The following is a 57671-nucleotide window of genomic DNA, read 5'->3' as shown; positions in this document are numbered from 1 at the left end:
TCTCGTCAGGGAATTCGCATTGTCAGTTCAGAGGAACTACCAGAGCCGCTGGTCGACGCAATTGAACTCCATCGCTTTGAACCCTCAATTCGAGCGGCTCGATCGAAACGCCTGATTGGTTCCCGTGCAGTAGGTCGCCCATTGATCTACGATGATTTTCGTGATGATTTTTTGGAACAGGAAGCTTTTCTGAAGCAGCAAATGCACGACGACTGTCAAGAGTTAGCAGAACAGCTCGATCGCTTTTTAGAACCGCAAAATGCGCCGCTCCTTCTGGCGGGAATGCCTCAACTTTTGTCCACTTATCGCACAATCAACACAGCCCCAACCATGCTAAATACACAAATTGCTGGCAACCTGGATACGATGAAGCTGGAAGAATTGCACCAACAAGCCTGGAATCGGGTTCAAGAGCTGGTGAGCAGTGAGCGTGAGCAGGCATTACGTCAATATCGGCAGGCAGCTCAGGTTGGCTCTGCCTCAAATCATCTTGGGGAAATCATTACTAGAGCAGTCGATCGCAGAGTCAAAACCCTATTCATCGCATCGAACTATCAAAAGTGGGGCAGGTTTAATCCCTACACCTGGGAAGTAGATGTGCATTGGCGGGCTGAAGCAGGGGATATTGACTTGACTCAGCTTGCAATCGAGCAAACCCTGCTGTATGGGGGCACCGTGTACGTGCTGCATCCTGGGATGTTTTCTTCCTCTCATTCTGCATCGCCCTCGACGCAGAGTGATTTTGGCACGATCGCCGCAATTTTTAGATCCTAACCATCTCTATTGCCTCCAACGAAACGGTAGACGTTGCATGGATAGGTTTTAAGCCTACCCTCATCACTGATGTCTAAAAACCACTCTCTTAAACCTAAACCTCTTGAACTTACAACCGCTGTTTAAAGGCAGTGGGACAAGTTTAATGGGGCAGGTCGAGAACCGATAGGGCTGCAATTGACAGGAAGTTCTATCGAAATCTAGCTGAAGAGGGAGCAATTTTTCTGTCTGCTGACCCATCTCTACTTCCATCTTTTGAATGATGCCAAAGAAAATTAACAGTGCGATCTTATACAAAGATTTGGGAACGCCGTTGCATCATTGAGTTGCATGATTGAGTCGAATTGTTAATTAATAGCGATCGATTCATTGTTTAAACCTTACTGACCGAACTGAATACTTGGAGAATTGAATATGCGTCAATTGATGCGTTGGCTGCGTCAGATGCAACTGCTCCGCACAATCAGCCGAACACTAGCGATCGGTTTGATGACGGTTGCTTTGCTCTTGACTCCAGCATTTGTTCTGCAGAGCACCGTTCAGGCGCAAGCTGCATCGGATGCGCCAAATGCCCCTGAAAAGCGACTTCGCATTATTCAGGCGCAACCGAATGAGGTGGATACAATTAGCCCGCAAGTCCTAAAGCGGATTCAGCGCAAAGCAGAAGACCTGGGCGATAAGGCGAAACGCAATATCGGAGACACGGGATTAAAGAATCTGCGTGGGCTTCCAGATAAAGTTCCTGAGACGATCGATCTGGTGAAAAAGCAGCGATTTGGGAGAGGAACACAGGCGAAGCCAGAAACGACAAAAGGTCATTAAAACGAGAATAGAACGAGGATAGATTTTTAAGCCTTAGGCTGGGTTTACAACCATTAATTTTGCAATCAAAATTGTTTAGATTTTCAAAGCGAGAAGCACACAGGAGAAGATAATGCCGATTTTTATTCGTGATGACTTGGTTTATGTGCTGCTGCAAAAGATCGATGAAAGCGATCAAGGCCCGGGTCCAGATCCAGTAAAGATTACTGAAACGGATTTGGCCGGAATGGAAGTGACTCCGGTTGAGCTTCTCGGACATTTAGATTTCCTGAACCAAGAGCAGTATATCAACGCTGAGTTTAGCGGCAATGCCTACGGCAATCAGGAAGACGTGCCGGATGCCGTGAACCCGAAGGAATTTGACTTTCGGATTGCGGGTACCTTCGGTTCGTCCGATGGTCCTTTGCCTCACCTGATCGAATTTGAGAAGGCAGAGCTGACCCAGAAGGGACGCAAAATGCTGGAAGAAATGAAGGCAAAACCGCCCAAAGCGATCGAGAAAGGTCCGAGCGTGCCGATCCTCGATAAGGATAAGCCGTTCCTGGAAAAGGTGATGGTTAAAGGCAGTCTGCCAGATTTGTTCGATGCCCGCGACCTGACCGAAGTGGTCTTCCGCGTCATGCGCGATCTGTTGACCAAAGAAGCTGCCGATCGCGTTGAATCTGAACTGCACGAAGAGGTTCTGCCAACCGACAACAAGGCTCTGAAAATGGAAATTAGCGATTTATGGCATGACACCAATCCGCTGGTTGCCTTTGTCAGTCGTTTTCGTCCGCCGCTGCATGACAACGCCGGATTTTTGTTGAAGATCGACGACGATCGCTTCTTGTTCCGTGTGGCAAATGAGGGAGGCTTACCGCCGACCACCGATCGAGAAACGGTCGTTAAAGCGGTCTTCTCAGCTACCAAGGACGAGCTATCGCCAGAACGAATTCAGGAAGTGGCTGAAGCTCTGCCAGGCGTAGTTCGCAAACTCTGGGAAGAAGCATAATCACAGCCGGTTTGATTTCCCCTACCCTAGACTCTCTCCTAACAAATCAGCAATAGATTTCGATCGTCATAATCCGGTAAAAAACGGGTTTCATCGAATCTATTGCTATTTTTTTGTTAATTATTTCGATTAGCACAATTTGTCGTTATTGCTTTGCATTTCCCTACTTCGATCGGTTCAGCATTTGCCCGTCTACTGGTGATCGTGCTTACAATCCAGGCTTGAGTAGGCGGGTCTTTCTCACCTGGGGGAGATGAAAATTTCCCCAATCAAAGAGATTCTTACTCTATTAGGAATATTCATTTTTGCTGTGCTGCGATCGCCCTCACGTGGAACTGCTCCGCATCGTCAGCCTCGCGCAAGCTCTTTGCGTGAATTTGTTTTGTATTAGAAGGAAACGGACATGGTTCATTCGTTCACAGTTATGGAGTCTTGGGGAAGGCTGTCCTGGATTGCACAAGTTCCCGTCGATCCAAACCTGGCTCGCCCCGAACAAACCTCGGTTCTGTTTTCAGGACCGCAGTTTTTCGTTGCTTTGATTTCTGGAATCCTGCTGGCATTTGCGATTCAGCTGGTGCTAACCAACCTTTCGGTCGCAGCAGGCATTTCAATTTTGGGTCGCTCAACCGATCCTGATCATCAATCGAGTCGATCGAGCCATCACGATGATGACCATGATTCTGGCGTTGGCTCCACAATTCGCAAGATCGGGTTTGGCGTCGGTCTCTGGACGCTGATCAGCGTAAGTTTAGCTCTGTTTATTGCCTGTTATCTGGCAGTGCAGCTCAGTCTGCTGACCAGCTCTGGGCTGGGGGCGATCGTCGGTTTGGTGATCTGGGCGGCTTACTTTTCGCTGCTGGTCTGGTTTAGCTCGACGACCGTTGGCTCGATGGTGGGTTCGGTCGTGCAGGCAGCCACTTCCGGTTTCCAGTCAGTTTTCAACACGGCAACGGCAGCGATCGGCGGACAAATGGCAAAGCGGCAGGCAGTTTCGACCGCAGAAGCAGTGGCATCAGCCGTTCGCAATGAGATTGGCAGTGCGATCGACCCTTCGCAGATCCGCCAGTCGATCGAAGACTACGTGCACCGACTCAACCTGCCTAATTACGACCTGACTAAGGTACGACGTGATTTTGAAAGTTTGCTGGATGATCCAGAAGTTCAGGCGTTGGCAGACAACAACCGCCTGAGCCAGATCGATCGCCAAACATTTGTGGATCTGGTCAGCCGTCGCACCGACTTCTCACCGCAGGAAGTGAATCGATTTGCGGATTTACTGGAAGGGACTTGGCGGCAAACGCTGGGCAAACGTCAGCGGCGCGATCAAATGTCTGAACTGACCAGCTATCTGCAAAGCACGCAGCCCGGACAGCTTCAAATCGACGAACTGAACCGCAAGATCGATCGCCTTGCGGATGAACTGCGTCAGGCGCAAACCAACAATACGACCTTGGCAGCCAATGTTACAAATGCGGTGAATGCCGCGAGTAGTGCAGCAAGTAGCGCAGCGGATGCCGCAAACAATGCAGCCAGTACAGCCGGTACTGCAAGCACAGGTAGCAATGCGGGTGCAAGCCAGGGCATGATGCAGCAGACCGCAATGACAGGTCTGAATACGCTGATTGGCCTGGTGATGGGGCGCACCGATCTGTCTGACATTAACGTGAGCCAAATTGTCGATCGCCTTAAATCTGCTTCAGGAACCGTTTCGGAGCAAACTAGCAAAGCGGTGTCGCAGGTGAAAGGCGACAATCAGCCATCTCCGATTCGCACCGATGTGGAACACTATCTGCTGAATACCTATTCCTGGCAGATGACTCCCGAACGGCTCGATCGCGAATTCCGCGAAGTGCTGTATGATCCGGCAGCCGACCCCGACGCTGTGATCGATCAGGTTTCGCGTCTGAATCGTGCCCTGTTTGTGCAGCTACTTTCGTCGCGGGGTGTGTTTACGCCGTCTCGGGTTGAAGAAATCGCTGACCAGCTTGAGCGCATTCGGCAGGAAGTGATTACCACGGCTAGAGCCGAAAAAGAGCGCGAGGTGACGACTGATTTGCAGCAGCGGATCGAAATTTATCTCACGCTGACGCCCAAGGAGCAGTTGTTCTCAAACAGCACTCTGCCCGCGTTCTATGCGATTCTGCACAATGCGGAAGCAGAGTACGAAACCACTTCAGTGCGTCTGGCTCCCTTTAGCCGTGATGCCCTGCGCCAAATGCTGATGCAGCGTCAGGATCTCACGCCCGAGGAAACAGAAACGATTCTAAACGCGCTGGAAGCCACTCGCAATCAGGCGTTAGAAGAATCTCGATCGCTCGATCAGCAGGCAAAAGAGCGACTCACCACGCTGCGCGATCGCTTTGCGAACTATCTCAGCAGCACAGGCAAAGCCGAACTTAGCCCTGAAGGGATTCAGCGCGATTTGCAGCTTCTGCTGAACGACCCGCAGACGGGCATTTCTTCCTTGCGGAATCGGTTAGGTCACTTCGATCGCGATACCGTCGTACAGCTTTTGCGCCAGCGTCAAGATTTGACCGACGACGAAGCCAATCGGATTGTGGGTCAGGTTGAGTCCAATTGGAATTCGGTCGTTCACGCACCGCAAACCGCAGTGGATACGGTGAAAGATCGCACCAATCAAACGATCGAAACCCTGGCTCAATATCTGCGGAACACCAACAAAGAAGCCCTCAATCCCGAAGGGATTCAGCGCGATCTGCAAACTCTGCTGAACGATCCGAAGGAAGGATCGCTCGCCCTACGCCGCAGACTTGCCAGCATCGATCGCGATACGCTGGTGCAGTTGCTCAGTCAGCGTCAGGATCTCAGCTCCGATCAGGTGAACCGGACTATCGATCAGGTGCAAAACTCGATCGCCCAGATTCGCCGCAGCCCCCGCCGTCTCGCGCTGAGAACGCAGCAGCAGGTAATGGGCTTTGAGTCGATGCTGGAAGACTACCTGCGGAATACCAACAAGGAAGAGCTGAATCCTGAAGGCATCAAGCGCGATCTGCAAACCCTGCTGAACGATCCGAGAGCCGGAATGTACCAGTTGGGCGATCGCCTGTCTCGCTTTGATCGATCGACGCTGATTGCGCTGATGTCTCAACGTCAAGACATCTCCCGTGAAGAAGCCGAGCGAATTGTTGATCAGGTCAACTCGACCCTAATGCAGTTCCTCGATCAGATTCGACAGGTGCAGTACCGCATTCAGTCGGTGATCGACAACATCCTCGATCGGATTCGCAGCTACCTCAACTCGCTCGATCGCCCCGAACTCAACTACGAAGGCATCAAGCGCGACGTGCTGCAACTGTTTGACGATCCGCAGGCTGGCTTTGACGCCCTTCGCGATCGTCTAAGCCATTTCGATCGCGGCACGATGATGGCAATCCTGGGGTCACGCGCCGACATTCCCAACGAGTACGCCCACCGCATTGTGGATCAAATCGAATCGGCACGGGTGGGTGTTCTGCAACGGGCAGAGCGGGTACAAATGGAAGCGCAGCGTCGTGTTGAAACCGTTAAATATCAGGCGCAGCGTCAGCTTGACGAAACTCGCAAAGCAGCGGCAACGGCTGCTTGGTGGCTATTCTTTACCGCGGTCGTGTCCGCAGTAACGGCGGCAATTGGCGGTTCGATCGCAGCAAGCTAAACATTCAGGACTAACCTGAAACCGAAGGGCATGGCACGGCTATGCCCTTTTGTATGAGCTTATTCAATTTCAATGAAGTCAGTAGTTCAATTTCGAGAGATTGCAATGATTTCCAACTTAGTAGAAGACGGCTGGCAAATTATCTACCACCGTGCCCATGCCCTTTTAGCCGCCCAACTTGCCGGACACTGGGAGCGATCGAATGCCCCGATTCGACTCTATGAAACGATCGCCGCAATTTCTCACCACGACGATCTGGAGAAAGAATGGGACGGCAACGAACTCACCCCCGCAGGCGCACCGCTGGACTTCACGCTGGCTCACATCCCGGATAAAGAGTCGATCGCCAGTATGCGGGGTCAAATCACCAGTGCCCGCTATCGAGGACGCTTCGTGACGCTGCTAACTTCAAAACACCTGACCTTTCTAAGTCAGACTCAGTGGGGAGCTTCTCCCGAATGGGATGAGTTTTTGAACGAGCAAATCGAACTGCAAACTCGCTATCAAAAAGAATTGGGCATCAGCAAAGACGAAGCAGAACGGGCCTATCAGTTTATGCGCTGGTGCGATCGGCTCTCCCTGATTCTGGTACAGCAAAAAATTCCTGATATGGGACGCGCCCTGGAAATTACAAGTGGCATCGATGACATTCGCTATGATGTGCGTCAGCTCAAAGACGGCAAACTAACGGTCGAACCCTGGTGTTTTGAAGAAGACGAATTCACGGTGAATGTGGAAGCTTGCCATGTGAAACAGCTTCAATTTAAGAACAATCAGGAATTAGTGCAAGTCCTTCAGTCCGCTCCAATCGACATCTTGGAATGGACGTTTACCAAGGTGGACTAGAGCGATCGCAAATCATCAACCTATCGCTATTCACCTATCTCAACTTAACCTACAGCGTTTTTCATTTATGTAAGGTACGGGGGTGGGGGGGCTTTCTCGCCGTACAGAGTTCTGCCCCTGCACTCCATTTTTTATACTTCAATCGCCTGCACAAGGCTGGATCTAATTCAGGAGTATCTCAAGCCTTTAACATGAGAGGAGGTTTGAACAAGGTGCGATCGTTCTCCGAACCGCCTCTCAGCCGATCAATTCTATATGGACCATGACCTATATCCTCAAAAACCCGTCGATCGTTTGGAATTTGCTGCTGGAGCATCTGGCGATGACGGGTGTAACGCTAATTCTGGCAATCCTGGTTGCAGTGCCGATCGTGCTGCTGATCACGCGACTGCCCTGGCTTAGGGTTCCGGTTCTAGGTGGGTTAGGGCTGCTCTACACGATTCCCAGTCTGGCTCTGATCATTTTGCTGGTTCCGTTTTTAGGACTGAATGCGCGATCGGTGATTGCGGCAATGGTGATCTATAGTCAGGTAATTCTGGTGCGAAGTCTCACGATTGGGCTTCAGGCAATTCCGCCACAGGTGATGGAGGCGGCGCGGGCAATGGGAATGAATGCCTGGCAGCGATGGTGGCGCGTGCAGGTTCCGCTGGTGCTGCCCATGTTTCTTGCCGGGGTACGGTTGGCGGCGATCGTGGTGATTGCCATTGCAACAATCGGCGCGAAGTTTGGGGCAGGCGGACTAGGAACGCTTTTATTTGAAGGCATCGCTCAAACCGGACGCTACGACAAAATCTGGGCAGGGTCGATCGCGGTGGCAGCCCTGGCTTGGTCAGTGAATGGTGTGCTGCTGGGGCTGGAACAATTCACCAGTCCTGCTCGGCGAATGCAGCGATCGCAGCCGTCTGGGTTGGGTCTGCTGTTTGCAATGCGACGCAGATCTTCCCTCTAAAGCCCTTCCCCCTAGAGACCCTCAATCCTACTGACCTATGGCGCGACTTTTGGAGTCGCCGAACGTGCAAATACTCGTCATGAAATTGACCTTGCTCAATCCACGAATGCTCGATCGATCGCGATCGCTCCCGAAATGAATCCAGATATTGATTCAGGAACAGAGCAAGAGCAGCGCACTCCAAAAGGAGGTGTGATTGGCTGGCTAAAACGGCTGATTGGACATCGCATCCTTGCAGCGTCTAAATTAGAACTAGTCTGATTCCCAGATTCGAGGGAAATATCAGGGAAAATCTTGTATTTGATAACTGACTTCGCAGACCACAAACGCTCGATCGGGATTCAATTTGGATGAAGTCGCAAGGGGAAGAACCTATGGAACGGAAAGGATTGGTTCTGTGGTTGACTGGACTCAGCGCAGCAGGTAAAACAACCCTGTCAAAGGGGTTAGAGCGTGAGCTAAAGCGTCGTGCCTGCCCGGTCGAAGTTCTGGATGGTGATATCGTCAGAACCAATCTTTCCAAAGGATTGGGCTACAGCCGCGAAGACCGCACCACGAATATGCGGCGGATTGGCTTTGTGGCAAATCTGCTCAGCCGGAACGGGGTGATTGCGATCGTAGCAACCATCAGTCCCTATCGCGATGCCCGTGAAGAAATGCGGCAATCGATCGAAGATTTCATCGAAGTTTATGTCAATGCGCCGATCGAAGTTTGCGAATTGAGGGATGCTAAAGGGCTATACGCAATGGCGCGGGCAGGCGAACTGCTAGCCTTTACCGGAATAGACGATCCCTATGAGGAGCCGACCAATCCTGATATCGTTTGCTATACCGATCGGGAAACGCCGGAAGAGAGCATTGCGAAAGTTTTAGAAGAGTTGGAGCGGCGAGAGTATATTCCGCCGAAGCCCCAGGTTGAATTTTTTATTTAGCAGAATCTGAGCGGGATTTAATTTCCTGCTGCTTTGTCCCCCCTGTCGTCTGCGTTGCTTTAAAATTGCCTGTGTTGAATCGCGGGGAACTTATGGCAGATCCAATTCCGGTAGTGGTGAATGGTGCAGCAGGCAAGATGGGGCGGGAAGTGGTGAAAGCGATCGCCGGAGCGAATGATATGACGCTGGTGGGCGCGATCGATCGCAATCCAGAAATTCAGGGGGAGGATATTGGCGAAATTGTCGGCTGTGGTGCGCTAGAAATTCCGGTGCTGAATGATCTGGAAGCAACGCTGGCAATGGCAGCACAGGAAAAGCAGCTTGCGGTGATGGTGGACTTTACCCACCCCGATTCGGTGTATGACAACGTGCGGGCAGCGGTCGCTTACGGGGTGCGTCCGGTAATTGGCACAACCGGGCTGAGCGAGGAGCAGATTGAAGAACTGAGCGAGTTTGCCGATAAAGCCAGTACAGGCTGTTTGATTATTCCGAATTTTTCGATCGGGGTGGTGCTGCTTCAGCAGGCGGCAATTCAGGCATCGCAGTATTTCGACCACGTTGAAATTATTGAGCTGCACCACAACCAAAAAGCCGATGCGCCCAGTGGAACCGCGATTCAGACGGCTCAGCTTTTAGAAGAATTTGGTAAGCCCTTTAACCCACCCAGCGTTCAGGAAACCGAAAAGCTCCCTGGAGCAAGAGGATCAGAAACCGAGTCCGGCATCAGGATTCACAGCGTTCGCCTGCCAGGACTAATCGCTCACCAGGAAGTGATTTTTGGTGCACCAGGGCAAATTTATACGCTCCGGCATGATACGAGCGATCGGGCTTGCTATATGCCGGGTGTGCTGCTGTCAATCCGCAAGGTAATTCAGCTTAAGCAGTTGGTGTATGGACTGGAGAAGATTTTGTAACGGTTAGGCAAAATAATCTACCGTCGTTAACACACCTGCTCCGCTGTTTCCGGGATTGAACCGGATGCCTGTCACATCGATGACCAAGTCGCGGTTTGCACTGTAGCCCTTGACCGTATCATTGACCGACAGATAGGTATTGCCGCGCCAGTTAAAAAAGACCGCCTCATTTCCATTGAGCTTTTGACCCTGGCTGCGTTGATTCTTGTCTTTATAGGCGTTGCGGCTGGCTTGCTCCAGGGTTTTTCCTCTGACTCGTCCGGCGTTAAATAGCCCTCTGAGACGATCGCTCGATCGCAGATTATTGTCAAAGTCCAGCTCAAAGCGATCGCCTTTCTCAGCATTAAACTTCCGCACCCGATCGGGAGCATTTGCCAGCGAGGTGGTCAGGGCTGCGGCGGGACTGCTACCCGCGAAGATAATACGATCGGCTCCTGAGCCGCCAGAAAGTGTATCCTGACCGTTGCCGCCAATCAGAACGTCATTGCCCGAACCGCCAAGCAGCACATCGTCGTCCAAGCCCCCGTCGAGGCGATCGTTATCTTTGCCCCCGTCAAGGCGATCGTCACAGTCTAAGCCGACCAGCGTATCGTTGCCGCCCCGTCCGCTCAGAATGTCGCTGTTTTCTGTGCCTTCCAGAAGGTCTGCATCTTTGGTGCCGCGCCGCGTGATGCCCGGATCACAAATCTTGACTGTCACCAGATTCGTCCACCGCTCTGCCACGTTTGCCTGCAGCGGATTGCCTGCCCGATCGCTGATACCCGTATCGCCTGCGGTGAGGCTGAGCCGATAGTCGCCCTGCCCGTTGGTTAGCTTTCGCAGGTTGCCTAAGGTCCAGGTGATGCCGTCTGCACTATTCAGTGTGGCTCTAGAGAGATTCACCGGATTGCCGTCTTTGGTGAGCCGCAAATCGTTGATGTCCAGCCCAGCGACCGCTTCATTAAATTGCAGCGTAATAGCGTTGACCTGTTCGCGGCGGGTTTGGGGGGTGACGGGCACAATGGTTGGAACAGGAGCCGTGCGATCGATCGTGTAAACTTCTCCGGTGAAATTGCCGTTTCCGATTCCTGCCGCACCCAGGTTGACTCCCAGCGTGTTGATAATCGAGTCATTGTCGATCAGGTTTAAGCCGATCGTGCCGTCGCTGTTGCCCGCATTCACCGCAACCGTGTAGAAGCTGTCGTTAACTCGCGTGACCGACGCAATGCTGGCTCCAGTCACGCCTGTAGTAGCAAGGCTAAAGTCAGTGGCATCCACTCTCGAAACCGCATCGTTGAAAATGACCGCAAAGTTGACGCTGGTAGCGTTCAGCGGATTGCTTTCCAGACGAGTGATCGAGGCAACGCGGGGAGGCGTTTTGTTCACACTATAGGAACCGCCGAGGAAATTTCCGTTTCCTGCCCCTGCTCCACCCAGCGGTACGTCGATGTTATTGCGGATCAGGTCGGTGTCGATCAAATTAAGCTGCAAATTGCCGCTGCTGCTGCCCGTATTCACGCTGACCGTGTAGCTCTTGCCGCTGCCGTTCACCCCCGTAATCTGAGCATCAGGAATTCCCTGAAGGGCAAAACTACGCTGATCAACACCCTGCACATCCTGGGTAAATGAAACGGCGTAATTGACAGTGGCGGCTGCGGTGGGGCTGGGGTTAATCGGCGTAATTGATGAAACGATCGGCGCACTCTTGATCAAGGTGTAGACCTGTCCGGTGAAGTTGCCGTTATCGTTTCCGGCAGTGCCCAATGCCACTCCTAGCCCGTTACGAATCGAGTCGTCGTCTTTCAGGTTTAGCCCCAGGCTGCCATCGCCGCTGCCCGTGTTGACCGTAACGCGATAGGTTACCGGATTGAGTTCCACCAGGTCTGTAATCTGAGCATTGCTCACGCCTCCGGTCGTCGCCAGGACAAAATCACCCTTATCGACCCCGGTGACGGGTTGAGTAAAGTTGACTGTGAAATCAACGCGATCGGCATTGGTGGGGTTGGGGGTTTCTACGGTAATTCCTGAAGCCAGGGGCGGCGTTTTGTCGATCGAGTAGGTTTGGCTATTAGTGAAATTGCCGTTATTGGCTCCTGTGCCACCTAGCTTCACGTTCAGATTATTCTGAATCGAGTCATTGTCAATCAGGTTTAAGCCCAGCGTGCCGTTTCCGGTTCCTGTATTTAGGGTGACGTTATAAGTGTCTGCGCTGATCGGGGTAATGCCTGTAATGGTTGCTCCGGTAATGCCCACGGCAGCAGGCTGAAAATCATCGATCGTCACCCCGCTCACGCCTGTGGAAAACACCACGCGATAGGCAATCTGGTCTGCCGCAGTTAGGTTTTGAGCATCGAGCCGATTAATCGACAAAACGCCTGGAGGGGTGCGATCGATCTGGTAGGCTGCGCCGGATGTGTTGCCGTTGTTGATTCCCGTGCCACCCAATGGAACAACAATATTTCCTCTATTAGTGGAAATTGTGCTGGTAATCGAGTCGTTATCGCGCAGCCGCAACCCAATGGTTCCGGTGAGGCTGGTTCCTGTTTCGATCGAAACTGTGTAGGTTTTGCCTGACCCGGTGATATTTGGCACGATCGCCGCATCGCTGATCGAGCCAGGAGTCAGCTCAAAATCGGTCGCATCTACCCCCGTGATCGGGCCGTCACTGTCAAAGGTCACGGTGTAGTCCACTACATTGGCAGCCGTAAGCGGAGCAGCAGACCGGGCGATCGTCGCCCTAGGCACATTCACTTTCACCACAGACCCGACAACCGTATCGCCGTTGTAAGCCGGATCGCCCTCTGTAATTACTGTTACACCGTTGTTAACAAACAGTGCCCTAGCAGCTCCAGTCCCAGAAGCTCCTACAGTTGCGCCCGTGCCGCCGCTTCCGCCCGAAACTGCGTTGCCATTAAATGTCACACTAGCTAAGCGCAGTGAACCACCCTGAATCGAAATGGCTCCGCCTCGCGCATCTCCTCCTTTTCCGCCCGTTTCACCGGGAGCATTGCCACCCGTGCCGCCGATTGCGCTGTTGTTTTGAAACCCGACGCGAACCAGCGTAACGTTGCCACCGATGATCAAGAGTCCGCCGCCCTCTCCTAGTCCTCCGGTTTGTCCGGGCAGGGTTGCATCTGCTCCTTTTGCAGTGCCGCCATCAAGCGTCAGGTTTTCAATCAGAACTGTCCCGCTCTCAACGGTAAAAATACGATGGTCTTGACCGTTGAGGGTTTTGTTGTTACCCAGGATGCGAATGTTCGATTTGATATTTGGCAAAGCACCGATGATATCAAAGTCGTTCGTGATATTGATGATATCATCGCCTGCGGTGCTATTTGCATCATCGATCGCATCCATCAGATCGTCGTAGCTGCCCACATTGAAGGTTGCGAGCTTCTGGCTGTAGGCTTCGAGTGCCTGGGGTGAGAAGGCGATCGGCGTCGTAACTTCTCCGGTTGTGGCTTCTAGCGTCCAGTTTCCGCCCAGCGCTGCACTGCCTGTCACATTAGTTGAGGCGGCAATATCTATCCCGGTAAGCTGGCTTAACTCGGTTAGGAACGATCGCCCCACGGTTCCCGCCGCTACATCACAGCCCCATAGCAGCAGATCCGCACCCGGACGAAAAGAAGCTGACCATTGCCGAAGCAGGAGCGCATATTGACCGAGCGTTGACCCACTGAGCTGTGCCGAACCCAATTGCACCGCACCCTCGCTGCCGTGAGACACAATTTGTAGGCTGAGCAGATCGCGCCGCGCCGCTAAAAGCTGCGTAATTTGAGCAATGCCATCCTGGGACGGATCGAGCAAAACAACCTCTGCATCTGACCCAATTCCTTGCAGCAGGGTTTGATAGTCTGCAACGGCGGGGTCAACAACAATGAGCGTCGATCGAATTTCAGTCATGGGTAAATGCGGTCAGAAGTGGAAGCAGCAAAAAGCGAAACTTGTAACGTTTGAGAAATTAACTTTGTAAATCTTTTAGAAGTTGCTTAAATACCGAAACTGGAAGGCGGGTAGAGACAGACCATCCTCAGAAATCTAGGGGAAATATACCCATAGCTGGATAGTTATCTTGCAAGCAGCAGCAATTTTTTTGATAAATACTGATGCATGAAACGGAAATCTTGCTGAATTTAGTTTTAGAAATAGGCAATTAGGCTGTCTGAAGAATTACTTGAACAATTACTTTAAGTAGAATGCCCATGCCAGCGATAAAACTCGCAGGGCTGAAACAATGCTGGTTTTAGATTTGGGCTTTAGATTCAACCGCGCTCAATGCGCCAAAAGGGCTACTTTACAGCGCGCATCCTACCCCAGTTCGGGAACCCGTACTCCAAAAGGGGGGTGTCAATCGGTTGCAATTGTCTGTCTCGTTCCGCTAAATTAGCACTCAGGGGTTGAGAGTGCTAAACCTTAAACTCTCGCTCAAGAAATTACTTGACAAACTGAAGCAGATTGCAAGGCTGTTTATTTTCCAAGCTATGCACTGGTTCTGCCAAGGAACCGGATTTCTGCTGAGCAATGCTACACACCTACTCTGATATTTGGAGAATTCTTGATATGGCAGCAGTATCTCTGAGCGTTAGTACCGTCAAGCCATTGGGCGATCGTGTGTTTGTGAAGGTCAGCGCATCTGAAGAGAAGACCGCTGGTGGAATTTATCTGCCCGATACGGCAAAAGAAAAGCCCCAGGTGGGTGAAATTGCCGCTGTGGGTCCTGGAAAGCGCGGCGAAGATGGCAACCGCCAAGAGCCGGAAGTCAAAGTTGGTGACAAAGTGCTGTACTCCAAGTACGCCGGAACCGACATCAAACTCGGCACCGAAGAGTATGTACTTTTGTCTGAAAAAGACATTCTGGCGATCGTTTCCTAGTTTCTGAACGATTACGCTCCACTGTTTTCTGAATTTGCTGATTTGTATTTACTGGACTTAAGTTGGTTTAACTATGGCTAAGCGCATCATTTACAACGAAAATGCTCGTCGTGCCTTGGAAAAAGGCATGGACATCCTGGCTGAAGCAGTTGCAGTCACCCTCGGTCCCAAAGGTCGGAACGTGGTGCTGGAGAAGAAGTTTGGCGCACCGCAGATCGTCAATGACGGGGTGACGATCGCTAAAGAAATCGAACTGGAAGATCACGTTGAGAACACGGGCGTTTCGCTGATTCGTCAGGCAGCTTCTAGAACCAACGATGCCGCAGGGGATGGTACAACCACCGCAACCGTGCTGGCTCACGCGGTCGTGAAAGAAGGTCTGCGGAACGTTGCAGCAGGCGCAAACGCCATCTCCCTGAAGCGCGGGATTGACAAAGCAACAGGCTTCCTGGTGAGCAAGATTGCTGAGCACGCTCGTCAGGTTGAAGATTCTAAGGCGATCGCTCAAGTCGGTTCAATCTCTGCCGGAAACGACGATGAAGTCGGCTCCATGATTGCCGAAGCAATGGAGAAAGTGGGTCGCGAAGGCGTGATTTCGCTGGAAGAAGGCAAATCCATGACAACCGAACTGGAAGTCACCGAGGGTATGCGCTTCGACAAAGGCTATATCTCCCCCTACTTCGCCACTGACACCGAGCGGATGGAAGCCGTGCTGGATGAGCCGTTCATCCTGATCACCGACAAGAAAATCACGCTGGTGCAAGACCTCGTGCCCGTGCTGGAGCAAGTCGCTCGTTCTGGTCGTCCGCTGCTGATTCTGGCAGAAGACATCGAGAAAGAAGCCCTGGCAACCCTGGTGGTGAACCGTCTACGCGGTGTACTGAACGTGGCTGCGGTCAAGGCTCCTGGCTTTGGCGATCGTCGTAAGGCAATGCTGGAAGATATCGCTGTGCTGACGGGCGGTCAGGTGATCACCGAAGATGCAGGTCTGAAGCTCGACAACGTCAAGATCGATATGCTGGGTCGCGCTCGCCGTCTCACGATCACCAAGGACACCACCACGATCGTGGCTGAAGGCAACGAAAAGGCAGTGCAAGCTCGCTGCGAGCAAATCCGCCGTCAAATGGAAGAAACCGAGTCTTCCTATGACAAAGAGAAGCTGCAAGAGCGTCTGGCGAAGCTGTCTGGCGGTGTTGCCGTCATCAAGGTGGGTGCAGCAACCGAAACTGAAATGAAGGATCGCAAGCTGCGCCTGGAAGACGCGATTAACGCAACCAAGGCAGCTGTTGAAGAAGGCATCGTCCCCGGTGGCGGTACGACTCTGGCTCACCTGTCGCCTTCGCTGGAAGAGTGGGCAAACGGCAACCTCAGCGGTGAAGAGCTGACGGGTGCGCTGATCGTGGCTCGGGCACTGGCGGCTCCCCTGAAGCGGATCGCTGAAAACGCAGGTCAAAATGGTGCGGTGATCGCAGAGCGCGTGAAAGAGAAGGACTTCAACGTCGGCTATGATGCGGCTCGCGGCGAATTTGTCGATATGTTCGAGGCAGGCATCGTTGACCCGGCGAAAGTGACCCGCTCGGCTCTGCAAAACGCGGCTTCGATCGCCGGAATGGTGTTGACGACCGAGTGCATCGTTGTGGACAAGCCCGAACCGAAGGAAGCAGCTCCCGCAGGCGCAGGCATGGGTGGCGGTGACTTCGATTACTAAGATTGTGTGAATTAAGTTTCGACTGAATTCTTAATTCAATGAGGGCTGAACCAATCAGAAAGGTAATGTAACTTCTCTGTTAGGATAAGCCCTTCTTATTCAAGATCGATCGTTCTCCCGGAGGGCGATCGTTTTTTTGCGCTTATGGTTTGCGTTCGTTCTATAGAAATTGTCGCTCAAGCAAGATGGAGCGAGGCGTTAGCTCGTCGAGCTGCTCTCATTGCTCTGTTTGCACTTTAATTACGATAGCGATTGATTTCAATACATAAACTTGCTATTTAAACTACAGAGATTTTACTTATTTAGATAAAGTTGCTATAAATTTAATCCAGTGTCATTTATGCAAGAATTCACTGAGATTCTATCGATTTGATTCGCTCGGCTCCAACTCTCAATGATTCAATGCAATGTTTACAAAGCAAATCATTGACAAATTAAAATTAAGCAGAATTTATTAACTGGATCTTCGTAATAGCCGTTATAGAAACTGTTTAAATTTAACTAAGAGCCAAGCAAAATCTTGCGGAAATTACTGCGTTCTACGCGGAACTACCCAGTTGTAGTCGATAATTTCACAGTTATTGATTTAATGAACTTTCGTTTCGGATGACGAGCTATGACATCTGCCAATTTCAGTAAAATACTGCTGATTGTTGACCCATCGGTGCATCATTACCGCAGTCTGACAGACCATCTCACGGCTGAAGCTGACGTAATCGTTTTAGAGGCAGATCGGGACGGCATTGAGCAAATTACCGAAGCTCTTGCCAACCGGCGATCGATCCAAAGCATTCATCTGCTCTCGCACGGCTCTCCAGGAACACTTTACCTGGGCGCGGCGCAACTGAGCATGGCAACTCTGTCTCAGTACACAGACCAGATTCGTCAATGGATTCGTGCTTTTACTGATCGGGCAGAAGTTTTACTCTACGGCTGCGAAGTCGCTGCCGGATCGATCGGACAGCTTTTCATCCAGAAATTGAGCCATCTTACGGGTGCATCGATCGCGGCTTCCACCAATCGAACTGGCAACGCTAAGCTGGGTGGTGATTGGACACTGGAATCAACGGTGGGAGCCATCTTATCCCCCTCTATTTTTTCTGCTACTGCGATGGCTAACTTTCAATCTGTTTTGGCTCCCGTTGTTTTTGTGAATGAAACGTTTACGCGCAGCGAGGTCGCCCCTGGAGCCACCTCCTGGGTATCAGGGGTCGGTCAGGGCGCAGGAGATGCTGGCAATTCTGCCGTTGCGCCTTATTTGACGGCTCGACCCTTCCCGTTCGCAGCCCCTCCTCAAGTTCCTCCTAGTGGAGGCGGCTTACCAGGAAACCCTGGCGAGTTGCTCGACCCTGATGGAGCAGGGGTACTGCGCCTCACCAACGCGACCTTTGATCAGGCAGGCTTTGTCCTCTACAACCAGCCCATTAGCTCCAGCGCGGGTCTGAACATTACCTTTGATATGTTTCAGTGGGGCGGAACCTCCAGAAACGGGCTGCCTCCCGGAGCAGACGGAATCAGCTTCTTCCTAATTGACGGCAGCACCCCTTACTCAACTAATGCTGGGGCGTTTGGGGGCTCCTTAGGCTACGCCCAAAGAACAGGTATTCCGGGGGTGGCAGGGGGCTATCTAGGCGTCGGGTTTGATGCGTTTGGCAACTATTCCAACGGGGGCGAAGGGCGAAATGGAGGCGCGCCGGGGCTGGGTAGCGATGGACGGCTTCCCAATACGGTTGCGGTGCGGGGTCGAGAAGCGACGGGCTACCAGTACCTCACTGGAACAACGATCGACCCAACCAACTACATGCTGAATAATGTGACGGCGACCAACCGCGAACAATCGACGCGGCGGGTTCAGATCACGCTCTCAGGCGATGGAATCCTCAACGTCTCGATCGACGGCAACAACGACGGCGACTTCCTGGACGCGCAAGAAGCGGTCATTACCAACTACAACACCCGTTCAGCCGGCAACGGTGAAGTGCCCGACTTCTTTAAGTTTGGTTTTGCCGCCGGAACAGGGGACTCCACCGCCAACCACGAAGTCCGTAACCTGGCAGTGACGACCCTGACTTCTGCACCGCTCACCAACAACTCGGCTGCGGGACTGCCGATTAATAGCGCTGTCAACGTGCCCAACCTGGGGGGAAGCGATCCAGATGGAACCGTGACGAACTATCGCATTCTGACGCTGCCCGACCCCAGCCAGGGAACGCTGTTCCTGGGAGATCCGGCGGGCAATGTGCGGCTGACTGCGGGGCAAACGCTGACCCCAGAGCAAATTGGGCAAGTCTTTTTCCAGTCGAGCGGCACTTTTACAGGCAGCGGATTCACCTATACTGCGATCGATAACCTCGGCAGCGAAAGCGATACGCCTGGCACAGTGTCGTTGCAGCTGCAAAATACTCCTGGTCCTATTCCAGTTCCGGGGCAAAACCAGGCTCCTGATACGTTCGATCGACCGTTTAACCTGCCCCAAAACACGCTGACCAATCTGCCTGGACTGGGGGGAACTGATCCAGATCCCGGGGATGGCGTTGCTTCGTTCACCATTGTCACCGTTCCTGATACGGCTCAGGGCACACTGTTCCTTGGTTTGCCAGGCGCAGGAGGTCGCGCAATTACCGCCGGGCAGGTGATTCCGGCAGCAGATATCGGACAGATCTTCTTTCAGTCGGGTCCTAACTTTAGCGGCGGCAGCTTCACCTATGCGTCAACCGATCGCTCTGGTTTAGCTGACTCCACTCCGGCAACCGTAACGCTCAATTTCAACTCACTGCTCGACCCAATCGGCTGCAAACCAGGGGTCAGGCTCAAAGGCAATCGCCGCAACAACCGTCTGGTTGGAACCGAGGATCGCGATCGCCTGGTGGGTAAGCCGGGTAACGACCAACTGTTGGGTGCAGGCTGTTCGGATCGACTCAATGGCAACCGGGGCAACGATCGACTGTTGGGCGGTGCGGCAGGCGATCGGCTCAGAGGTCAGCAAAACAACGATGACCTGCGCGGCAACAACGGCATTGACACCCTGGACGGCGGCTTGGGCAACGATCGGGCGTTTGGCGGTCGCGGTCGCGATACCGCAATGGGACGACGCGGCAACGATCGGCTGGAAGGCAAGTTCGGAGATGATAACCTCATGGGCGGTCGCGGTCGCGATCGAATTCGAGGAGGCACGAACCTGGACATCCTGAACGGTCAGCAAGATGACGACCGGATTGAGGGACAAAAGGGACGCGACTTCATCAACAGCGGTCTGGGCAACGATCGGGCGATTGGCGGTGAAAAAACGGATACCGTCTTCGGGCGGCGAGGCAAAGACCGGATTCGCGGTAATGGCGATGTCGATCTGCTGCTTGGCAACCGGGACAACGACCGGATTTCGGGTGGCTCTCAGAACGATCGAATTCTCGGCGGTCTGGGTCACGATGTCATGGTTGGCGGCGGCGGTCGCGATGTCATGAGCGGAGGCGGCGGTCGGGATACCTACCTATATCGATCGGCAAGACACGGGCTTGATCAAGTCCTTGACTTTAAACGGGAAGACCGGATTGACCTGAAAGTCCTCTTCAAGGGTGACAGCTACAGCAGTCCAAACCGCTTCCAGCAATACGTGCGCCTCGCGGAAACTGCAAGAGGAACGATTGTTCGAGTTGATGCCAACGGCGATGCGGCAAACGGATTTGTCCGGTTAGTTCTGCTGCAAGGCGTTGCTCCCAGTGACCTAAGCGCGAATAACTTTATCGTTAGCTAAGGTATAGCGTCAGCTAGGGTGCATCATGTGCTAAGGAAACGGCCTCAATCGCTTGTGGGGGTATCCTCATCCGCCCAGTTCAATAAGATATTTATCTTACGAACCAGCTGGGCAGGATGCCCCTTCCACAGAAATGGCTGCTGATTGAATTCTTGTTTCTAACCAGCCCGATCGCTACCACCCCGATCGATACCAGCAGGGAAGCCAGGCAGAGCAGTCTTCGGTTTACGACGCTATCTCGAAATTTGCTCGATCAGTAGAAGGACATCAGAAGGACAGTATCAAACCAGGGATAACGGAAGCGTCATCAGCCATTCGTCATCAGTCATTCGTCATTCGTCATTCGTCATTCGTCATTCGTCATTCGTGGTTAGTCTCGTGGTCGGTCATTCGTCATCCGCGAAGCACAAGTAACCCACAGCTAATGACCCATGACCCGTGATTTATGCCGATCGCATCTCACGTTGATTTCTATCCTCCTGCTGATCAGGGACATTTCAGGGATATTAAGATTGAGAAATTGACAGCAACGAACGTTCTCTTCCTGGCTGCCCATGCAAATTCTGCTTGTTGACGACGAGGTTGAACTCACCGAGCCCCTCAGTCGAATTTTGCGGCGCGAGGGGTATCACGTTGATATTGCCCACGATGGTTCAGAAGGACGTAAGCTGGCTGCTACCGGAAGCTACGATCTGCTGATTCTGGACTGGATGCTGCCCCAGCAAACGGGCTTAGAGATTTGCCAGCAGCTTCGCTCCCAGGGGGATACCACTCCAGTGCTATTTCTGACTGCGAAGGATACGATCGACGATCGCGTCTCAGGACTGGATGCGGGAGCTGATGATTATTTAATCAAGCCGTTTGAGCTGCGCGAACTCCTCGCAAGAGTCCGGGCACTGCTGCGCCGCCCGCCAACGCTGGAAGTGAAGCCTGCCACACGGCTACAAGTGAATGATCTGGAACTCGACCTGGAAAATCAGCTTGCCTACCGCCAGGGACGCAAAATTGAGCTATCGGAAAAAGAGTGCCAGTTGCTTGCCTACTTTATGCGATCGCCCAACCAGCTTTTGACCCATGACCAAATGCATCAGCAGCTCTGGAGTACGAGCGAGCAGCCTAGCAGCAATGCCTTAGCCGCCCAAATTCGCCTGCTGCGCCGCAAGATCGAAGCCGACGGTGAAACACCTCTAATCCACACAGTTTATGGCAAGGGGTATCGGTTTGGGTCGGCGATCGAAGGGGAGGGGCGAGGGTAGTTTCAGGGGCTCCAGAATTGGGGGACGAGGGGGCGACTCATTCCTTATGAATTTCCTTTATAAATTTCTAACCCTTTTCTAATGCTCCTAATGCTCCTGGGTCTGAGATCTTTCCTGACGATCGGCAGTAAAGCTCCAGGCAGGCGTGTCGCCGGATTGCAGACTTGCAGTGAGCTGATCGTTTGGGGCAATCGTTCCCTTAATAAGTACCGAATTTGAAGAAGGCTGACAAGCGGCTAACGCATCGGTGTTGCCCGAAAGAGCCATTGCTTCCTGGTTCCAGCGACCTGTTAGCGGCAGCTTTTCAGAACTGGTAGAATCGGGCATTTCGGGCGATACGTTTGCCTGCACGAGATCAACCGAGCCGTTGAGGTAAATTCCTGACTGCTGCACAGTTAGCCGTAAGCGCGAGTCATTCGGACAGCTCGGAGGCGCGATCGAACTGAAATAGATGCCGTCGATATTGGGCGGGGCTTGCAGCCGGGCTTCTCCATAAGCAGCAGTCAAGCGAAATAGGATGAACACTGAGGTAATCATTCCACCATAGAACAGTAAATGCGATCGAATTGCAGATTGGTGCATTTTAAGCCTCTCTTTCCATAAGAACTGGGGCGAGATGAGACGTAACACGGCTATAGCGGCGAGTGATCAGCAGCGACGATCGGCATTGTTTCACGAGTTCATCGGTATATTGCCCCAGGGTTTGTCGCTCGATGCCCCACTCCCGATTGGCTCCGGCGATCGTTAAATCCATGCCTTCCGACAATTCGACCACTGCCCGCATTGGTTCTACCGTGGTAATTACTTTTAAGTGAACGCGATCGCGCAGAAACGCAGGCAACCGCTGAAGGATGGTGCGAAGCTCATAGCTTAAATCATCGATCTGCTGACCGAAAGCCGTCTTACTAACGGCGCGATCGGAAGGTGTAACACAGAGCACAGTTAGATGGCTCTCTGGACGACCTGCCAGAATTCGCAGTCCCAGTTCCAAGCCCAAATCGCTGTGAATATCTGGCACATAAGGCAACAAAAGCTGATTGAGCTGGGGCAACTGGGGCTGAACCGCAAATTTGCCCGTAGGGTAATCTACAAAAACCGCTACATCGGTTCTCGCCAGACTCAAAATTTGCCCGACTCGGCCGCCCAGGCGATTGGTGCTGAAGGCAGGACGATGCCACCCGACAAGCATCAAATCGGCTTGCTCCATTTCTGCCACCTGAACAGCTTCTCGCGCCACATCATTTGCCACCCGCACGATCGAATGAATCAAAGGACGCGCCGCTGGCTCCAAGCTCTCCACCAGGGTTTGAAGATGCTGCTGACGGGCTGCAATCTGGCGATCGGCTTCCAGGGGAGTGCTTTCAAAGGCGTAGTCTTCCTCCAGCTCAATCAGACTTAAGGGATTCACGATCGCCTGCTGAAGCTGAGTCCCAGCAATTGCCGCTGCAAGCTGCACCAGTCTAAGCTGCGTGTCAGGATTCGCTACCAGAACCAGAATTCGATACACCGAGGCAGAAACCAGAGACGGCTGCTCTGGCGGCGAGGCGACTAAATCTTGCTGAATCAGCCGCTTCGGATAAGTCACTTCTAGCAAAGGCGAAGTCATGAACGTGGTAACGAGTGCCATAATCACCAGCATCGTAAACAGCAACGGCGAAATCACGCCCAGACTCAAGCCGATATTCAGCACAATCAGCTCGGTTAGCCCGCGGGTGTTCATCAGCCAGCCCAACGCCGCCGCTTCTCGTTTTGCCATGCCGCATACCCGCCCTGCTGCATAGGTTCCAATAAACTTGCCGCTGATCGCCACCAGCAGCACCAGCCCACATAATAGCCATAGTTCTGGACGATTCAGCAATCCAATCTGGGTTCTCAGCCCGCTATAGGCAAAAAAGATCGGCAGCAAAAAGGTCAGCACAAAGTCCTCAGTTTTTTCGGCGAGTTCGCGGGTGAGTCCTTCGTTTTTGGGCATTACGGCTCCCAGCAAAAACGCCCCAAAAATCAGGTGAATCCCGATCACCTCGGTAATCAGCGCAGAAGCCACCACGCCCATATAAATTCCCGCCAGAACGAACTGCGTCAGTTTGCCTGTGCGATCGTAGTATTTCGCAAGCCGTTTCAGGAACGATCGCCCGATCGTCAGCATCAGGGCAATGTAAACCACGGCTGCGATCAGCGTAGGCAGAGCCGCAATCATACTGTTAGTGCGAGTTACAGCGATCGCCAGAGCTAGCACACACCAGGCAGTCACATCATCCACCGCAGCGCAGGTGAGAGCTAGCGTTCCCAGCTTCGTATTCTGCAAATTGTTTTCAGTAATAATCCGCGCCAAAACGGGAAACGCCGTAATTGACATCGCCGCCCCCAAAAACAGCGCAAACGCCGTAAACGAAACGCTGCCGTTTGACACCAGCGGATACAGCAGCAGCGACAGCAACGTGCCCAGCGTAAACGGAACCACAATGCTGATATGGGAAATCAAAACAGCAGTCTCGAGCTGTCCGCGTAGATAGCGGGGATTCAGCTCCAGCCCGATCAGAAACATAAAAAAGATCAAGCCGACCTGAGACAGCACATCCAGAAACGGAATCGTCTCTGGTGGAAACAGCGCACTCGCCAGCGTCGGAGCCACCGTGCCGAACAGGGAAGGACCGAGCATAATTCCGGCAACAATTTCGCCAATCACCAGCGGCTGCCGTAAAGCCCGAAACCCGAGACCCATCAGGCGCGATAGCCCAATCACCAGCAAGACTTGCAGCAGAACCATTACAACGATCGACATGGCAGCCCCCGCTTAAACGTTTTTTCTAACAGGCATTTTTCGAGAATGTTTGAGACGCTATCCCCGTAAGAACCGTCCTTCTAGCCCCAATTCCAAGGGGAACCAACCCACTCCTTCAGACCTCAAAGTCCTCCGAAGTTAGAACCGGAAGTTAGAACCAGAAGTTAGAACCAGAAGTTAGAACCAGAAGTTAGAACCAGAAGTTCGGAAATTTGACGTTCGGGAATTTAGGGGGTAATGCAGGCAATGGGCGACGGGTCAAACCATCTTTTAGCGCAGAACCTTTCAGACAATAGACAAAAATCCTTAGACAAGAATGCTCGATCGCCTTCCAAACCCTGAACTCCTCGGCCCCCGACTGTACTCCTAAGCCGATCGAAAGGAAATGAATAAGAACATTAAAGAAATGTTCATCTCCGATCGCGCTACCACCCCACTCTTGTGGCCGCTACAGTGAAAGAAGCGGCGTTTTCAGTAACGCGACACAAAACATTAACAAGAACGCTATTAAGAAAGCTATGGAGTGGCAGGAAATTTACGGTAACTGGGTGCTGGTTCCCCCCCAGCCGACCGCCATTATTCATTTTCTGGGCGGCGCATTTGTGGCAACGGCTCCCCAGCTTACCTACCGCACCTTGCTGGAGTTTCTGGCAAATCAGGGCTACGCAATCGTAGCAACGCCGTTTGTCAACACAATGGATCACACCACGATCGCCCAGCGCACTTTAAGACTTGGCAATCTGGCGATCGAGCATTTGCAAATCGACATTTTGCGGCAGCAGCTCCCCGTTTACGGGATGGGGCACAGCATGGGCTGCAAGCTGCATCTGTTGATCGGCAGTCTGTTTCCGCAGGAACGCGCCGGGAATATTCTGATTTCGTTCAACAATTACCCGGCAAGGCGATCGATCCCGATGCTGGATCAGTTAGGCGAACTGTCGCGCCTCGGAACCCAGTGGATGACTCAAATTACTAACCAATTTTCCGCCCAGCTCAAAGATCTGCCCCTGCCCCAACTTGCCGCCTTCGATGTCGAATTCACCCCATCGCCCGAAGAAACCAATCGCCTGATCGCCGAGCACTATCAGGTCAAGCACAACCTGCTCGTGAAATTTACCAGCGACGACATTGACCAAACCAAACCCCTTACTCTGGCACTGAACGAGCGTTTCCCCGAAACCACTCACCTCAAAATCTTGCGCGGCAACCACCTTACCCCCCTCGGTCAGGACGTGCAGTGGCAAACAAGCAGCGAATTCTCCCCTTTCGACGCGATCGGACAATTCTTCCGTCAAGAACTTACCCGCGACCTCAACCAACTCAAACGCACCCTCCTGTACTGGCTTGACCCCATTTATTCTGACTAGACCTAATCTGACTAAACCTAGTCTGACTAAACCACCCACCGACACACCCCCATCTCCTCATCTCCTCACTCATCTACCCCTTCACCCCTTCACTCCTCCACCTCTCTACTCTTCCACTCCCTCGAAACAAAATCGCCGACACAAAATTACTGGAGAATCCGACCGTCCGTGCCAAGGACAATCTGAATTCACACAGTGACAGCAGTTTGCTGGAGTTGGCAGGCTCAGCGAGCGGGTCATATAAAGGCTCACGCCCTGATTAATGTATGCCTTGGCTTCGAGTTCCGAGAGATGGCTACCTACCAGGATCACGCGATCGATCCCCAACTGCTGCCGCGCGAGATTGATCCGGGTCAACGTTTCGCTAAAGCTGCGATCGTTTTTAAGCAAAACCATCACCTGCCGAGACTGGCTCATATAGCAGTCGGGCTTTTGCTGAGCAAAAAAGTCTTTGTACTGAATTGTCACTGTGCCATCGGGATAGTGAAGCGTCCGCAGCACGCGCAGAAACGGCACGGTAAACTCTCCGGCAGCATCTACGGCATACCACCAGGACTGAAACCAACCATCCTGCGGCAGGTGCAAAATCGCCTGGATCTGTCGCGGCGAAAAGCCCGAATGGGTCAACCGTGCCAGTGCCTGCGACAAAGGAAGGGATTGCCCCAGGGTGTGCATCTCAGACTCGCACCGGGTCAGGTCAAGATAGCCGCGATCGTTCCCATATTGCTGAGTGTAGTCGGCGATGCCCTGCTTGAGTTCCTCCGCTGAAGCGATCAGGGTGCAGTATGCCTCCTCAAACTGAAGAATGCCGTCGATCGAGGGTGCGGCAGATTGCCCAGAAAATGATCCGATTGTTCCAGAGGCAAGCGGGACACTCACGGTCGTTTTGAGATTGCGAATTCGATGCAGAGCGGTGATCGGCGGGACACAATCCACTAAGAGCGACTTCAGCGAGGTTTCATCAGCTACTGCCAGCGCAATTTGAATCTGATCCTGAAGCGATAGGGCGTTGAAGTCATCGTGTCCCGCAGGAGGAATGAGGTGCTGCGTCATGACAATGCCTGAGTTTCCAAAGCGTGCAGGTCAAAAGTTGAGCAAAAAATAATCAATCAAAAAATAATCAAAGAATAAACAGGATTACTGATGATTTATATTTATTTTTTCTATCTTTATCCCCATTTTGCAGATTCTGCTCCAAAACGATCGAAATCTTTGCGCTTCTTTTTATCTGCACTCAGCAGATATGGATCACTTTAAGCAGCTTCTGGGCTAAAGTTTTCTGTCTTGAGACGCTGGCTCACGTACTTATTACACAAGTCCATCCATCTTCTGACAGAGAGGCTGTTCTGCCGATCTATACACATCGGACGACGCGATCGGGTCATCCCTACCGATACTGTTGAATCGAACGACTCAAGACTAAATGGGATGCAATCCTGATCACCCTTCCCCGGCTCCGGCTGGGGTTTCTCTTTTTAGGGCTATCATCCCTGGAGTTTCATCTTTAGGGCTATCTCCCTGTAGTTTCATCGCCTTTCCTGACGCTAACCATCAGGTTTTTTAGGGGATTCGATCGCCCCTACCCAGTCTGGATTCTCTATTTCGGGCAGTTGAAAGCGGTAAGATAGACAACAGCAGAGGCAAACGGGAAATTCTCGCCGTGCCCTTGCTGAACCTAAGTGAACCCAACAAAGCTTCATTTAAGCGAAAGCCTATGTCACTTCCTCTTGTTCCACTGCTGTACCTGGCTCTAGGTGGGGCTTATCTAGTGGTTATGCCGGCACTGCTGTTTCTGTATCTCAAGAGCCGCTGGTATGTGGCAAGCTCGATCGAGCGCGTGCTGATGTATTTTGGCGTATTTTTCTTCTTCCCCGGTCTGGTGTTGCTGAGTCCCTTCCTCAACTTCCGTCCCCAACCCCGGCAAATCAGCTAAGCCATGCGACGGATTGATGTTATCGGCATTGGTATTGGCATTTTTGCTGCAGGGGGAATCATCTACCTGATTTTGCAGTTTGCAGGTCTAGATAGCATTTCGGCTGGCATCTGGAGCCAGGCTGTGCTAGTGGGCGGCGTGGTCGGATGGCTCCTCACCTATTTGTTTCGCGTACTCACGAAGAACATGACGCTGGGTGAGCAGATGCGAAACTACGAAGATGCTGTGCTGCAAAAGCGACTCGAAGAAATGACCCCGGAAGAACTGGCAAAGCTTCAGGAAGAAGTCGAGCAGGAAAAGCAGCGATCGGCGGGAAACTGATCCCCACTCGTTGTGCGGTTGGTGCGGTGGATGCGGCTGGATCAGTCAACCGATCGCTGCAAGTTCTTCAAATCATGGCCTTTAGGCAGGAGCGTTGCTCACCAAGCAATTGCTTTCCACCCAGGCTCACCCACCAGGAATCCACGAGATCAGGCAAGATGAAAGTATGCTGTGAAAGCATCTGCCTTTTGTCGCGATTCGTCCTGCCATGTCAAATCTCCCTTCACTTGCTTCTGAGCTTGCTGAACCTGATGCCCAAGCGGAAATTGATGCGCTGCTGCACCAGTTTGCTCACTTTGGCGTGGAGTTAGGCTTAGAGCGAATTGAATTCCTGCTGGAAAATCTGGGCAATCCGCAGCGGCAAGTCCCGATCGTTCATGTGGCAGGCAGCAACGGCAAAGGGTCAGTCTGTGCCTTTCTTTCCTCGGTGCTTCAGACCGCAGGCTACCGCGTTGGAAGATACACCTCCCCGCATCTGGTGGACTGGTGCGAACGAATTTCGATAAATGGGGAAGCCATTGAGCCGATCGAATTGCTCAAAATTTTGCGTCAGGTGGTCGGTGCAATCCGTCCTGATCAACCCTGCCCTACTCAGTTTGAGGTGATTACTGCCGCCGCATGGCTTTATTTTGCTCAGCAGCAGGTTGATTTGGCAGTGGTCGAGGTCGGGTTGGGCGGACGGCTGGATGCTACCAATGTGGTCGATCGTCCCCTGGTTAGCGTGATCACATCCCTCAGCCTGGAACACTGGCAGCGGCTCGGACCCACTCTGGCGCATATTGCTTTTGAAAAAGCAGGCATTTTAAAGCCCCACTGCCCGGCAGTGATCGCACCCCAGCCCACAGAAGCGGCGCTCGTCCTCCAGCAACGATTAGAGCAGCTAGCCTGTCCTGCCGTTTGGGTAGAGGCTGCGATCGAGCAAACTAGAGATTCTCAGCAAACGCGCTGGGCAGAATGGTGCGACACTTCAGTAGAAAACTCACCCTTTTCATTCGAGTCAATCTGCTATCCGCTCCCGCTTTTAGGACAGCATCAGCTTATTAATTCTGCGCTGGCAGTCGCAACGCTGCAAATTCTCCGCCAGCAAGGCTGGCAGATCGACAACGAGCAAATTGCGGCAGGCATGGGAAAAACCTCCTGGCAGGGACGACTCCAGTGGATTTCCTGGCAGGGTCAGCCGCTTTTGATTGATGGAGCACACAATCCGGCAGGGGCAGCAATGCTGCGGCAATATGTCGATACCAGTCCTCAAGTGACAAAACCGATCGCCTGGGTAATGGGTATGATCGCCGGAAAAGATCACGGGGATGTGTTCAAGGCTCTGTTGCGTCCGGGCGATCGACTTTACCTCGTTCCCGTGCCCAACTCAACCCCGGTGAGCCTTGCTCAGCTTGCCCAACTTGCCTGGGAAGTCTGCCCCGAACTGAAAGACTGCCAGACTCACACAGATGTGGTTATAGGATTAGAAGCCGCTCGGACTGACGCTGCTGAATCTACGATCGGGCTGTGCGGTTCACTGTACTTAATTGGGCATTTCTTCAGTCTGGTGCGCCAGACTTCCACTTAACCAGACCGCTTAATCAGGTGTTGCTGAATTCGAGTATGATTTGCCCCCTAGCCCCCAACGTTGGGGGGAACTAATCCTCAAAGTCCCCCAGGATTGGGGGATTTAGGGGGCGATGCAGAAGCTCAATTGGGTTCTTCATATTTCTATTCAGCAACGCTGGAATTCGTTCTGCTCAAAAATCCTGCTTCGCATCCTATGGGAATCCCTCTCAAGATCAACGCGAGACGCTTCCTGGTCATCGTAGCGTTATCAATAATCAAACCTTGAATCAGAACTTGAATCAGAACCTGAGACTGTCTGAACTCGATCAGGCTAATTGGCTCACTTAACACCCCCGCTCACTCTGCATACCCCTCACCACAAAAGCTCATGATAGAAACCACAGATGACCTCGAATTAGATCTCAACGCTCTCATCCGGGAGTATGGATTAATTTCCACGCTGGAAGCCTTGCGAGAACTCGTAGACAACCGCGCTGACAGCACAGAGACGATCGCCGCTGAATCGGATTCTACTGAATCGAGCGATGAATCACTCAATGAACAGGCTGAGGCATTTCGCGATGTATCCCGCGCCCTCACGACGCTGCTCAAGACCCTGCCGCCCGAACTCGACTTCGAGATGGCACTCGAGCAAATTACGCACACCTCAACCGATTTAGACTCCGGCACTGGCATGCTAACCTACGGGCAACTGTCCTAGGAAGCTTATCTCAGGAAGCGAAGTCAGTTGAGCAAGTCGAGTAAAACAAAGGATTGGATAAAACGGTAATCAGGCTTCGGCGCGATCGAGAACCGTTCCTTTAACACAGGCACTCGTTAGCGTCGTTCCCTGAAGATTTGCGCCTTCTAGATCTGCACAAAGCAGGTTTGCCCCGCTCAGATTCGCTCCGGCTAAATTTGCGTCCCGCAGATCTGCCTCTTCCAGGTTTGCTCCGGTTAGCATCGCACCTTGAAGGTCTGCCTGTGCCAGGTTTGCCCCTGCCAAATTTGCGCTATTGAAGTTTGCCCCACGCAGGTCTGCCCCACGCAAATCAACACCCTGCAAGCTAACGCCCATCAAATTTGCGCCACTCAGAAATGCGCCTGCCAGCGTGGTTTGTGCCAGTCGGGACTGCATTAGATTCGCCCCACGCAAATTTGCGCCTCGCAGGTCTGCCTCCGACAGGTCTGCCTGCATCAGGTTTGCCCCAACGAGATTCGCTCTTAAATCCGCCCCAACCAGACAGCAGCCCATCAAGCTCGCACCGTCCAGATTGGCTCCGTTGAGCGTCGTTGCCCTCAGATCGGCTCCATTGAGCGTGGCTCCTGCCAAATTCACTCGGCTCAAGTTTACTTTTGACAGGTCTTCGTCTTCGAGATCTGCACCTGTGAGCCGCTTCACTTTTCCTGCGCGAATTGCTTCAATATCCATCGTTTCCTGTCCTTGGTGATAACTGAACTGCATCTAACAACGAATGCTTCCAGCAAAGGGATAGTAGGAATTTTTAGGAGCCTGTTTTGGAGATCGTCTCTTCTGATTCACTCCCCTCTGGCTCAGAACCATAAGACAGCAATTCTTCCGAGGAGTGAGAATCCAGCAGCCACAGTCCAGCAGCAATTTTGGGCAGCGCAACGGGTAAACTTATGCCCTGCTGCATCGCGCTTACCAACAGACCCAGAGCCTCAACCAGCTTCGGGTCCCACTGCTCATTTGCACCCTGCTGACAGGATTGGTATGCCTGCAAAGCAGCTTCGGCATCGGGAGTACCGCTCGATCGCGCCTGCGCCGATTTTTGCTGAAAGTCAGCAATCAGCCCCAGAATGCGCGACTCTACTGGAATCTCATCGCCTGCCAGCCCCGAAGGACGACCAGAGCCATTCCAGCACTCGGTTTGATGGGTGAGGATGGTCGAAATTGCTTTGAGCCGCTGCATTTTCCGCAGCACTTTGACACCTGGAATAATCGGACTGGTCAGGGGTGTGGCGGCATGAGTCGCTTGACCAGAACCTTGTGCACTGAGTACCGTTTCGATCGGCTGAAGAAACGCAATCCGATGCAGCAAACCCGCCAACCGCAAACGATGAAGCTGCCAGGCAGGAAGGTCCAAAAGCTGACCCATTGCTTCTGCCAGCGTTGCCACTTCGGCAGCGGCATTAGGATTACTCAGGTCAGTCTGGTCAATCAACTGAGCGATTCGCAGCAGTGCCTGAAGTTCGTTGGAGGTGAGATTGCTTACCAGAGCATGGGGTTGGGGGTCAGTCGTGACGGTTTGCTGGCTCTCTTCCAGATACTCGATCACCCGCATTACGATATCGCCCAGATGATCGGCAGTCGGCGTATGACACAGTGCATCATGGTGCTGCGATCGATCGATCAACTCCGCCAGATGGGTTTGAAGCTGCTGCTGAAGGGCGGGGTTATAGCGTCCTACGTGGTCGATCGCCAGGGCCGCGGTTTCCTGCACCAGGCTAGGTTCAAACGTCCAGAGTCCGTAAAACTTGCGCTCCAAGTCTGCCTGCGGTCTACCCGCCGTTCCGTAATCTTCGTCAGAAAGCTCCTGACACAGCACCATTGCAGTGTAATTGGGCGACACGATAATTAAGTGCCACTCCTGTGCTACAGCATCGATCGGGTCAAGCGTAACCAGATCTACGTTCGCCTTGTGACTGGTGGGATGGTCGGTAAAGCCTGCATCTGCCCCGGCTAAAATCACGACCTGACGCGATCGATCGGCAATGTCACCATAGCGATCGGCTTCTTGGAGATACCACTTGCCGCGTTGAAATGCCGTGATCATCAGGGGCTGGTAGTCTGCCGATAGAATGGCATCCTCCAGCGCATGACAAAGGGCGACCAGCGTGTTTTTGTAATACACCCCAAAATTAAGCGGTCGCTTTTCAGGGAAACTCGATCGGTGCGCGTCACCCAGCTTTTGCAGAATGGAACCTTGCAGCATTGCGGCAACTTAAGCAAAACTTCTCATCTCTATCATCGCAAATGATTTTGCTTCTTCAAGGAGATCAGTCAGAGATAAATCCAGATTGCTTTCCTCATCTCGTCCAGGTTCCTTTCAGTCTGCAAACAAGCGATATGATAAGGATATTAAGTAATGTAACACGCCATTAGGAATTTGCAGAATTTATGACAAGGAAACACGGTCGGCGCGTGGTCGTGATTGGGGCAGGAATTGGGGGGCTGACCGCAGGCGCCTTGCTAGCTCATCGCGGCTATTCCGTTCTGGTGCTGGATCAGGCGATCGTCCCCGGGGGCTGTGCCTCTACGTTTAAGCGGCGCGGCTTTACCTTTGATGTGGGCGCAACCCAGGTCGCAGGGCTGGAACCGGGCGGCGTTCACCACCGAATTTTTCAGGAGTTAGGAATTGAACCCCCGGCGGCAACCGAGTGCGACCCTGCCTGTGCCGTGTACCTTCCTGGTGAAACGCAACCAATCAACGTCTGGCGTGACCCGCAGCAATGGCAGGCAGAACGACAAAAGCAGTTTCCTGGCAGCGAACCCTTTTGGCAACTGATGGCGGATTTGTTTCGCTATAGCTGGGCGTTTCAGTCTCGCGATCCAGTGCTGCCGCCGCGCGATCTGTGGGATATTGGGCAGCTCGTTCAAGCCGTTCGCCCCGATACCCTGCTGACCTTGCCTCATACCTTCTCTACAGTCGGTCAGGTGTTGCGCTGGTATGGGCTGGGGCATGATTACCGCCTGAAGACCTTTCTCGATATGCAGCTTAAGCTTTATTCCCAGGTGAGCGCAGACGAAACAGCGTTGCTTTATGCCGCAACCGCGCTGGCAGTGTCTCAAGAGCCGCATGGACTGTTTCACCTTCAGGGCAGTATGCAGGCATTGAGCGATCGACTCGTCGAATCCCTAGAGCGGGATGGCGGTCGGCTCCTGATGCGGCATACTGTTGAGCGGATTTTGACCGAAGGCAAGCAGGTGAAAGCGGTGCAAATCCGCAGCCAGAAAACGGGAGAAGTCTGGACAGAATCCGCCGACCAGGTAGTGGCAAATGTCACAGTACAGAATCTGGTGAAGCTTTTGGGCAATGCGGTTCCCCAAGGCTATCGAAATCGCATTACAAAACTGCCGCCTGCCTCTAGCGCTTTTGTTATCTATTTGGGCGTAAAGCAGGACGCGCTGCTTGCCGACTGTCCGCCCCACCTTCAGTTTCTTTACGACTACGCGGGACCGATCGCCGAAAACAACTCGTTCTTTGTGTCCGTCAGCAAGCCGGGAGACGGCCGAGCTCCAGAAGGTCATGCCACAATCATTGCCTCTTCGTTTACCGACCCTAAACGCTGGTGGGACTGCTCGATCGAAGACTATCAGCAGCTCAAACAGCAGTACACCGACCAGGCGCTTTCCCGCCTTTCCCAATATTTCCAGCTCATGCCGGAGACAATCGTGCATCAGGAAGCCGCTACGCCCCGCACCTTTGCCCACTACACCGGACGCAGCAAAGGCATTGTCGGCGGCATTGGTCAACGCATTCCCACCTTTGGTCCGTTTGGGTTTGCGACGCGCACTCCAATTCGATCACTCTGGCTCGTGGGAGACTCGACCCATCCTGGTGAGGGCACAGCAGGGGTAAGTTATTCAGCGTTGACTGTGATGCGGCAGGTTGAGCAGGAAGTGAAAAGGTAAGTGAGCGCGTGAGGGCGTGCCACACTAAAGACAGCAATCCGGCAAGATCTCAGGAGGCTTGGGTGATGACAATCTCCACCGAGAACAAGGTCTGGACGGATGAGGAATTCATGGCATTGTCCCAGGATGGGCATCGCTATGAATTGGTTAACGGGCAGCTAGCGGATATGGGCAATTTTGGAATGGAGCATGGAGGCATTAGCTCATTTCTGGGTGGTCTCTTAGCGATTCATGTTCGGCAGCACAAGCATCGTTCCTGACTTTTCAATGCCTGTTTCCGAACTATTTGAGGAGTGGGATTTTTAAGGAGAGATTTGACGCAGTCGTAAGCCTCCCGCAGTGTCCCCTGAATTCCCCAATACTGAGGAACTTTGAAATTCCTTTAAGCCTGATTGCGTAACTCTCGGACCATCTCTTACGCTGAATTCTTGCTCCACGCTTGCTCAAAGGGACAAGAAATCTGCTCGCCCTCTAAACCCAAAAGTTATCCCTTTCAACTCAAAACTTGTCTTTCCAATCCTAGAAGTTGCACTGCAAAACAGAAACGATCGCTTTTTGAACTCAGAATTTGCCTGCAGACAAGTTCTATAACGAGCTACGGTGCATGGAAGACAAGAAATATCGCATGGTGATCAGCCGCTAGCGGAAAGATGCCAAATGCGAAGCTCAAAAGGAATGGGTCTTCCGTCACGACAAGATCGCGGAATTTTTTCATTGTCCAGACTTTCTTCCGTCTTTTGACAGAGCCAAAATTCGTTTGAATTCAACTTAATTCCCCTACAGGGAGAGTGTATTCGTTGTTACCAGCGGGCTACTCTTATGGCGTAAACGAATTTTTGACAAGCATTTTCAAAATGAGTAGCAAAGCCATGAATAAAGAACGTGATAACACCAAGCACACTGCTTCCGATTCTGCCGATCGCGCTGCTGATAACGCCTACGACCCCCATATTACTCCTGCTGAAACGGGTGCCCGCATGGAGCGAGAAGGCGATCGGTTTAAGACTCATCCCACTGAAGAACAGGAAGCCACTGCCCCCACCAATGAGCAGACTGACGCACAGAGCATCCACACCACAGACGGCTACACCGTTGATAAAGAAGGATTGCTGAACAACTACGCGATCGAGCCAGAGATGTACTACGAAGTCCCAGGCGATGCACGTCAGGCTGAAGAAGCAAGAGAGGCTGAACAGGCTGAAGAACGAGCAGAAGTGAATGAAGACAGTGCTGGAGATTTGACGATTGAGGGCGACAAACGCGGCAGAGGACCTGGAATGGTGTAATTGGCAGCGTCGTTCTAACTAAACGATGTCATGAACCAAACGATGTCATGAACAGGGGGACTGTGCTCCCCCTCATTACTTTTTGCAGCAGGACGCAAGACTCTGAGCATGGCTCGCTCGGTTTTTCCAGTCGTTGCCTTCGTCTGGACTGCGGCGTGTAAAACTCCACCATGCCGCTTCTCATCGAATCTAATCGGCGTACTTCAACCTGACAAACCAGCCCATAATCGATCTCCCTGGTTGCAGGATATCTCCAGGGTAGAGTGCCAAATTCTAAAATTTGTTTCTGATATGACAAAAATTGCTATTTTGTGCATGTCGGTCTTTAGAAGGAGAGGTAGGTAAATACAGCCATCCTTCCCAATTCCCACAACGAAAAAAAGGACACAACCCCTGTGTCCTTCGTCTTCAATATTCAAACTGACATCTGGTGTGACTGCCTAGAGCTTCTCAATTTGCGGAACAATCACTTCAGCAACATCCTGGGTTCCAACCGGGGTAGGCTGCTCTTGAGCTAAACCTGCGGGTTGAAGCAGCGGCGTGCGGGTAACCGAGCTGTCTGCCAGACCAAAGAGCGGATTGGAGAGGATGCCGCCGATCGCCGTAAACACCAGACAGACGATCAAGCCAACCTGAAGCGGACGCATTCCCGGCAGATTCCAGCGAATTTCGGGGTAGTTTTTCACCGCGTCGGACATTTCCTCCGGCTCTTTCACCACCATCATTTTCACCACACGGATGTAGTAATAAATCGAGATAACGCTGGTTAGCAGACCGATGAGCACCAGTCCATAAGCTCCAGCCTGCCAGCCTGCCCAAAACAGGTAGACCTTCCCGAAAAAGCCTGCTAACGGCGGAATACCGCCCAGAGACAAGAGACACAGGCTGAGGCAAAGCGTGAGCAGCGGGTCTTTCTGATACAGACCGCTGTATTCGCTGATTTCGTCGGTTCCCGTTCTGAGGGTGAAGAGAATCACGCAGGCAAAGCCGCCCAGGTTCATGAACAGGTAGACCATCAGGTAGAAGATCATGCTGGAATAGCCTGCATCCGTACCAACAATCAGACCGATCATGACAAAGCCTGCCTGGGCGATCGACGAATAGGCCAGCATCCGCTTCATGCTCGACTGCGCCAGCGCTACCACATTACCCAGTACCATACTGAGAATCGCCAGGGCTGCCATCACAAAGTGCCACTGCTCCGACACAGCAGGGAAGGCAGTTACTAGCAGGCGAATCGCTAGGGCAAATCCAGCCGCCTTGGAACCAACCGACAGGAACGCCACGACAGGAGTCGGAGAACCTTCGTAAACGTCAGGCGTCCACTGGTGGAAGGGCACAGCCGCGATTTTGAACGCAATTCCGGCGATCACAAACACCAGTGCGATCACAATACCGAGCGACTGTTCGCCGCCAACCACGTTTGCTGTGATAGCCGTGAGGCGAGTTTGACCACCCGACAGTCCATAGAGCAGCGAAACGCCGTACAGGAAGATGGCAGAACTGGTCGCGCCAATGAGCAAATACTTGAGGGCAGCTTCGTTCGATCGCGGGTCACGCTTCATGTAGCCCGTCAGCAGGTAGGAAGAGATACTGAGGGTTTCTAGCGCAACGTAGATCATGATCAGCTCATCAGAGCCAGACAACAGCATCCCCCCTACGGTTGCGGTCAGCAGAATCACCAAAAATTCGCCCAGGGGCGTGCCCGACTGCTCGATGTAGCGCACCGTAATCAGGATTGTCACCGCAGCCGAAAGGGCGATAATTCCCCGAAACACAATACTGAGGGCATCGGAGTTAAATGATCCGAGAAAGGCGATCGGGCTAGCGATATCCCACTGGTAAAAAAGAGCCACGATCGCACTCAAGAGTCCGCCGATCGCGAAGTAGGGAGTCCAGTGGGTCGCGGATCGTCCGCCAATGATGTCGCCTAGCAGGACGACCATCAGCGTAATAATCACGATTCCTTCTGGAAGAATGGTGCCAGCATTAAGCTGGGAGGCAAGATTGGCAAAGTCCATAGGATTCTGGCTGTCTGCGGAGAATCAACAAGAAGGATCAGTGAGAGCAGAGAACGCCAGTCGATACGGGGCAGTTCCCTCTAATCGTGAATCGAACCGAGGGTGATCGAACCGGACTGATGCCTCCGAGAATCTTAAACAATCCTTCATAGTGGATCATATCGTGTAGAGGTTGAACGTTCCCGATGTCATGATGAGGAAATCGGCAGGTTTAACCCCTGATTCTGCTGATATTAATGATAAGGAGAGGCGAATCTGCTCAAGATGTTGTTAGGATGATGCACTAATGCCCGATTACCTCGCAGGAAAAACCGCCTCGTATTGCCCGTTCCAGCGCAGTTTCTCCCCAGTCGGACTTCGGCAAACCGTCCTTCGCACCGTTGGCAGTCTTCCCAGAAGAACGTTATTTTAGGATTCCAGATAGGTTCGCCGTCCCCTGTTCACCCGCATCACACTCCCTGGAAGAGCAATTGTTGCCATGTCAACCCTGGTTATTGTTGAATCTCCCACTAAAGCAAAGACGATCCGCGGCTTCCTGCCTCGCGGCTATCAGGTCGAGGCGTCGATGGGGCACGTTCGCGATCTGCCTCAGACTGCGAAAGAGATTCCAGAAACGGTCAAATCCGAAGAGTGGGCGAAGATTGGTGTGAATGTAGATGGGAACTTTGAACCGCTCTACGTGATTCCCCAGGATAAAAAGAAAGTCGTCAAGGCACTCAAAGATGCGCTAAAAAACGCCGACGAACTTGTCCTAGCAACTGACGAAGACCGAGAAGGTGAAAGCATTAGCTGGCACTTGCTCCAGGTGCTTCAGCCCAAGGTTCCGATCAAACGGATGGTCTTCCACGAAATTACTGAAGAGGCAATCCAGGAAGCTCTGAGAAACTGCCGCACCGTCGATGAACAGCTTGTTCGGGCACAGGAAACCCGCCGCATCCTCGATCGCCTCGTGGGATACACCCTTTCACCCCTGCTCTGGAAAAAAATTGCCTGGGGCTTATCGGCAGGTCGGGTTCAATCCGTTGCTGTGCGGTTGCTGGTAAAACGGGAACGGCAGCGTCGCGCCTTCCGCAAAGGCTCCTACTGGGATCTGAAATCCACCCTTAGCAAGGACAATACGCCGTTCGAAGCGCGATTGGTCAGCTTGCGCGGAACCCGGATCGCCAACGGCAGCGACTTTGACGAAAACACCGGACAAATTATTGCTGGACGTAACGTTTTATTACTAGAAGAAGCCGAAGCTCGATCGCTGGTCGATCGTCTTCAGTCTCAGCCGTGGCAAGTCACTAATCTGGAGGAACGCGCTTCTACCCGCAAGCCGTCTCCACCCTTCACGACTTCCACCCTGCAACAGGAATCAAACCGCAAGCTGAAGCTCTCTGCCCGTGACACCATGCGCGTAGCTCAGAGCCTCTACGAGCAGGGCTACATTACGTACATGCGAACGGACTCGGTGAACCTATCGCAGCAGGCGATCGTTGCTGCCCGAAGCTGTGTGGAGCAGATGTACGGCAAAGAATACCTCAGCCCAGAGCCGCGCCGTTATTCCACCAAAAGCAAGGGCGCACAGGAGGCACACGAAGCCATCCGTCCCGCGGGCAGCACCTTCCGCACGCCGCAGGAAACCGGACTTTCTGGGCGAGAGCTTCAGCTTTATGACCTGATCTGGAAGCGAACGGTCGCCACCCAGATGGCAGAAGTACAGCAGCTCAACATTACGGTGCAGCTTCAGGTTGAGGATGCCGGATTTCGGGCGACGGGCAAGCGAATTGTTTTTCCTGGATTCTTCCGCGCCTACGTGGAGGGATCAGACGACCCGGATGCAGCGATCGAAAGCCAAGAGGTGATCCTGCCTGCACTGCGAACGGGCGATCGTCCTAACTGTCAGGATCTAGAGGCGATCGGGCATGAGACCCAGCCTCCCGCACGGTTCACAGAAGCTTCGCTGGTGAAAACGCTGGAAAGTGAAGGCATTGGGCGTCCAAGTACCTATGCCAGCATTATTGGCACGATTATCGATCGGGGCTATGCCCAGATGGTGAATAATGCCTTGATTCCCACCTTCACCGCCTTCGCCGTGACCGGACTGCTGGAAAAGCATTTCCCTGATCTGGTTGATACTAGCTTTACGGCACGAATGGAGCAGACTCTGGACGAAATCTCGACTGGAGAAGCGCAGTGGTTGCCCTATCTACAACAGTTCTACCGGGGCGAGCAGGGCTTAGAAAACCAGGTGAAGCAGCGAGAGAGCCAGATTGACCCCACCGAAGCCCGCACCCTAGATTTAGAGGGGCTGGAAGCAAAAGTTCGCATCGGCAAATACGGGGCCTATCTGGAAGTCGATGGTGATGAGGGAGCCGTAAAAGCTTCGATTCCGCAAGACCTGACCCCTGCCGATCTCGACCCGGAGCAGGTGGAAGTGCTGCTGCGCCAGAAAACTGAAGGTCCAGATAAGGTGGGCTTTCATCCCGAAACGGGCGAACCGATTTATCTACGAATTGGTCCCTACGGTCACTACGTCCAGCTCGGTGACGAAAGCGAAGCCAATCCAAAGCCAAAGCGGGCATCGCTGCCCAAAGGCATGAATCCGCAGCAAATGACGCTAGAAACTGCTGTGGGGCTGCTGGCTCTGCCGCGCACGCTCGGAGTTCACGCGGAGACAGGCGGCAAGATTCAGGCAAACCTGGGGCGGTTTGGTCCTTATGTAGTGCATGATCAGGGCAAAGAAGGCAAGGACTATCGATCGCTTAAAGGCGACGACAACGTGCTGACCATTACCCTCGATCGTGCCCTACAACTGCTCTCTGAACCCAAAGCCGGACGGGGACGCAGCAAATCTGCCAAGCCAATTCGCGAACTGGGCGCACACCCTGAAGACGGCGAACCTGTAAATATCTATAGCGGTCCCTATGGCCCCTATGTGAAGCACGGCAAGGTCAATGCTTCGCTGCCCGAAGGCGAAACCGTCGAAGGGCTGACGCTCGACAAAGCGGTGCAGGCTCTTACGGAAAAGGCAGGCACGAAGAAGAAAGGGCGATCGACTACCAAGTCCACGACCAGTAAGGCTTCGACCCGCAAATCGACCAGCAAGTCGGCAGAAAGCGACCCAGAAGAGAGCAAAACGACCAAAGCCAAAAAGACGACCAAGACGACCAGCACTAAAACTGCCGCCAAGAAAACGACAAAGTCAGCAGCGAAAACCACGAAATCTAGTGCAAAGTCTAAGGCTTCGTCCTAGCAGGAGTTTGCGCCTTAAAACGGTGAAGGATCGTGAGTTCAAGCATTGCTCAGGCTACAATTTGGGACTGCCCTTGCAAAAGCTCAGGAGCCGACGGTTGCAAACCTGGCTAAGACGATCGCTTTCCCGCCAAATTGCCCTTGCGCTAGCATTGGCTTTATTGATTTTGGGCGTATTCGGTCACGTCTTTGAGGCGCGATTACTCCTCACGGGGAAGTCCTTTGCCTCAAGCCTTGCCCAAACGTCTGAACCCACTGTGCATCAGCTTGCTGAAGCTGAGAACCCTTCGCCGATGTCTACTTCTATGTCTACTTCGCTGCTGTCTCCTCAAGATCTCGATGCTATGCTGCGTGAACTTCCTGGCTGGCAGATCGAAAACGGTAAGCTGCATCGCCAGTTTCAGTTTCCTTCGTTTGTTGAGGCGTTTGGCTTTATGTCAAGCGTTGCCCTGGTTGCCGAAGCGCTCGGGCATCATCCAGAGTGGTTTAATGTCTACAATCGCGTTACGGTTGACCTCACGACCCACGATGCAGGCGGCATTACGATGAAAGATATCCAGCTTGCCCGCAGAATGAGTGAACTGGCAGGCTAACTTCCCTCAACGAGAATCAGCGTGGAAAAAATACTCGTCGTTGTTCACCAGGAAACCTCTGACCCCGGCTTGGTTGAGCAAGTGCTACGACAGATGGGGTATGAGCCAGATATTCGCTGTCCGGCAGTTGGTGATACACTTCCACAAACGATGGATCACCATGCTGGAGCTATTATCTTTGGCGGTCCAATGAGTGCGAACGACGATGAAATGCTGCCCTTTATCCGTACCGAACTGGACTGGATTCCGGTCGCCCTCGATTCTGGCAAGCCCTATCTTGGAATTTGTCTAGGCGCACAGATGCTTGCCAGAGTGTTAGGGGCAAAGGTTGCTCCCCACGTCGAAGAGATGCGCGAAATTGGCTTTATGCCGATCCAGCCCGTTTTAACCAGGCAAGGCCCGAGCGAACCAAACCCCTTGATTGGGCTTACCCACGTCTACCACTGGCACAGAGAAGGCTTCGAGCTACCCAACGGAGCAGAACTGCTGGCAACAGGCGAAACCTTCAAAAATCAGGCTTATCGCTATGGAGAAAACGCTTACGGAGTGCAGTTCCATCCCGAAATTACGCGATCGATGATCGACCTGTGGGTTTCTAAGGCAGGCGAACAGCTTGTCCTCCCCGGCGCACAGCCCTACGAACAGCACATTGCCGGATTCGATCGCCACGGAGCTGCCGTCGAGCAATGGCTGAGACAATTTCTGCGCCACTGGCTCCAGGACGAAGAGTTAGCGTTAGGCGCATAACCTTACCCCGTCTCCTCATCCCTTCATCTCCTCATCAAAATTCCAGCATTGCCCAATCCGGCTGCCGATAATAGCGCGTCATATCGTCAAACTTTCGCAGGTCTGCTCGCCGCACGCTGATTTCCTGAGGCGCGTCAATATCGTACCAGTACTGGTTCAAGTCGATGAGCTGCTGAGCAAGCCGATCGCGATCGGTGGTGGCTGCCGCTTCGCCGAAGTATCCTAGCGTGATGTGCGCCGTGAAATTGTACTGCTGCTCAATACCCAGCGCGATCACGTCGGGATTTTGATAAATTGTCCGACGCAGTTCAATCACTCGCTCATAGGACTCTTCATCGCGAGGCGCAAGACACACGCCCAAAGCGCGAGTTCTGAGAAATAAGCCCATGACCTGCCAGCGAATCGGCTGCTGTGCCTCCATCAAAAAGCGGCATTTATCAAAGCTTTGCCCAACTCGCTCGTGAAGCTGCGGCTCAAAGGCAGGGTCTTCGATCGCATGGTGGTAGGCACTTGCCCAAATTAAATCTGCCAGGGTGAAATGGAAGCTCTCCGGCGGCACCGGGAGCAGCAGCCCAGGTTCCAGGGTTTGAGCCGATCGCTGCTGATAATCGCGCAGAACATTGTAAAACGACTCATTTTGCGGGTCGTCTTCCCAGGGCGGAGAAATAATCGTATAGCCCGGAAACGGAGCGGGGTGGATTGTGCCATCGGGCTGACGAACAAACTTAGGAGACGGCTGAATATGCTGCACCTGCGACTGGAAAACCTCTGGCAGGGTCAGGCGTGCCACTCGATTGATATAAATCTGATAGGTATCGTCCAAGCTAACTTGCCTCGCGCTTAACTGATAGGAATCGGTATCCTCGATAGGATGGGCGATCATCCCACAGGGGAAACTGCTTCACCGCGATCCAGGAGTGATCCAGAAGGTTTGAAACCTGCTTTCTGAAATCTAATCCCAATCCTCGATCGAGAATGGTAAACAAAAAGGTTCATCTAATACTTTCCCTACTCTACCGGGAATCTGCTCCAAAATGGAGGGCGGGGATCACGCAGTCGAGGTCGCATTCATGCCAATTTACTTTTACTGGGGCGATGATGATTTTGCCTTAAATCGGGCAGTGGAAGCGTTGCGCGATCGCACCCTTGACCCCGACTGGGCAAGCTTTAACTATGACAAGATTCCCCCCGAACAAAGCGATGGCATTACCCAAGCACTCAATCAAGTGATGACTGCACCCTTTGGGACGGGCAGCAGACTCGTTTGGCTAGTTGAGACTTCTCTGGCTCAGCGATGTTCTGAGGAACTTCTGAGCGAGCTTGACCGAACGCTTCCAGCGATTCCAGATACTAACGTACTCCTACTAACCTCCAGCAGTAAACCCGACGGACGGATTAAATCGACCAAACTGCTGCAAAAATACGCCGAAATCCGCGAGTTTGCCTTGATCCCCCCCTGGAAGACCGACCAGATCATCGAGCAGGTGCGGCGATCGGCTCAGGAAATGGGCGTGAAGTTAACCCGTGATGCGGTGCAGCTTTTAGCAGACTCGGTGGGCAATCAGTCGCGGCAGCTGTATCTAGAGCTAGAGAAACTGTCGCTCCATAGCAAATCTCAGCCGGAACCCCTGGATGAAGCGATCGTTGCCAGCCTCGTCACCAACTACACGCAAAATAGCCTCCAGCTTGCTAGCGCAATTCAGCAGGGAGATACGGGAAAAGCCCTGACCCTGGTAGCTGACCTGTTTAAGCAAAACGAGCCACCGCTTCGCATTGTGTCCACGCTGGTAGGACAGTTTCGCACCTGGCTGTGGATCAAGCTGATGGTGGAGTCGGGTGAACGTGACGATCGCGAAATTGCTCGAATGGCAGAAGTGAGTAATCCGAAGCGGATTTATTTTCTGAAGCAGGAAGTGCGATCGCTTCCCCTGGATAGCCTGAGACAAACGCTGCCGCTGCTGGTGGAGCTAGAGTTTAGCCTTAAAAGCCAGGGCGGCGATCCAATGGCAGTGCTTCAGACAAAAGTGATTGAACTGTGCCAACTGTTTGTCCGGCAGCATCAGCCTGGAACATCTCGCCCCTAAAATAATTCAAGGCATTCAGAATACCTGAATCGTTACGACTTTAGTAACCGTTAACTATGATCTCCGCGCTACGTCCCTTGTCTCGTCTGAAATGGAATCGCCAGCTGCAATTTGGTTTAATTGCGACAGCTTCGGCTGCGGGTGTGCTAATGGGCTGGGTTCCCAGCTACCACGCGCCTACGGCGTCTCTAAGCTTTAGCAGCAGTGCCCAGGCGCAATCGGTCAGCAGCGACGAAATTCAACGCTATGCCCGTGCGGTGCTGTCGATTGAACCCCTGCGGCAAAGCACCTACAACACGATCAAAAATCGGGTCGGCTATGTGCCCGCGATTCGCTGCGATGTCCCTAGCAGCCTGCAAGAACTCGATTCCGGCATTCGCCAGAACGCGATCGAATTTTGCAATAGCGCAATTCAGATCGCCGATCGAAACCAGTTGAGCATTACCCGCTTTAATCAAATCACCGCTGCCCACGAGAATGATCCGACTCTGGCAGAGCGGATCCAGCAGGCAATCCTACAGCTTCAGTAGGGAAACCCCCACCCTAAATTCCTCTCTCAGGAAGGGCGAGGGAGTTTGAATTCAACTCACGCTCTGATTGCAGCTTCGGCTCCCCTTTGCCTCTGGTGGAAGCAGGGGTTAGGGGATCAAGGGGGAATTTTCGATTCTTACAGCAGATCTCTTAAATCGACGCTTAAATCCATGCTCTTAAGGTAAATCCACGTTCTTAAGGAAAAGCGATCGTCGCCCCCTGGGTGTCAATCTGCACCCGCTGGGTTTGCACGGTGACTCCGGCGGCTGTCCAGGCTTGGGTTAACGCAGATTCGACCGCAGCAGCGCGATCGGGGCGAGTCAGTGCCAGCAAGGTGGGTCCGGCTCCGCTAATCACTAATCCATCCGCTCCCGCCGCTATCACCGCTTCCTCAACCGAGGAGTAACCGTGAATCAGGGATTGACGATAGGGCTGATGAATCTTGTCTTGAAGGGCGGTCTGGAGCCAATCCGATCGCCCGCTTTCTAATGCCCGAATCAGCAAGCCCAGATGGGCAATATTAAAAATCGCATCCTGACGGCTATATTGAGCAGGCAACACGCGCCGCGCTTCCGCGGTAGACAGCTCAAAATCAGGAATGGCAACGATCGGCACAATGTCTTGATGCCACCCAACTTCACAAATTGCCCAGCCGCCGTCTAGCTGAGTTGCCGCAAGCCGACAGCCACCTAGCAAAGCAGGCACAACGTTATCGGGATGTCCTTCCAGTTCGATCGCCAGCTTCATGATCTGTTCGCGAGACAGGGGCGATCCGGCAAGGGCATTTGCGCCGACCAGTCCACCTACGATCGCGGTGGCAGAGCTGCCTAACCCTCGCGCCAGTGGAACCTGAAGATCGATCGCCAGATGCAACGGAGGCGGGGTTTTGCCTAAGGTTTGATAAAAATGCTCAAAGGCGCGATAGGCGAGATTGCGATCGTCTGTGGCAACGCGATCAGCTTCGAGTCCGGTGGCTGCGATCGTAAGCGGCGATTCTGTGTCCGGCAAAGCAGTAAACTGAAACCGATTGTAAAGCGTGAATGCTGCCCCGATGCAGTCAAAGCCGGGACCCAGATTCGCAGTCGTTGCAGGAACCGTAACCGTCACAGTCGAAACAGCCATGAGCAAAATGAAGATAGTCAGCAATCAGGCAGAATCAGTTTACTATTCCCCGTACCCCGCCCGAAAGGAATCCCTGGCATGAATGGCTCTCTGAACGACTCACTCAGCGTTTTGCTTAAAATCGGGCTACTGTCGGCAGCAATTTCGATCGCCATCAAATTCTTGCCTTTCCTGGAAAAGATTCCAGAAACGTCTAGCCTTGCCCTAGCTCTCGTGCTGAGTCCCTCGATCCTGATGGCGGGGCTGCTGGCTTGGCGATCGAAAAAAGTCCAGGAATAATCGCAAAAGGCAACCCTAAGAGGAATTTAGAATGCGATCGATCGCAGAAATCAACGACAAGATTCAAGCTGGGAAAGCGATCGTCTGGACGGCGGAGGAACTAAAGGCACGGGTGCAGGAAATTGGCGTGACCCAGGCGACTAAACAGGTCGATGTGATCACTACAGGTGCATTTGAGCCGATGGAGTCCTCCGGCGCAATTTTGAATCTGGGACAGACCGATCCGCCGATCAAAATTCGTCAGTGCTGGCTGGATGGGGTCGCGGCATACGCCGGATTTGGCGCAGTCGATTTATACCTGGGCGCGACGCAGATGACCGAATTCCCGGGCAAAAGTGATGGACCAGACGGAGATGAGCAACGAGAGCGGGGCGGCGGTCATGTAATTGCCGATTTGATTGCGGGTAAGGCAGTCCATCTGCGGGCAAGCGGTCAATCAACGGACTGTTATTCACGGGCTTCGTTTGAAACGACGATTACCCGCGACACGATCAACCAGTTCTATCTCTTCAACCCGCGCAATGCCTATCAAAATTTCATTGTGGGCGTCAATGGAGGCGATCGACCGCTCTACACCTATCTGGGACCGCTTCAGCCCCACCTGGGCAATGCGGTGTACTCCAATCCGGGCGCAATGTCGCCGCTCATGAACGATCCCGATTTGCAGGTGGTGGGCATTGGGACACGCATCTTTCTGGGGGGCGGTGTGGGCTATGTGGCGTGGGAAGGAACCCAGCATTTTCCGCTGCAAAAACGATTGCCGAATCATACTCCGGTTGGACCCGGTGCAACTCTTGCCCTGATCGGCGATGCCAAGCAAATGCAGTCCCAGTGGGTGCGCGGCTGCTACTTTCGTGGCTATGGTCCTTCGCTGATGCTGGGGGTGGGAATTCCGCTGCCTGTGCTAAATGAGGAAGTCGTTTTGCGATCGTCTGTCCGCGACCAGGATTTGGTGGTTCCCGTGGTGGATTTTTCGATTCCGCGTCGGGTACGTCCGACCTTTGGGTTGGTCAGCTATGCCCAGCTTAAGTCGGGCCGAATTACGATCGACGGCAAAACAGTGCGGGTGGCTTCGCTGTCGAGCCTCTATCTTGCCCGTCAGATCGCGCTGGAGCTAAAGCAGTGGATTACCTCTGGACAATTCACCCTGACCGAACCCGTTGCCTCGATTCCGATGGATCGGGCATTTCTAGCGCAGGATCGCTGGGGCAGTCAGCTTACACTGGAGTAATTTCCTGATCAGCAGACGACGAAACCGCAGGATGACTGGATGAGCCAGCAGCTCGTACTTCACCTGAGCCAGCAGTTCCTACTTCAGCAGGTTGGGCAGGAGTCATTGTGACCTGGGAAACACTGCTTTGCACTAGGTTTAACCGAGCTTGGGTTGAGCACATCTGCGAAAAAATGCGGTAGGTTTCCAAGTTAGGTTGCGGCACAGAATAACGCCCGGTATAACGCTGGGCCTGGTTCATATTCACAAGCGTATACTGTACGTTCTCGGTATAAATTGTGAGCGTGATGTGCAGAATTTCCAGGAAGTCAATCACCTGGCGGCACTCTTCTTCTGGGTACTGCTTATAGTATCGAATAATCTCAGCAATTCGAGTTTCCAAGTGAACGCGAACATAACGACAAACCAGCACAATTTTCAGCAGCACAATCACCAGCAGCAGCGCGTTCCCCCTAGATAGCAGCAGAATGAACAGAGCAGAAGGTTCTTCGCCGTTTTCGGTTAACAAATAATCAATCATTCGATTCGCCGTTCGCATAAGCAGCGCGGAGGTAATAGGCTGATTATCGCGATCGCCGTATAGCGGCACCAGCTTTTCCGCAAGATGCTCCTGAAGGGTTTGTACGAACTGAGGATGATCGAGCGAAAACGTCAGATACTCCAGCAAACTTTGCTTGAATTCCTGATAGCTTAAACCCTGAATTTGCCCAATAAAAATCCGGGCAATATTCGAGTAACTAAAAGAGCCACGTCGCAGCACAATGCGCTTAATCAAATGCAGAACCCGATCGCCTAATCCCGTTGGATTTTTAAGTCTTTGCACACTGATAGAACTTTGCGACAGCGCAGTATAGCGTGCCAGATCGAACTTAAACTGCTCTCGAAGCTGTCTGGAGAGTTTACAGGCTGCCTGCCGCTGTTCAATCGAATTATTTAAATTGGCAAATTGAGAAGCCAGTAAGTAAGACGCAAAGTGATGAGTCCAATTTTGTTTTTGCTGATCGTATCGCTCTACATAAAGCTTTAGCTCCTGGAAATCGGCACTGGCGGCAAACTCGCGCAGCCATTGGTGCAACCGCTTGAGCGTTGGTGAGATCGAGGGGCGATCGAGAATGGAATCAGAAAAGAGTTCAATCAACTGTTGAATCAGTTCATGATTACGGCGCACATCCCAGTTATTAATCAAGATGTAGCACGCTCGCTTGAGCGTATAGCAAAATTCCTGCTTAGCGTTCAAAAAAATAATCTTATGCAGGCAGATTAAAACTTCAGTGTTCGCTGCCTGGGAATGATGAATAAAAAGATGCTTAAACTCGGTTAGAACATCACCCGGCATCCAGTTCTTCACAATGTTTAGCAGATAGTCATAAACGATCTGCTGTGCCTGCTGAACCGTATGCGAGGATTCAGAACGAGATATTTCTGAGTGTGGCGATGCTGAGCGATGGCTAACAGAAACCGCAGCCAGCGGGGAATTAGAAGATTCTCCAATCATGGAAGTCAAGCGCAGGAATTGCAGAAAATAAAATGCTCTGATACTTGCCGTACTCTCAACGCTGCTGAAAATCAAAGCGGCTCAAAACCGACAGCAATTCTCCAGCGAGTACGCTGAGAGTGAGTACGCTGAGAAAGACGCGAGATGAATCGCAACCTGAATCCAGGAAGCAAGCAAAGATGGGGCAAAAAGATTAAGCAAAAACCGTGAATCATGGCAAGTTGCAGCGCGATGCAGAGGGGCACTGCCAGCACTGCAACCACAAAAGCCAAGTACGAAAGAATACGTGAGGGTATCCGTATTATTGCGTACAGGATTCATTGTAATCTGAATTTTTAAGCTGTAGTGATTTGATCGCAAAAACTTGAAAAAGCAGCAACATTGTTTTAGTTTTCGGGAAGTTTTACTTGCTTTCGATCCGATCGGCTAATCCGCCGCTACTGTGCCGCTACTTAAGGCTCCAGGGAATCCTTCTCTATACATTGGTCAAACTGGCTCGAGCGCGGCATGATTGAAAACAGCAACATTTCTTAAAGACACGATCGAGATCAATCTGCCTTGAACGTTTTTACCAAGCTCAATCCTTCGGTTCGGCGCGATTTGCTGGTGCTGTTTGTTGCCGGACTTCTCTTCTGGTCAGGGTTAGCCTCCCATCTGCCGACCCTGCCACTGTATATAGAATCACTCGGCGCAACGCCTCAAACGGTAGGCATTGTGATGGGGTGCTTTGCGGTGGGACTGCTGGCAAGCCGGGAATGGATGGCGCGTTTAGCAGACAGTCGCGGACGCAAAATCGTTTTGCTGATCGGCATGGCGGCAGTTACCCTTGCGCCGATCGGCTACGTGATCGCGAATTCGATTCCGCTGTTAATGGGCATTCGGGCGTTTCACGGCATCAGCATTGCTGCCTTTGCGCTGGCATACAGTGCCCTGGTCATAGACCTATCGCCCCCTCAGCATCGCGGAGAACTGATTGGCTACATGAGCCTGGTCAACCCGATCGGCATGGCACTCGGTCCGGCATTTGGGGGATTGCTCTACGAGGGGCTGGGCTTTTCTCTAACGTTCCTCCTGACCAGCGGCTTAGGCATTTTGGGGCTAGTCTGCACAACTCAGGTACGAGAACCTCGATCAGAAATCAAACCCGATCCCTCCGGCAAGCCCAAACAGTTTTGGCAACTGCTGCTCACGCCACGCATTCGGATTCCAGCGATCGTTCTGCTGCTGATCGGTTTATCGTTTGGCGCGCTCAGCACCTTTACACCGCTCTATATTCGCGAAGTCGGCGTGAGCCTCAATGCCGGACTGTTTTACACCGCAACAGCGATTACCGGCTTTGCGATCCGCTTTCTGGTTGGTCCTGCCTCCGATCGCTACGGGCGCGGCGTATTTATCAGCATGAGTCTGGTACTGTACACGCTATCGATGCTGATGCTGTGGCGAGCTAATAGCGTCACTATGTTTTTGCTAGCGGGAGCCGTGGAAGGAGCCGCTGCCGGAACGCTGATTCCCATGATGGCGGCTTTAATGGCAGATCGATCCCAGCCAGACGAGCGCGGACGCACCTTTGGACTCTGCATGGTAGGCTTTGACGCAGGCATCGCGATCGCTGGACCTTTGTTTGGACTGCTGGCAACAAACAGTGGCTATCGCGGCGTTTTCGCGGTTTGCGCTGGACTGTCACTGCTGGGCATGGTGGTTTTCCTGACCCAATCGAGCAAAGATCTGCGCCACTCGCTGCAGTTTGGGCTGGGGCGAGGTGGGGATTTTTATGCAGTAAATCTCCCTGGACAAAACCAGGAATAATAAAAAGAGGTGGCATTAAACTGTCCACCTCATCCAGTCATTCACCTACGGGCGAGGAGGGATTCGAACCCCCGACACCGTGGTCCGTAGCCACGTGCTCTAGTCCACTGAGCTACACGCCCTTGCCAAGAATTCATAGTAACACAATCAGCAGAAATGTCAAACGCTAACTTTTCAAATGATCTGAATCATTCGCCAAATTCGCTGACTCACCTGGATCAGCAGGGACAGGCACAAATGGTTGACGTTTCTGCAAAGACGCAAACCGTGCGGACTGCGATCGCGATCGGGCGAGTCAGAATGCAGCCGGAAACCCTGGCAGCAATTCAGGCAGGCAATACTCCGAAAGGGGATGTGTTAGCCACAGCGCGGATTGCAGGCATTATGGCAGCGAAACAAACGTCAAACCTGATTCCGCTCTGCCATCCCTTACCAATTCAAAAAGTCGAGGTGCAAATTATTCCCGATGCCGACCTACCCGGATTTCAGATTCAGGCAACGGTGAAAACCAAAGCTGAAACAGGCGTTGAAATGGAGGCTCTTACCGCAGTTTCCGTCACAGCACTAACCCTCTATGACATGGCAAAGGCATTGGAGAAGTCGATCGCGATCGAGTCTATCCAGCTCCTTGAGAAAACGGGCGGCAAATCTGGGGATTACCGATTAGACACAGCAGTTTAACGGACGTTTGGAGCGAGAGCTGCGGTGATGCCCTGCCGGCAATAGGGAGGTGCAGGAGCAAACGATAGGAGTAGCGTAGCAAAGCAAGTACTGGTCAAACACTGCCAATTAAACCTGAAACCCATCTAAGGAAAGAGGGGTTTTTGTATCGGAATCTAAACATTGGAAACAGACAATAGACCAATGCTTTCCGGCAACCCCCATCTCGAAAAGCAGATTCAATTTTCTAAAGTTTAGGAGCCTCACCCGTCATGAGAAAAGTTTTCATGTCCTTTGCCCTTGCCCTGATTGGCTTATTTGCCGCTGTGGGCTGCTCTGTGGCACAAACCCCTTCCACTTCGACTGCCCCCACTGAACCTGCCCCTGCGACGACCACTGCTCAACCCGCTAGTCAGCTTGGCCCGATCGATCAGCAGTTCATGTTGGAAGCGGCTCAGGCTGGCAACGGCAATATCATGATTTCTCAGCTTGCGCTGCAAAAGGCAACCAGCGATGCAGTGAAGCAGTTTGCTCAGGCAGAGATCGACGAGCAAAATCTGGTAAAGCAAGAGCTAACCCGGATCGCGCCGACCGTGGGTGTAACACTGCCCACTGAACCTGCTCCGAAATACCAAGCGGCAATGGCACAGCTCTCTCAGCTTTCGGGCGCGCAGTTCGACCAGGCATTTCTGAGTGAGGGCGGCATTAACGCACACCTGGAAAGTGCAGCACTTTATCAGCGCGAAGCTGCCTTTGGTCAAAATCCTGATCTGGTTGCGCTTGCCGATCGCGGTTTGCCCATCATTACCCAGCACTTCACGGCTGCATCCGGTCTGACGAACTATCAGTTTGCTCGGGTTCCTCAGCGGTTTAACAGCGTTAACTCGGCTGGAGCGATCGCACCACAATCGGGTACAACCTCGGTTCAGTAGCAGTTTTGGCTCGATCGTGGTTTTGTTTGAGGTTGTTTGAGCAGTTGCAGAGATCCTGCATTGCCCCCTAAATTCCCCAATCCTGAGGGACTTTGAATCCTTAAAGCAAGGTTCCGCCCAATTTCGGAACCAGGGGACAGTCCAGCGTAATCGTTGCGACTGCTTGAACAGCTTCCTAGCTCAAAACCTGTTGCAGGATTGCTGCATTCTCAGGGGTAATATTCCGCTCTCCGTTTTCAATCAGCGAGATAAGTCCCTGACTGATGCCTGTCATTGATGCGAGTTTTCTTTGGCTCCAGCCCTTTTTGATACGCAGATCCTTTACCTGTGATCCACTTAGTTCAACGGGATTGGAGATTTCTTCGATTTGCAAAGCTGCGTTGGTGTTTTCGTCTTCAGGGGGAGTGATTTGATCGATCATCCCTGCTTCAGCAGTAATCCACAGGCGGGCTGCCAGCAGCTTGTCAAAGAAACCTCTGGGTTTGCGAGCGGTCATTCGCCCAAATGCCGGGGGTTGAATTTCGATCGGGTAGGATTCTGGGTCGAACTGAAGTTTCCAGCCTCGTTCGTGCAGCGTCAGGAGGTCTTCGTCCCAGTTGGCGGAAAGTCGCTTGCGGGCTTCGCTGTTAAGTCGCGCTTGTTGAACTTTTTCTTGACCGTAGGCAACCTCCATCAGGGTTTGCACCGTGAGCGGATGGCGGCGATCGAACTGAGTCTTAAACAATAGCCAGACCATCAGACGCGCAGCCCCTTCGCGATGCTGCCAGAGGCTCATGATACTTTCCAGCAGCGTCTTGGAAAGAATGCCGTGCTGATAGTGAGCAATTTGCTTGCGTCGTCCCTCTTCGTTGAGAAAATACTTTGCCCAAAGCCCGGCTCGAATCACAAAGGTAATGCCGACGAGTTCTTTGTTGCTCAGGAGGTCGTGCTGATAGTGGTAGCGAGTGCCCAGCAAGTGCCAGAGCCGTCCTTCTTCTAGGGTGAAACCTTTGACCTTGCCCTGATTGGGGTAGGAAATGAAGGTTGTGATTTTGCAGGGCTGTTTGGCGATCTCTTCGATCAGTGCCAGCTTTTGCTGTCGATTTAGGTCAGTCCGTTTTTTTAAGCCAAGATAAGATTCGATCTGGCGATCGTCAATCACGAGTTCCTGCTCCCAGGGCTTGGCAAACTGAGTCGCGCAGGCAGCATAAATCAGATGCATACAGGCTGCCCGAATATCAAAGGTATCCACGACGGCGAGTGCGGCTGCCCCTGCCAGGGAGACTGGGTAATCATTTTCCAGGTCTTCTGTCACCCAGAAGTGAATTGCTCCCTGCCCGTTATCAATGTCTTTGGCGTAGTGGAGCTTGCCATCGGGATCATTTTGCCAGGGGAGATGACCGCGCTGCGTCAAAATATTGCTTGCCTCCCAAATGGGCAGAGCCGAAGCCATGCGAGTCGATGAGCCATGAGCAAAGAGGTCAGGGTTAAGGTGAAGTCGATCGGTGGGTCGATCGTTTCCTGATCGAGCGGATTTTTGACTTTGGCGATCGGCGGTGGGCAACATCGTTTCGGGAACACTACGCGATCGGGCTTGCGTTGCCTGCTTTAAGCGAACAGCAGCAGAGTCAGAAGCCATCTGAGATTTAGCCCCCACGGGTTGAACTGGGAGGCGAAACAAATCCTTGGGTTGACTCATGTACACCATGTGAAATCCTGCTTGCTGCTAAGGTGGCTTAACGGGACTAAAACTCGATCGTTTTTGTTTAGTAGAGAGATTGAGTTTGTGGAGGTGGGCTGAGGAGTGGCGAAGATGCCGCATTGCTCCCTAAATCCCCTCTGGACGGGAACTTAAAAATCTGAGAACGAGCTAGATTCCTGGCAGGATTGAGAGCAGGATTCAGAATTAAGGAGGCAGTTTGGACAACGGCTAGCACTTTTCAGACCTCTCCAGGGGTTGCTTTCTACATAGGTTACTCCATATATAGCGTTTAGCAAGCTGGTAATTGCCGATTTGTTTATATAGATAGAGTAGGGCGCTCGCCCGTTATGCCCGATTTAGGGCTAGATAGGGCTAGATAAAGTCAAGCCTCTGAGGTAATGCCTTTCGAGCGGCACCAGAAATTTCACGCTGGCTCCAGATTCCAGGCGCGATCGACTCCCCTTGAATTGGAATTAGAACAAGCCGAAATACTTTTACCGTTGCAGCATCCGCTCGATCGTCGCAAACCCCTGCTGTAGCTGAGGCAGATAGCGAGCCGCCAGCACCCCGCCCACCATGCCAAACAAATGCCCCTGCCAGGAGATGCCGCGCCGGAAGGGTAATATTCCCCAGATCAGCGGTCCATAGAGTGCCAGGACGACGACAGCGATCGCGATCGATCCAAAGTCCTGCCTGAAATAGCCACGCGCCAGCAAAAAGCCCAGATAGCCAAAAACGACGCCGCTTGCCCCAATATGCAGCGAATTTCGGGACGCGAACAGCCAGACTCCTAAGCCGCTCACAATCCAGACGACAGCAGTCACGATCACAAACTGATTGAACCCATTGAGCAAGACCAGCCAGCCCAGCACCAGAAACGGAACGGTATTTGCCGCCAAATGTGCCCAGGAGCCATGCAGCAAAGGCGCGAAGAGAATGCCCCGCAGCCCAATCTGAGTGCGCGGACGAATGCCCAGCGCATTGAGCCGACTTTGCAGCAAAAGCTGATCCACGGTTTCCAGTACCCAGAGCAGGACGATAAATCCTCCCAAAATCTCAAGCTGAAGCTGAATTGTTGGATCAAGTGCGATTACCCCTTCGGGGAACTGCGAAGCAATCGGCTGCATTCTGATATCAAATTTTTGAGATACGCCCTGAAGCATCATACGAGATTTGTCGTGGGTTTCCAGTGACTTCACAAAGCCAAACGGTAAATTGCAAGTTTGATAAATTGCAAGTTTGATACCGTGGAGATGCCCCTTTTGTTCCTCTCTACCGTGATTGATTCTTTCACTGTGTCCCAACCTGCGATCGACCTGGGCTGGGTGCGTGCCCAGTTTCCGGCTCTGGCGCAAACCGTGAACGGAGAACCTGCCGTGTTTTTTGATGGTCCCGGTGGCACACAGGTTTCGCAGCGAGTCATCCAGGCGATGACCCATTACCTGACTTCTGCCAATGCCAACACCCACGGCGTTTTTCTCACCAGCCAGTGCACCGATCGCACGATTGAGTCTGCCCATGCAGCAATGGCAGATTTTTTGCACTGTGCCCCGCAAGAAGTGGTGTTTGGCGCGAATATGACGACGCTGACGTTTGCCCTCAGCCGATCGATCGCCCGTGAACTGAAGCCGGGAGATGAGATTGTAGTGACGCGGCTGGATCACGATGCCAATGTGTCTCCCTGGACGGCGTTAGCTGAGATCGGCGTGACGATTCGCTGGGTTGATTTTCACCCCGAAGACTGCACGTTAGATTATGAGGATTTGCAGCGTCAGATCACTGAGAAAACCCGGCTGGTGGCGATCGGCTATGCCTCGAATGCGGTTGGGACAATTAGCGATGTGGCAAAAGCGGTTGAGCTGGCTCACCAAGTGGGAGCCTGGGTGTATGTCGATGCGGTTCATTACGCGCCTCATGGGTCGATCGATGTCAAGGCGTTGGACTGTGACTTTCTCGCCTGTTCGCCCTACAAATTTTTTGCGCCTCATGCGGGTGTGCTGTACGGCAAAGCAGAATTGCTAAATCGGCTGCATCCCTACAAAGTCCGTCCGGCAGCGAATACCTCGCCCGATCGCTGGGAAACCGGAACCCAAAATCATGAAGCAATGGCAGGCGTAACGGCGGCGATCGAGTATCTGGCAGATCTGGGCAGAAAAGTTGACCCTCAAAGTGCCGATCGACGAGCTGCACTGGTAGCGGCAATGAACGCGATTCAGCAATACGAAGCCGATTTAGCAAAATATCTCATCACCGAACTGCTGCAAATTCCGGGTTTACAGTTTTACGGCATCACCGATTTCGATCGCATTCAGTGGCGCACACCCACGGTCTCAATTCGGCTAAAGGGCTATTATCCAAAGCAGGTTGCTCAGGCGTTGAGCGATCGCGGTATTTTTACCTGGTCAGGCAACTACTACGCACTGAATTTGAGTGAACGGCTCGGCGTCGAAGATCAGGGCGGCATGGTGCGAATTGGCTTAGCCCATTACAACACGATCGAGGAAATCGATCGAATGCTGGAGGTTTTGCATCAGCTTGCAAAAAGTGAATCGCCATGACTCAGCCTACCCGAAAAGCGAAAGCAACCTTACCCGCTAAATCCATTATCCGATTGGGTCGATTTGCCTGGACAACGATGTGGCATTTAATGATGTCTCGGCTTGCGCCACGCGATGCATCAGGGGCTTACATTCGTCCAGCCAGCGAGTTTAGAAACGCGATTGATACAGATTCTAATCGCCCTTATCCGCCAGCCGCAGGACGCTATCGGCTCTACGTGGGATTGGGCTGCCCGTGGGCACATCGAACGCTGATTGTCCGTGCTTTGAAGGGATTAGAAGATGCAATTTCAGTAACGATCGTTTCTCCTTCGCCAGAAGCAGGAGGATGGATATTTGACACTCCAGAGAATGGCTTACAGACGTTAGCGGAATTATATCAGCAAGCTAAGCCGGGATACACTGGACGATCGACCGTTCCCGTACTTTGGGATACACAAACACAAACGATCGTGAATAACGAAAGCGCAGAAATTATCGTGATGCTGAACGATCGATTGAATGAATTTGCTCAGTATCCTGAACTCGATTTGTATCCTGCTGAGTTGCGAGAAGCGATCGATTCCTGGAACGAAAAAATTTATCACGCAGTGAATAACGGCGTATATCGCTGCGGATTTGCTCAGACGCAGGCTGCCTATAATACCGCGGTGAATGAGCTTTTTACGGTTCTGAACGAGATTGATGCGGCGCTGGAACATCAGCGATATTTGTGCGGGAATCGCTTAACGCTGGCAGACGTGCGCCTGTTCACGACTCTGATCCGGTTCGATGCGGTTTACTATGGATTGTTTAAGTGCGATCGTCGCCGGATTCAGGACTACCCAAATCTGGCAGGCTATCTGCGCGATTTGTATCAGCTTCCAGGCGTGGCAAGCACTTGTGATCTGGAAGTGATTAAACGCGACTACTACGGCAATTTGTTTCCGCTGAATCCGGGCGGCATTATTCCCACGGGTTCCAGTCTGGACAACTTGCTTGCACCTCACGATCGAGCGAAGCTTAAGGACTTGTTTTAGGGATGGTCTTAGGAATGGTCTTGGGAATGATAGATTGCGAAACCATCGAAAAAGCCTTTATAGCGCTACGCAATCACGTTAGGGCAGTTTTTGAAAGCAGCGTCGACACAATCAAAGGTTTCAAACTCATCCCATCGCTGTCGCATCCAGTTCTTCAGGACAAACCACCAATGCTCAATCTTGTTCAAGTCTGGAGAATAGGGCGGCAGGTACTAAATCTCACATCCTGCGTGAGTGACGATCTCCTCAATCGCTTGACGATGATGAAAACTAGCGTTGTCAATGACGATGACATCTCCTGGCTGCAATTGCGGCACTAAGCATTGCTCCAA

At 52.6% G+C, this 57671-nt stretch carries 46 protein-coding genes, 1 tRNA gene and 1 pseudogene (1 of these 48 running past the window's edge); 34 read left to right on the top strand and 14 right to left on the bottom strand.

Annotation, left to right across the window (positions count from 1 at the left end; translation table 11 throughout):
* The 9 genes from NDI45_RS15225 to dapB form a co-directional block, all read left to right on the top strand.
* Nucleotides 1–774: the 3' portion of a hypothetical protein gene (locus NDI45_RS15225; RefSeq protein ID WP_348247839.1), read on the top strand. 513 nt of this gene lie to the left of the window's left edge; 774 of the gene's 1287 nt are visible here — the last part of the coding sequence; the start codon falls outside the window, past its left edge; its stop codon occupies nucleotides 772–774.
* 414 nt (nucleotides 775–1188) lie between these two features.
* A complete protein-coding gene (locus tag NDI45_RS15220; protein ID WP_348247838.1) occupies nucleotides 1189–1596 on the top strand; it encodes a hypothetical protein in 408 nt (135 codons plus the stop codon).
* Nucleotides 1597–1708: 112 nt separating this feature from the next.
* The gene (locus tag NDI45_RS15215; RefSeq protein ID WP_348247837.1) at nucleotides 1709–2587 is read left to right on the top strand and encodes a DUF2267 domain-containing protein; all 879 of its coding nucleotides are present in this window, start codon (nucleotides 1709–1711) and stop codon (nucleotides 2585–2587) included.
* A gap of 403 nt (nucleotides 2588–2990) precedes the next feature.
* Nucleotides 2991–6242 carry an MFS transporter gene (locus tag NDI45_RS15210; RefSeq protein ID WP_348247836.1) on the top strand — a complete coding sequence of 1084 codons (3252 nt, stop codon included), beginning with the start codon at nucleotides 2991–2993 and terminating at the stop codon, nucleotides 6240–6242.
* A 105-nt stretch (nucleotides 6243–6347) separates the two neighbouring features.
* Nucleotides 6348–7088, top strand: a complete 741-nt coding sequence (locus NDI45_RS15205) for a DUF3891 family protein (RefSeq protein WP_348247835.1) — start codon at nucleotides 6348–6350, stop codon at nucleotides 7086–7088.
* 262 nt (nucleotides 7089–7350) lie between these two features.
* Nucleotides 7351–8037, top strand: coding sequence for an ABC transporter permease (locus NDI45_RS15200; protein ID WP_190791165.1), 687 nt, complete (start codon nucleotides 7351–7353; stop codon nucleotides 8035–8037).
* A gap of 135 nt (nucleotides 8038–8172) precedes the next feature.
* Nucleotides 8173–8298, top strand: coding sequence for a hypothetical protein (locus tag NDI45_RS15195; protein WP_348247834.1), 126 nt, complete (start codon nucleotides 8173–8175; stop codon nucleotides 8296–8298).
* Between the two features lie 89 nt (nucleotides 8299–8387).
* Complete coding sequence (gene cysC, locus NDI45_RS15190; RefSeq protein ID WP_190791164.1) at nucleotides 8388–8969, top strand: adenylyl-sulfate kinase; 582 nt, start codon at nucleotides 8388–8390, stop codon at nucleotides 8967–8969.
* Between the two features lie 92 nt (nucleotides 8970–9061).
* Complete coding sequence (gene dapB / locus NDI45_RS15185; RefSeq protein WP_190791163.1) at nucleotides 9062–9883, top strand: 4-hydroxy-tetrahydrodipicolinate reductase; 822 nt, start codon at nucleotides 9062–9064, stop codon at nucleotides 9881–9883.
* Between the two features lie 3 nt (nucleotides 9884–9886).
* On the opposite strand, the gene NDI45_RS15180 is transcribed toward dapB, so the two are convergent.
* Complete coding sequence (locus NDI45_RS15180; RefSeq protein WP_348247833.1) at nucleotides 9887–13765, bottom strand: DUF4347 domain-containing protein; 3879 nt, start codon at nucleotides 13763–13765, stop codon at nucleotides 9887–9889.
* Between the two features lie 657 nt (nucleotides 13766–14422).
* Between NDI45_RS15180 and groES the strand changes: the two genes are divergently transcribed.
* The 5 genes from groES (at nucleotide 14423) to rppA (ending at nucleotide 21449) form a co-directional block, all read left to right on the top strand.
* Nucleotides 14423–14734 (top strand): co-chaperone GroES, encoded by a 312-nt coding sequence (gene groES / locus NDI45_RS15175; RefSeq protein ID WP_190791161.1) that lies wholly within the window; start codon nucleotides 14423–14425, stop codon nucleotides 14732–14734.
* Nucleotides 14735–14807: 73 nt separating this feature from the next.
* On the top strand, nucleotides 14808–16442 hold the full coding sequence (gene groL, locus NDI45_RS15170) for a chaperonin GroEL (RefSeq protein WP_348247832.1): 1635 nt from the start codon (nucleotides 14808–14810) through the stop codon (nucleotides 16440–16442).
* A gap of 616 nt (nucleotides 16443–17058) precedes the next feature.
* Nucleotides 17059–20193 carry a DUF4347 domain-containing protein gene (locus tag NDI45_RS15165; protein ID WP_348247831.1) on the top strand — a complete coding sequence of 1045 codons (3135 nt, stop codon included), beginning with the start codon at nucleotides 17059–17061 and terminating at the stop codon, nucleotides 20191–20193.
* A 116-nt stretch (nucleotides 20194–20309) separates the two neighbouring features.
* Nucleotides 20310–20453, top strand: a complete 144-nt coding sequence (locus NDI45_RS15160) for a hypothetical protein (protein ID WP_190790510.1) — start codon at nucleotides 20310–20312, stop codon at nucleotides 20451–20453.
* A 294-nt stretch (nucleotides 20454–20747) separates the two neighbouring features.
* Nucleotides 20748–21449 (top strand): two-component system response regulator RppA, encoded by a 702-nt coding sequence (rppA, locus tag NDI45_RS15155; RefSeq protein ID WP_190790509.1) that lies wholly within the window; start codon nucleotides 20748–20750, stop codon nucleotides 21447–21449.
* An 87-nt stretch (nucleotides 21450–21536) separates the two neighbouring features.
* Here the strand turns inward: rppA and NDI45_RS15150 are convergent, their stop codons facing one another.
* Together NDI45_RS15150 and NDI45_RS15145 are read right to left on the bottom strand one after the other, a co-directional pair.
* Nucleotides 21537–22031, bottom strand: a complete 495-nt coding sequence (locus NDI45_RS15150) for a hypothetical protein (RefSeq protein WP_348247830.1) — start codon at nucleotides 22029–22031, stop codon at nucleotides 21537–21539.
* A 1-nt stretch (nucleotide 22032) separates the two neighbouring features.
* Entirely contained in the window at nucleotides 22033–24231 is a 2199-nt protein-coding gene (locus tag NDI45_RS15145; RefSeq protein WP_348247829.1) for a cation:proton antiporter, read from the bottom strand.
* Nucleotides 24232–24749: 518 nt separating this feature from the next.
* Between NDI45_RS15145 and NDI45_RS15140 the strand changes: the two genes are divergently transcribed.
* Nucleotides 24750–25598 (top strand): DUF1350 family protein, encoded by an 849-nt coding sequence (locus NDI45_RS15140; protein ID WP_348247828.1) that lies wholly within the window; start codon nucleotides 24750–24752, stop codon nucleotides 25596–25598.
* A gap of 105 nt (nucleotides 25599–25703) precedes the next feature.
* Here the strand turns inward: NDI45_RS15140 and NDI45_RS15135 are convergent, their stop codons facing one another.
* A complete protein-coding gene (locus NDI45_RS15135) occupies nucleotides 25704–26651 on the bottom strand; it encodes a hypothetical protein (protein WP_348247827.1) in 948 nt (315 codons plus the stop codon).
* A gap of 661 nt (nucleotides 26652–27312) precedes the next feature.
* On the opposite strand from NDI45_RS15135, the gene NDI45_RS15130 reads away from it, so the two are divergent.
* From NDI45_RS15130 to NDI45_RS15115, 4 genes are all read left to right on the top strand, one after another.
* On the top strand, nucleotides 27313–27531 hold the full coding sequence (locus tag NDI45_RS15130) for an NAD(P)H-quinone oxidoreductase subunit L (RefSeq protein WP_190790249.1): 219 nt from the start codon (nucleotides 27313–27315) through the stop codon (nucleotides 27529–27531).
* A gap of 3 nt (nucleotides 27532–27534) precedes the next feature.
* On the top strand, nucleotides 27535–27852 hold the full coding sequence (locus tag NDI45_RS15125; RefSeq protein ID WP_190790248.1) for a DUF3007 family protein: 318 nt from the start codon (nucleotides 27535–27537) through the stop codon (nucleotides 27850–27852).
* A gap of 208 nt (nucleotides 27853–28060) precedes the next feature.
* Nucleotides 28061–29419 (top strand): folylpolyglutamate synthase/dihydrofolate synthase family protein, encoded by a 1359-nt coding sequence (locus tag NDI45_RS15120; protein WP_348247826.1) that lies wholly within the window; start codon nucleotides 28061–28063, stop codon nucleotides 29417–29419.
* Between the two features lie 369 nt (nucleotides 29420–29788).
* On the top strand, nucleotides 29789–30121 hold the full coding sequence (locus tag NDI45_RS15115; RefSeq protein WP_190794273.1) for a hypothetical protein: 333 nt from the start codon (nucleotides 29789–29791) through the stop codon (nucleotides 30119–30121).
* Nucleotides 30122–30190: 69 nt separating this feature from the next.
* On the opposite strand, the gene NDI45_RS15110 is transcribed toward NDI45_RS15115, so the two are convergent.
* Nucleotides 30191–30832 carry a pentapeptide repeat-containing protein gene (locus tag NDI45_RS15110; RefSeq protein ID WP_190794274.1) on the bottom strand — a complete coding sequence of 214 codons (642 nt, stop codon included), beginning with the start codon at nucleotides 30830–30832 and terminating at the stop codon, nucleotides 30191–30193.
* 73 nt (nucleotides 30833–30905) lie between these two features.
* The gene (locus NDI45_RS15105; RefSeq protein ID WP_348247825.1) at nucleotides 30906–32357 is read right to left on the bottom strand and encodes a DICT sensory domain-containing protein; all 1452 of its coding nucleotides are present in this window, start codon (nucleotides 32355–32357) and stop codon (nucleotides 30906–30908) included.
* A 185-nt stretch (nucleotides 32358–32542) separates the two neighbouring features.
* Here NDI45_RS15105 and crtD point away from each other — a divergent pair, with 185 nt between their 5' ends.
* The 3 genes from crtD to NDI45_RS15090 all read left to right on the top strand — a co-directional run bounded on the left by crtD (nucleotide 32543) and on the right by NDI45_RS15090 (nucleotide 35343).
* Nucleotides 32543–34057, top strand: coding sequence for a C-3',4' desaturase CrtD (gene crtD / locus NDI45_RS15100; protein WP_348247824.1), 1515 nt, complete (start codon nucleotides 32543–32545; stop codon nucleotides 34055–34057).
* 65 nt (nucleotides 34058–34122) lie between these two features.
* Entirely contained in the window at nucleotides 34123–34317 is a 195-nt protein-coding gene (locus NDI45_RS15095; RefSeq protein ID WP_348247823.1) for a hypothetical protein, read from the top strand.
* A 609-nt stretch (nucleotides 34318–34926) separates the two neighbouring features.
* Nucleotides 34927–35343 (top strand): hypothetical protein, encoded by a 417-nt coding sequence (locus NDI45_RS15090; RefSeq protein ID WP_348247822.1) that lies wholly within the window; start codon nucleotides 34927–34929, stop codon nucleotides 35341–35343.
* Between the two features lie 440 nt (nucleotides 35344–35783).
* On the opposite strand, the gene NDI45_RS15085 is transcribed toward NDI45_RS15090, so the two are convergent.
* Nucleotides 35784–37364, bottom strand: a complete 1581-nt coding sequence (locus NDI45_RS15085; RefSeq protein WP_348247821.1) for an NAD(P)H-quinone oxidoreductase subunit N — start codon at nucleotides 37362–37364, stop codon at nucleotides 35784–35786.
* 478 nt (nucleotides 37365–37842) lie between these two features.
* On the opposite strand from NDI45_RS15085, the gene topA reads away from it, so the two are divergent.
* From topA to NDI45_RS15070, 3 genes are read left to right on the top strand one after another with little or no spacing between them, the layout of a single operon-like run.
* The gene (gene topA / locus NDI45_RS15080) at nucleotides 37843–40602 is read left to right on the top strand and encodes a type I DNA topoisomerase (protein WP_348247820.1); all 2760 of its coding nucleotides are present in this window, start codon (nucleotides 37843–37845) and stop codon (nucleotides 40600–40602) included.
* 22 nt (nucleotides 40603–40624) lie between these two features.
* The gene (locus NDI45_RS15075) at nucleotides 40625–41194 is read left to right on the top strand and encodes a 4a-hydroxytetrahydrobiopterin dehydratase (RefSeq protein ID WP_348247819.1); all 570 of its coding nucleotides are present in this window, start codon (nucleotides 40625–40627) and stop codon (nucleotides 41192–41194) included.
* A 21-nt stretch (nucleotides 41195–41215) separates the two neighbouring features.
* On the top strand, nucleotides 41216–41941 hold the full coding sequence (locus NDI45_RS15070) for a gamma-glutamyl-gamma-aminobutyrate hydrolase family protein (RefSeq protein WP_348247818.1): 726 nt from the start codon (nucleotides 41216–41218) through the stop codon (nucleotides 41939–41941).
* A gap of 34 nt (nucleotides 41942–41975) precedes the next feature.
* Here NDI45_RS15070 and NDI45_RS15065 read toward each other — a convergent pair whose 3' ends face one another.
* A complete protein-coding gene (locus NDI45_RS15065; protein ID WP_348247817.1) occupies nucleotides 41976–42824 on the bottom strand; it encodes a DUF1868 domain-containing protein in 849 nt (282 codons plus the stop codon).
* 187 nt (nucleotides 42825–43011) lie between these two features.
* Here NDI45_RS15065 and holA point away from each other — a divergent pair, with 187 nt between their 5' ends.
* Complete coding sequence (gene holA / locus NDI45_RS15060) at nucleotides 43012–44025, top strand: DNA polymerase III subunit delta (RefSeq protein WP_348247816.1); 1014 nt, start codon at nucleotides 43012–43014, stop codon at nucleotides 44023–44025.
* Nucleotides 44026–44081: 56 nt separating this feature from the next.
* Nucleotides 44082–44555, top strand: coding sequence for a DUF4168 domain-containing protein (locus tag NDI45_RS15055; RefSeq protein ID WP_348247815.1), 474 nt, complete (start codon nucleotides 44082–44084; stop codon nucleotides 44553–44555).
* Between the two features lie 196 nt (nucleotides 44556–44751).
* On the opposite strand, the gene thrB is transcribed toward NDI45_RS15055, so the two are convergent.
* Nucleotides 44752–45678, bottom strand: a complete 927-nt coding sequence (gene thrB, locus NDI45_RS15050) for a homoserine kinase (protein WP_348247814.1) — start codon at nucleotides 45676–45678, stop codon at nucleotides 44752–44754.
* Between the two features lie 78 nt (nucleotides 45679–45756).
* Between thrB and NDI45_RS15045 the strand changes: the two genes are divergently transcribed.
* Nucleotides 45757–45957, top strand: a complete 201-nt coding sequence (locus tag NDI45_RS15045) for a hypothetical protein (RefSeq protein ID WP_190794285.1) — start codon at nucleotides 45757–45759, stop codon at nucleotides 45955–45957.
* Between the two features lie 31 nt (nucleotides 45958–45988).
* Nucleotides 45989–47188: a homocysteine biosynthesis protein gene (locus NDI45_RS15040; RefSeq protein WP_190794286.1), complete on the top strand. Its 1200-nt coding sequence runs from the start codon at nucleotides 45989–45991 to the stop codon at nucleotides 47186–47188.
* Here the strand turns inward: NDI45_RS15040 and NDI45_RS15035 are convergent.
* Entirely contained in the window at nucleotides 47175–48692 is a 1518-nt protein-coding gene (locus NDI45_RS15035; RefSeq protein WP_348247813.1) for a hypothetical protein, read from the bottom strand. The genes NDI45_RS15040 and NDI45_RS15035 overlap by 14 nt on opposite strands.
* A 549-nt stretch (nucleotides 48693–49241) precedes the next feature.
* Between NDI45_RS15035 and NDI45_RS15030 the strand changes: the two genes are divergently transcribed.
* Complete coding sequence (locus tag NDI45_RS15030; protein WP_348247812.1) at nucleotides 49242–50489, top strand: MFS transporter; 1248 nt, start codon at nucleotides 49242–49244, stop codon at nucleotides 50487–50489.
* A gap of 48 nt (nucleotides 50490–50537) precedes the next feature.
* Here NDI45_RS15030 and NDI45_RS15025 read toward each other — a convergent pair.
* Nucleotides 50538–50611 (bottom strand) — tRNA-Arg (locus tag NDI45_RS15025).
* Between the two features lie 34 nt (nucleotides 50612–50645).
* On the opposite strand from NDI45_RS15025, the gene moaC reads away from it, so the two are divergent.
* Together moaC and NDI45_RS15015 are read left to right on the top strand one after the other, a co-directional pair.
* Nucleotides 50646–51170, top strand: a complete 525-nt coding sequence (gene moaC, locus NDI45_RS15020) for a cyclic pyranopterin monophosphate synthase MoaC (RefSeq protein WP_348247811.1) — start codon at nucleotides 50646–50648, stop codon at nucleotides 51168–51170.
* A 251-nt stretch (nucleotides 51171–51421) separates the two neighbouring features.
* A complete protein-coding gene (locus NDI45_RS15015; RefSeq protein ID WP_348247810.1) occupies nucleotides 51422–52081 on the top strand; it encodes a DUF4142 domain-containing protein in 660 nt (219 codons plus the stop codon).
* Between the two features lie 175 nt (nucleotides 52082–52256).
* On the opposite strand, the gene NDI45_RS15010 is transcribed toward NDI45_RS15015, so the two are convergent.
* Nucleotides 52257–53759 (bottom strand): helix-turn-helix transcriptional regulator, encoded by a 1503-nt coding sequence (locus NDI45_RS15010; RefSeq protein ID WP_348247809.1) that lies wholly within the window; start codon nucleotides 53757–53759, stop codon nucleotides 52257–52259.
* A 497-nt stretch (nucleotides 53760–54256) separates the two neighbouring features.
* Entirely contained in the window at nucleotides 54257–54961 is a 705-nt protein-coding gene (locus NDI45_RS15005) for a rhomboid family intramembrane serine protease (RefSeq protein ID WP_348247808.1), read from the bottom strand.
* A 54-nt stretch (nucleotides 54962–55015) separates the two neighbouring features.
* Between NDI45_RS15005 and NDI45_RS15000 the strand changes: the two genes are divergently transcribed.
* Nucleotides 55016–56320 (top strand): cysteine desulfurase-like protein, encoded by a 1305-nt coding sequence (locus NDI45_RS15000; RefSeq protein ID WP_348247807.1) that lies wholly within the window; start codon nucleotides 55016–55018, stop codon nucleotides 56318–56320.
* Nucleotides 56317–57339 carry a glutathione S-transferase family protein gene (locus NDI45_RS14995; RefSeq protein ID WP_348247806.1) on the top strand — a complete coding sequence of 341 codons (1023 nt, stop codon included), beginning with the start codon at nucleotides 56317–56319 and terminating at the stop codon, nucleotides 57337–57339. The genes NDI45_RS15000 and NDI45_RS14995 overlap by 4 nt, the downstream gene beginning before the upstream one ends.
* A 65-nt stretch (nucleotides 57340–57404) precedes the next feature.
* Here the strand turns inward: NDI45_RS14995 and NDI45_RS14990 are convergent.
* Nucleotides 57405–57671 (bottom strand): annotated as a pseudogene (locus NDI45_RS14990) (transposase); the annotation flags it as partial.

It is taken from the genome of Leptolyngbya sp. GB1-A1 (assembly GCF_039962475.1).
Lineage (GTDB): Bacteria > Cyanobacteriota > Cyanobacteriia > Elainellales > Elainellaceae > Leptolyngbya_A.
The sequence above is the reverse complement of the archived record's forward strand: the minus strand, read 5'-3'. Positions and strand labels throughout refer to the sequence as shown.

Bases quoted from the DNA above. Each gene is read 5' to 3' on its own strand.
- NDI45_RS15200 (WP_190791165.1), top strand. From the start codon at position 7,351: ATGACCTATATCCTCAAAAACCCGTCGATCGTTTGGAATTTGCTGCTG.
- NDI45_RS15010 (WP_348247809.1), bottom strand. From the start codon at position 53,759: ATGAGTCAACCCAAGGATTTGTTTCGCCTCCCAGTTCAACCCGTGGGG.
- NDI45_RS15065 (WP_348247817.1), bottom strand. From the start codon at position 42,824: ATGATCGCCCATCCTATCGAGGATACCGATTCCTATCAGTTAAGCGCG.
- NDI45_RS15150 (WP_348247830.1), bottom strand. From the start codon at position 22,031: ATGCACCAATCTGCAATTCGATCGCATTTACTGTTCTATGGTGGAATG.
- NDI45_RS15160 (WP_190790510.1), top strand. From the start codon at position 20,310: ATGCCCCTTCCACAGAAATGGCTGCTGATTGAATTCTTGTTTCTAACC.
- groES (WP_190791161.1), top strand. From the start codon at position 14,423: ATGGCAGCAGTATCTCTGAGCGTTAGTACCGTCAAGCCATTGGGCGAT.
- NDI45_RS15130 (WP_190790249.1), top strand. From the start codon at position 27,313: ATGTCACTTCCTCTTGTTCCACTGCTGTACCTGGCTCTAGGTGGGGCT.
- NDI45_RS15015 (WP_348247810.1), top strand. From the start codon at position 51,422: ATGAGAAAAGTTTTCATGTCCTTTGCCCTTGCCCTGATTGGCTTATTT.
- NDI45_RS15210 (WP_348247836.1), top strand. From the start codon at position 2,991: ATGGTTCATTCGTTCACAGTTATGGAGTCTTGGGGAAGGCTGTCCTGG.
- NDI45_RS15180 (WP_348247833.1), bottom strand. From the start codon at position 13,765: ATGACTGAAATTCGATCGACGCTCATTGTTGTTGACCCCGCCGTTGCA.
- moaC (WP_348247811.1), top strand. From the start codon at position 50,646: ATGTCAAACGCTAACTTTTCAAATGATCTGAATCATTCGCCAAATTCG.
- NDI45_RS15165 (WP_348247831.1), top strand. From the start codon at position 17,059: ATGACATCTGCCAATTTCAGTAAAATACTGCTGATTGTTGACCCATCG.
- NDI45_RS15085 (WP_348247821.1), bottom strand. From the start codon at position 37,364: ATGGACTTTGCCAATCTTGCCTCCCAGCTTAATGCTGGCACCATTCTT.
- NDI45_RS15110 (WP_190794274.1), bottom strand. From the start codon at position 30,832: ATGGATATTGAAGCAATTCGCGCAGGAAAAGTGAAGCGGCTCACAGGT.
- topA (WP_348247820.1), top strand. From the start codon at position 37,843: ATGTCAACCCTGGTTATTGTTGAATCTCCCACTAAAGCAAAGACGATC.
- NDI45_RS15045 (WP_190794285.1), top strand. From the start codon at position 45,757: ATGAATGGCTCTCTGAACGACTCACTCAGCGTTTTGCTTAAAATCGGG.
- cysC (WP_190791164.1), top strand. From the start codon at position 8,388: ATGAAGTCGCAAGGGGAAGAACCTATGGAACGGAAAGGATTGGTTCTG.
- thrB (WP_348247814.1), bottom strand. From the start codon at position 45,678: ATGGCTGTTTCGACTGTGACGGTTACGGTTCCTGCAACGACTGCGAAT.
- crtD (WP_348247824.1), top strand. From the start codon at position 32,543: ATGACAAGGAAACACGGTCGGCGCGTGGTCGTGATTGGGGCAGGAATT.
- NDI45_RS15055 (WP_348247815.1), top strand. From the start codon at position 44,082: ATGATCTCCGCGCTACGTCCCTTGTCTCGTCTGAAATGGAATCGCCAG.
- NDI45_RS15125 (WP_190790248.1), top strand. From the start codon at position 27,535: ATGCGACGGATTGATGTTATCGGCATTGGTATTGGCATTTTTGCTGCA.
- NDI45_RS15195 (WP_348247834.1), top strand. From the start codon at position 8,173: ATGAATCCAGATATTGATTCAGGAACAGAGCAAGAGCAGCGCACTCCA.
- rppA (WP_190790509.1), top strand. From the start codon at position 20,748: ATGCAAATTCTGCTTGTTGACGACGAGGTTGAACTCACCGAGCCCCTC.
- dapB (WP_190791163.1), top strand. From the start codon at position 9,062: ATGGCAGATCCAATTCCGGTAGTGGTGAATGGTGCAGCAGGCAAGATG.
- NDI45_RS15135 (WP_348247827.1), bottom strand. From the start codon at position 26,651: ATGACGCAGCACCTCATTCCTCCTGCGGGACACGATGACTTCAACGCC.
- NDI45_RS15040 (WP_190794286.1), top strand. From the start codon at position 45,989: ATGCGATCGATCGCAGAAATCAACGACAAGATTCAAGCTGGGAAAGCG.
- NDI45_RS15115 (WP_190794273.1), top strand. From the start codon at position 29,789: ATGATAGAAACCACAGATGACCTCGAATTAGATCTCAACGCTCTCATC.
- NDI45_RS15220 (WP_348247838.1), top strand. From the start codon at position 1,189: ATGCGTCAATTGATGCGTTGGCTGCGTCAGATGCAACTGCTCCGCACA.
- NDI45_RS15120 (WP_348247826.1), top strand. From the start codon at position 28,061: ATGTCAAATCTCCCTTCACTTGCTTCTGAGCTTGCTGAACCTGATGCC.
- holA (WP_348247816.1), top strand. From the start codon at position 43,012: ATGCCAATTTACTTTTACTGGGGCGATGATGATTTTGCCTTAAATCGG.
- NDI45_RS15000 (WP_348247807.1), top strand. From the start codon at position 55,016: ATGCCCCTTTTGTTCCTCTCTACCGTGATTGATTCTTTCACTGTGTCC.
- groL (WP_348247832.1), top strand. From the start codon at position 14,808: ATGGCTAAGCGCATCATTTACAACGAAAATGCTCGTCGTGCCTTGGAA.
- NDI45_RS15090 (WP_348247822.1), top strand. From the start codon at position 34,927: ATGAATAAAGAACGTGATAACACCAAGCACACTGCTTCCGATTCTGCC.
- NDI45_RS15140 (WP_348247828.1), top strand. From the start codon at position 24,750: ATGGAGTGGCAGGAAATTTACGGTAACTGGGTGCTGGTTCCCCCCCAG.
- NDI45_RS14995 (WP_348247806.1), top strand. From the start codon at position 56,317: ATGACTCAGCCTACCCGAAAAGCGAAAGCAACCTTACCCGCTAAATCC.
- NDI45_RS15215 (WP_348247837.1), top strand. From the start codon at position 1,709: ATGCCGATTTTTATTCGTGATGACTTGGTTTATGTGCTGCTGCAAAAG.
- NDI45_RS15105 (WP_348247825.1), bottom strand. From the start codon at position 32,357: ATGCTGCAAGGTTCCATTCTGCAAAAGCTGGGTGACGCGCACCGATCG.
- NDI45_RS15095 (WP_348247823.1), top strand. From the start codon at position 34,123: ATGACAATCTCCACCGAGAACAAGGTCTGGACGGATGAGGAATTCATG.
- NDI45_RS15205 (WP_348247835.1), top strand. From the start codon at position 6,348: ATGATTTCCAACTTAGTAGAAGACGGCTGGCAAATTATCTACCACCGT.
- NDI45_RS15145 (WP_348247829.1), bottom strand. From the start codon at position 24,231: ATGTCGATCGTTGTAATGGTTCTGCTGCAAGTCTTGCTGGTGATTGGG.